The organism is Microbacterium sp. HMWF026, from assembly GCF_003061325.1.
Taxonomy (GTDB): domain Bacteria; phylum Actinomycetota; class Actinomycetes; order Actinomycetales; family Microbacteriaceae; genus Microbacterium; species Microbacterium testaceum_E.
On sequence record NZ_QAJB01000072.1, the window covers coordinates 1 to 51,045 of the forward strand.

Annotated in this window: 58 protein-coding genes, 1 tRNA gene and 2 pseudogenes; 19 read left to right on the forward strand and 42 right to left on the reverse strand. The window is 62.5% G+C overall.

All coding sequences use genetic code 11. The features are described 5' to 3' along the window. Both DBR36_RS03305 and DBR36_RS03310 read right to left on the reverse strand, forming a co-directional pair. Nucleotides 1-189: pseudogene (locus DBR36_RS03305) on the reverse strand (FHA domain-containing protein); the annotation flags it as partial. After that, nucleotides 186-923, reverse strand: coding sequence for a DUF3662 and FHA domain-containing protein (locus DBR36_RS03310; protein ID WP_108317555.1), 738 nt, complete (start codon nucleotides 921-923; stop codon nucleotides 186-188). The gene DBR36_RS03310 and the pseudogene DBR36_RS03305, both read right to left, overlap by 4 nt. A gap of 152 nt (nucleotides 924-1,075) precedes the next feature. On the opposite strand from DBR36_RS03310, the gene DBR36_RS03315 reads away from it, so the two are divergent. The 3 genes from DBR36_RS03315 (at nucleotide 1,076) to DBR36_RS03325 (ending at nucleotide 3,074) form a co-directional block, all read left to right on the forward strand. After that, nucleotides 1,076-1,159: transfer RNA gene (locus DBR36_RS03315), tRNA-Leu, on the forward strand. 670 nt (nucleotides 1,160-1,829) lie between these two features. Continuing rightward, nucleotides 1,830-2,096: a GlsB/YeaQ/YmgE family stress response membrane protein gene (locus DBR36_RS03320; protein WP_108317556.1), complete on the forward strand. Its 267-nt coding sequence runs from the start codon at nucleotides 1,830-1,832 to the stop codon at nucleotides 2,094-2,096. Nucleotides 2,097-2,204: 108 nt separating this feature from the next. Continuing rightward, nucleotides 2,205-3,074: a CHAD domain-containing protein gene (locus tag DBR36_RS03325; RefSeq protein ID WP_108317557.1), complete on the forward strand. Its 870-nt coding sequence runs from the start codon at nucleotides 2,205-2,207 to the stop codon at nucleotides 3,072-3,074. A gap of 81 nt (nucleotides 3,075-3,155) precedes the next feature. On the opposite strand, the gene DBR36_RS03330 is transcribed toward DBR36_RS03325, so the two are convergent. From DBR36_RS03330 to DBR36_RS03350, 5 genes are all read right to left on the reverse strand, one after another. Then, nucleotides 3,156-3,479: a hypothetical protein gene (locus tag DBR36_RS03330; protein ID WP_108317558.1), complete on the reverse strand. Its 324-nt coding sequence runs from the start codon at nucleotides 3,477-3,479 to the stop codon at nucleotides 3,156-3,158. A gap of 229 nt (nucleotides 3,480-3,708) precedes the next feature. Then, nucleotides 3,709-4,404 carry a response regulator transcription factor gene (locus tag DBR36_RS03335; protein WP_108317559.1) on the reverse strand — a complete coding sequence of 232 codons (696 nt, stop codon included), beginning with the start codon at nucleotides 4,402-4,404 and terminating at the stop codon, nucleotides 3,709-3,711. Continuing rightward, complete coding sequence (locus DBR36_RS03340) at nucleotides 4,401-5,708, reverse strand: sensor histidine kinase (protein WP_108317560.1); 1,308 nt, start codon at nucleotides 5,706-5,708, stop codon at nucleotides 4,401-4,403. The genes DBR36_RS03335 and DBR36_RS03340 overlap by 4 nt, the downstream gene beginning before the upstream one ends. Before the next feature lie 4 nt (nucleotides 5,709-5,712). Beyond that, nucleotides 5,713-5,916 carry a hypothetical protein gene (locus DBR36_RS03345; protein ID WP_108317561.1) on the reverse strand — a complete coding sequence of 68 codons (204 nt, stop codon included), beginning with the start codon at nucleotides 5,914-5,916 and terminating at the stop codon, nucleotides 5,713-5,715. A gap of 9 nt (nucleotides 5,917-5,925) precedes the next feature. After that, the gene (locus DBR36_RS03350; protein ID WP_108317562.1) at nucleotides 5,926-6,573 is read right to left on the reverse strand and encodes a GntR family transcriptional regulator; all 648 of its coding nucleotides are present in this window, start codon (nucleotides 6,571-6,573) and stop codon (nucleotides 5,926-5,928) included. Nucleotides 6,574-6,894: 321 nt separating this feature from the next. Here DBR36_RS03350 and DBR36_RS03355 point away from each other — a divergent pair, with 321 nt between their 5' ends. After that, nucleotides 6,895-7,101, forward strand: a complete 207-nt coding sequence (locus DBR36_RS03355) for a cold-shock protein (protein ID WP_056225145.1) — start codon at nucleotides 6,895-6,897, stop codon at nucleotides 7,099-7,101. 55 nt (nucleotides 7,102-7,156) lie between these two features. Here DBR36_RS03355 and DBR36_RS03360 read toward each other — a convergent pair whose 3' ends face one another. From DBR36_RS03360 to nucS, 5 genes are all read right to left on the reverse strand, one after another. Next, the gene (locus DBR36_RS03360) at nucleotides 7,157-9,220 is read right to left on the reverse strand and encodes a bifunctional lysylphosphatidylglycerol flippase/synthetase MprF (RefSeq protein ID WP_108317563.1); all 2,064 of its coding nucleotides are present in this window, start codon (nucleotides 9,218-9,220) and stop codon (nucleotides 7,157-7,159) included. 39 nt (nucleotides 9,221-9,259) lie between these two features. Next, a complete protein-coding gene (locus tag DBR36_RS03365) occupies nucleotides 9,260-10,450 on the reverse strand; it encodes a hypothetical protein (protein WP_108317564.1) in 1,191 nt (396 codons plus the stop codon). Then, the gene (locus tag DBR36_RS03370; RefSeq protein ID WP_108317599.1) at nucleotides 10,443-11,135 is read right to left on the reverse strand and encodes an HAD hydrolase-like protein; all 693 of its coding nucleotides are present in this window, start codon (nucleotides 11,133-11,135) and stop codon (nucleotides 10,443-10,445) included. The genes DBR36_RS03365 and DBR36_RS03370 overlap by 8 nt, the downstream gene beginning before the upstream one ends. A 10-nt stretch (nucleotides 11,136-11,145) precedes the next feature. Then, nucleotides 11,146-12,234 carry a helix-turn-helix domain-containing protein gene (locus DBR36_RS03375; protein ID WP_146185194.1) on the reverse strand — a complete coding sequence of 363 codons (1,089 nt, stop codon included), beginning with the start codon at nucleotides 12,232-12,234 and terminating at the stop codon, nucleotides 11,146-11,148. Nucleotides 12,235-12,628: 394 nt separating this feature from the next. Next, nucleotides 12,629-13,324: an endonuclease NucS gene (gene nucS / locus DBR36_RS03380; protein WP_108317566.1), complete on the reverse strand. Its 696-nt coding sequence runs from the start codon at nucleotides 13,322-13,324 to the stop codon at nucleotides 12,629-12,631. Between the two features lie 318 nt (nucleotides 13,325-13,642). On the opposite strand from nucS, the gene DBR36_RS03385 reads away from it, so the two are divergent. Together DBR36_RS03385 and DBR36_RS03390 are read left to right on the forward strand one after the other, a co-directional pair. Beyond that, nucleotides 13,643-15,772 (forward strand): site-specific DNA-methyltransferase, encoded by a 2,130-nt coding sequence (locus DBR36_RS03385; protein ID WP_108317567.1) that lies wholly within the window; start codon nucleotides 13,643-13,645, stop codon nucleotides 15,770-15,772. After that, nucleotides 15,772-18,327: a DEAD/DEAH box helicase gene (locus DBR36_RS03390; RefSeq protein WP_108317568.1), complete on the forward strand. Its 2,556-nt coding sequence runs from the start codon at nucleotides 15,772-15,774 to the stop codon at nucleotides 18,325-18,327. Before DBR36_RS03385 ends, DBR36_RS03390 begins: the two co-directional genes overlap by 1 nt. A gap of 120 nt (nucleotides 18,328-18,447) precedes the next feature. Here the strand turns inward: DBR36_RS03390 and DBR36_RS03395 are convergent, their stop codons facing one another. Continuing rightward, entirely contained in the window at nucleotides 18,448-19,092 is a 645-nt protein-coding gene (locus DBR36_RS03395) for a signal peptidase I (RefSeq protein ID WP_108317569.1), read from the reverse strand. Nucleotides 19,093-19,230: 138 nt separating this feature from the next. On the opposite strand from DBR36_RS03395, the gene DBR36_RS17190 reads away from it, so the two are divergent. Both DBR36_RS17190 and DBR36_RS03405 read left to right on the forward strand, forming a co-directional pair. After that, nucleotides 19,231-19,767, forward strand: a complete 537-nt coding sequence (locus DBR36_RS17190; RefSeq protein WP_146185195.1) for a hypothetical protein — start codon at nucleotides 19,231-19,233, stop codon at nucleotides 19,765-19,767. Nucleotides 19,768-19,805: 38 nt separating this feature from the next. Then, the gene (locus tag DBR36_RS03405; protein ID WP_108317571.1) at nucleotides 19,806-20,195 is read left to right on the forward strand and encodes a hypothetical protein; all 390 of its coding nucleotides are present in this window, start codon (nucleotides 19,806-19,808) and stop codon (nucleotides 20,193-20,195) included. 297 nt (nucleotides 20,196-20,492) lie between these two features. Here the strand turns inward: DBR36_RS03405 and DBR36_RS17195 are convergent, their stop codons facing one another. The 4 genes from DBR36_RS17195 to DBR36_RS03420 form a co-directional block, all read right to left on the reverse strand. Continuing rightward, entirely contained in the window at nucleotides 20,493-21,002 is a 510-nt protein-coding gene (locus tag DBR36_RS17195) for a hypothetical protein (RefSeq protein WP_146185196.1), read from the reverse strand. A gap of 70 nt (nucleotides 21,003-21,072) precedes the next feature. Continuing rightward, nucleotides 21,073-21,447, reverse strand: coding sequence for a hypothetical protein (locus DBR36_RS03410; protein ID WP_146185197.1), 375 nt, complete (start codon nucleotides 21,445-21,447; stop codon nucleotides 21,073-21,075). Further along, nucleotides 21,377-22,009 (reverse strand): hypothetical protein, encoded by a 633-nt coding sequence (locus DBR36_RS03415; protein ID WP_108317573.1) that lies wholly within the window; start codon nucleotides 22,007-22,009, stop codon nucleotides 21,377-21,379. Before DBR36_RS03415 ends, DBR36_RS03410 begins: the two co-directional genes overlap by 71 nt. A gap of 103 nt (nucleotides 22,010-22,112) precedes the next feature. Further along, entirely contained in the window at nucleotides 22,113-22,568 is a 456-nt protein-coding gene (locus DBR36_RS03420; RefSeq protein ID WP_108317574.1) for a hypothetical protein, read from the reverse strand. A gap of 476 nt (nucleotides 22,569-23,044) precedes the next feature. Between DBR36_RS03420 and DBR36_RS03425 the strand changes: the two genes are divergently transcribed. Then, nucleotides 23,045-23,383, forward strand: coding sequence for an Lsr2 family protein (locus DBR36_RS03425; RefSeq protein WP_181373461.1), 339 nt, complete (start codon nucleotides 23,045-23,047; stop codon nucleotides 23,381-23,383). A 67-nt stretch (nucleotides 23,384-23,450) separates the two neighbouring features. Continuing rightward, nucleotides 23,451-23,747 carry a hypothetical protein gene (locus DBR36_RS17200; protein WP_146185198.1) on the forward strand — a complete coding sequence of 99 codons (297 nt, stop codon included), beginning with the start codon at nucleotides 23,451-23,453 and terminating at the stop codon, nucleotides 23,745-23,747. Between the two features lie 52 nt (nucleotides 23,748-23,799). On the opposite strand, the gene DBR36_RS03430 is transcribed toward DBR36_RS17200, so the two are convergent. The 6 genes from DBR36_RS03430 to DBR36_RS17215 all read right to left on the reverse strand — a co-directional run bounded on the left by DBR36_RS03430 (nucleotide 23,800) and on the right by DBR36_RS17215 (nucleotide 27,346). Further along, nucleotides 23,800-23,985, reverse strand: coding sequence for a DUF4314 domain-containing protein (locus DBR36_RS03430; protein WP_258222534.1), 186 nt, complete (start codon nucleotides 23,983-23,985; stop codon nucleotides 23,800-23,802). Nucleotides 23,986-24,076: 91 nt separating this feature from the next. Beyond that, complete coding sequence (locus DBR36_RS03435) at nucleotides 24,077-24,334, reverse strand: hypothetical protein (RefSeq protein ID WP_108317576.1); 258 nt, start codon at nucleotides 24,332-24,334, stop codon at nucleotides 24,077-24,079. Nucleotides 24,335-24,608: 274 nt separating this feature from the next. Beyond that, entirely contained in the window at nucleotides 24,609-25,295 is a 687-nt protein-coding gene (locus DBR36_RS17205; RefSeq protein WP_146185199.1) for a hypothetical protein, read from the reverse strand. A 59-nt stretch (nucleotides 25,296-25,354) separates the two neighbouring features. Next, on the reverse strand, nucleotides 25,355-26,161 hold the full coding sequence (locus tag DBR36_RS17210) for a hypothetical protein (RefSeq protein WP_146185200.1): 807 nt from the start codon (nucleotides 26,159-26,161) through the stop codon (nucleotides 25,355-25,357). Between the two features lie 127 nt (nucleotides 26,162-26,288). Further along, nucleotides 26,289-27,044 (reverse strand): recombinase family protein, encoded by a 756-nt coding sequence (locus DBR36_RS03450; protein WP_108317579.1) that lies wholly within the window; start codon nucleotides 27,042-27,044, stop codon nucleotides 26,289-26,291. 20 nt (nucleotides 27,045-27,064) lie between these two features. Further along, the gene (locus DBR36_RS17215; protein ID WP_146185201.1) at nucleotides 27,065-27,346 is read right to left on the reverse strand and encodes a hypothetical protein; all 282 of its coding nucleotides are present in this window, start codon (nucleotides 27,344-27,346) and stop codon (nucleotides 27,065-27,067) included. A 199-nt stretch (nucleotides 27,347-27,545) separates the two neighbouring features. Here DBR36_RS17215 and DBR36_RS03455 point away from each other — a divergent pair, with 199 nt between their 5' ends. Then, complete coding sequence (locus DBR36_RS03455) at nucleotides 27,546-27,968, forward strand: hypothetical protein (RefSeq protein WP_108317580.1); 423 nt, start codon at nucleotides 27,546-27,548, stop codon at nucleotides 27,966-27,968. Between the two features lie 109 nt (nucleotides 27,969-28,077). Here DBR36_RS03455 and DBR36_RS17220 read toward each other — a convergent pair whose 3' ends face one another. Then, nucleotides 28,078-28,284 (reverse strand): hypothetical protein, encoded by a 207-nt coding sequence (locus DBR36_RS17220; RefSeq protein ID WP_146185202.1) that lies wholly within the window; start codon nucleotides 28,282-28,284, stop codon nucleotides 28,078-28,080. A gap of 835 nt (nucleotides 28,285-29,119) precedes the next feature. On the opposite strand from DBR36_RS17220, the gene DBR36_RS03460 reads away from it, so the two are divergent. The 3 genes from DBR36_RS03460 to DBR36_RS17525 all read left to right on the forward strand — a co-directional run bounded on the left by DBR36_RS03460 (nucleotide 29,120) and on the right by DBR36_RS17525 (nucleotide 32,911). Next, the gene (locus DBR36_RS03460) at nucleotides 29,120-30,886 is read left to right on the forward strand and encodes an ATP-dependent endonuclease (protein WP_108317581.1); all 1,767 of its coding nucleotides are present in this window, start codon (nucleotides 29,120-29,122) and stop codon (nucleotides 30,884-30,886) included. Next, nucleotides 30,864-32,597 carry a UvrD-helicase domain-containing protein gene (locus tag DBR36_RS03465; protein WP_108317582.1) on the forward strand — a complete coding sequence of 578 codons (1,734 nt, stop codon included), beginning with the start codon at nucleotides 30,864-30,866 and terminating at the stop codon, nucleotides 32,595-32,597. Before DBR36_RS03460 ends, DBR36_RS03465 begins: the two co-directional genes overlap by 23 nt. 83 nt (nucleotides 32,598-32,680) lie before the next feature. Further along, nucleotides 32,681-32,911, forward strand: coding sequence for a hypothetical protein (locus DBR36_RS17525; RefSeq protein WP_181373462.1), 231 nt, complete (start codon nucleotides 32,681-32,683; stop codon nucleotides 32,909-32,911). Here the strand turns inward: DBR36_RS17525 and DBR36_RS03470 are convergent. The 4 genes from DBR36_RS03470 to DBR36_RS17225 all read right to left on the reverse strand — a co-directional run bounded on the left by DBR36_RS03470 (nucleotide 32,872) and on the right by DBR36_RS17225 (nucleotide 35,971). Continuing rightward, nucleotides 32,872-33,216 carry a hypothetical protein gene (locus tag DBR36_RS03470; protein ID WP_108317583.1) on the reverse strand — a complete coding sequence of 115 codons (345 nt, stop codon included), beginning with the start codon at nucleotides 33,214-33,216 and terminating at the stop codon, nucleotides 32,872-32,874. The two genes, DBR36_RS17525 and DBR36_RS03470, sit on opposite strands and share 40 nt — an antisense overlap. A 636-nt stretch (nucleotides 33,217-33,852) precedes the next feature. Then, entirely contained in the window at nucleotides 33,853-34,023 is a 171-nt protein-coding gene (locus DBR36_RS18810; RefSeq protein ID WP_375136050.1) for a helix-turn-helix domain-containing protein, read from the reverse strand. Continuing rightward, nucleotides 34,020-35,630: a phage/plasmid primase, P4 family gene (locus tag DBR36_RS03475; RefSeq protein ID WP_108317584.1), complete on the reverse strand. Its 1,611-nt coding sequence runs from the start codon at nucleotides 35,628-35,630 to the stop codon at nucleotides 34,020-34,022. The genes DBR36_RS18810 and DBR36_RS03475 overlap by 4 nt, the downstream gene beginning before the upstream one ends. Before the next feature lie 2 nt (nucleotides 35,631-35,632). Continuing rightward, nucleotides 35,633-35,971 carry a hypothetical protein gene (locus DBR36_RS17225; RefSeq protein WP_146185204.1) on the reverse strand — a complete coding sequence of 113 codons (339 nt, stop codon included), beginning with the start codon at nucleotides 35,969-35,971 and terminating at the stop codon, nucleotides 35,633-35,635. A gap of 440 nt (nucleotides 35,972-36,411) precedes the next feature. Between DBR36_RS17225 and DBR36_RS03480 the strand changes: the two genes are divergently transcribed. Continuing rightward, nucleotides 36,412-36,702 carry a hypothetical protein gene (locus DBR36_RS03480; RefSeq protein ID WP_146185205.1) on the forward strand — a complete coding sequence of 97 codons (291 nt, stop codon included), beginning with the start codon at nucleotides 36,412-36,414 and terminating at the stop codon, nucleotides 36,700-36,702. 65 nt (nucleotides 36,703-36,767) lie between these two features. Then, nucleotides 36,768-37,586, forward strand: a complete 819-nt coding sequence (locus DBR36_RS17230; RefSeq protein ID WP_146185206.1) for a hypothetical protein — start codon at nucleotides 36,768-36,770, stop codon at nucleotides 37,584-37,586. Between the two features lie 86 nt (nucleotides 37,587-37,672). Here DBR36_RS17230 and DBR36_RS03490 read toward each other — a convergent pair whose 3' ends face one another. The 5 genes from DBR36_RS03490 to DBR36_RS17240 form a co-directional block, all read right to left on the reverse strand. Continuing rightward, nucleotides 37,673-38,011, reverse strand: coding sequence for a histone-like nucleoid-structuring protein Lsr2 (locus DBR36_RS03490; protein WP_108317587.1), 339 nt, complete (start codon nucleotides 38,009-38,011; stop codon nucleotides 37,673-37,675). Nucleotides 38,012-38,452: 441 nt separating this feature from the next. Next, nucleotides 38,453-39,049: a hypothetical protein gene (locus DBR36_RS17235; RefSeq protein ID WP_146185207.1), complete on the reverse strand. Its 597-nt coding sequence runs from the start codon at nucleotides 39,047-39,049 to the stop codon at nucleotides 38,453-38,455. Between the two features lie 36 nt (nucleotides 39,050-39,085). Then, nucleotides 39,086-39,640, reverse strand: coding sequence for an endonuclease domain-containing protein (locus DBR36_RS03500; RefSeq protein WP_219927609.1), 555 nt, complete (start codon nucleotides 39,638-39,640; stop codon nucleotides 39,086-39,088). An 854-nt stretch (nucleotides 39,641-40,494) separates the two neighbouring features. Then, a complete protein-coding gene (locus tag DBR36_RS03505; protein WP_108317590.1) occupies nucleotides 40,495-40,692 on the reverse strand; it encodes a hypothetical protein in 198 nt (65 codons plus the stop codon). A 10-nt stretch (nucleotides 40,693-40,702) separates the two neighbouring features. Continuing rightward, nucleotides 40,703-40,933, reverse strand: coding sequence for a hypothetical protein (locus DBR36_RS17240; RefSeq protein WP_146185208.1), 231 nt, complete (start codon nucleotides 40,931-40,933; stop codon nucleotides 40,703-40,705). A 97-nt stretch (nucleotides 40,934-41,030) separates the two neighbouring features. Between DBR36_RS17240 and DBR36_RS03515 the strand changes: the two genes are divergently transcribed. Then, nucleotides 41,031-41,585, forward strand: coding sequence for a hypothetical protein (locus DBR36_RS03515; RefSeq protein WP_146185209.1), 555 nt, complete (start codon nucleotides 41,031-41,033; stop codon nucleotides 41,583-41,585). 177 nt (nucleotides 41,586-41,762) lie between these two features. Here the strand turns inward: DBR36_RS03515 and DBR36_RS03520 are convergent, their stop codons facing one another. The 9 genes and pseudogenes from DBR36_RS03520 to DBR36_RS03555 all read right to left on the reverse strand — a co-directional run bounded on the left by DBR36_RS03520 (nucleotide 41,763) and on the right by DBR36_RS03555 (nucleotide 48,523). Then, nucleotides 41,763-42,857 carry a hypothetical protein gene (locus DBR36_RS03520; protein ID WP_108317593.1) on the reverse strand — a complete coding sequence of 365 codons (1,095 nt, stop codon included), beginning with the start codon at nucleotides 42,855-42,857 and terminating at the stop codon, nucleotides 41,763-41,765. Nucleotides 42,858-42,899: 42 nt separating this feature from the next. Further along, a complete protein-coding gene (locus tag DBR36_RS17530) occupies nucleotides 42,900-43,076 on the reverse strand; it encodes a hypothetical protein (protein ID WP_181373463.1) in 177 nt (58 codons plus the stop codon). Nucleotides 43,077-43,080: 4 nt separating this feature from the next. Beyond that, nucleotides 43,081-43,404, reverse strand: coding sequence for a hypothetical protein (locus DBR36_RS03525; protein WP_108317594.1), 324 nt, complete (start codon nucleotides 43,402-43,404; stop codon nucleotides 43,081-43,083). Nucleotides 43,405-43,611: 207 nt separating this feature from the next. After that, nucleotides 43,612-44,100, reverse strand: coding sequence for a prepilin-type N-terminal cleavage/methylation domain-containing protein (locus tag DBR36_RS18745; protein ID WP_108317595.1), 489 nt, complete (start codon nucleotides 44,098-44,100; stop codon nucleotides 43,612-43,614). An 82-nt stretch (nucleotides 44,101-44,182) separates the two neighbouring features. Further along, a complete protein-coding gene (locus DBR36_RS03535; protein ID WP_108317596.1) occupies nucleotides 44,183-44,674 on the reverse strand; it encodes a type II secretion system protein J in 492 nt (163 codons plus the stop codon). 96 nt (nucleotides 44,675-44,770) lie between these two features. Continuing rightward, nucleotides 44,771-45,202: a hypothetical protein gene (locus DBR36_RS03540; RefSeq protein WP_108317597.1), complete on the reverse strand. Its 432-nt coding sequence runs from the start codon at nucleotides 45,200-45,202 to the stop codon at nucleotides 44,771-44,773. A 201-nt stretch (nucleotides 45,203-45,403) separates the two neighbouring features. Then, nucleotides 45,404-47,059, reverse strand: coding sequence for a recombinase family protein (locus DBR36_RS03545; RefSeq protein WP_108317598.1), 1,656 nt, complete (start codon nucleotides 47,057-47,059; stop codon nucleotides 45,404-45,406). Nucleotides 47,060-47,119: 60 nt separating this feature from the next. After that, nucleotides 47,120-47,272, reverse strand: a pseudogene (locus DBR36_RS03550) (endonuclease); the annotation flags it as partial. Nucleotides 47,273-47,281: 9 nt separating this feature from the next. Continuing rightward, nucleotides 47,282-48,523, reverse strand: coding sequence for a sugar MFS transporter (locus tag DBR36_RS03555; protein WP_108317601.1), 1,242 nt, complete (start codon nucleotides 48,521-48,523; stop codon nucleotides 47,282-47,284). A gap of 77 nt (nucleotides 48,524-48,600) precedes the next feature. On the opposite strand from DBR36_RS03555, the gene DBR36_RS03560 reads away from it, so the two are divergent. Further along, complete coding sequence (locus tag DBR36_RS03560; RefSeq protein WP_108317602.1) at nucleotides 48,601-49,650, forward strand: LacI family DNA-binding transcriptional regulator; 1,050 nt, start codon at nucleotides 48,601-48,603, stop codon at nucleotides 49,648-49,650. A 97-nt stretch (nucleotides 49,651-49,747) separates the two neighbouring features. After that, a partial coding sequence (locus DBR36_RS03565; protein ID WP_308810938.1) for a proton-conducting transporter membrane subunit occupies nucleotides 49,748-51,045 on the forward strand: 1,298 nt, incomplete at its 3' end.

The following is a 51,045-nucleotide window of genomic DNA, read 5'->3' on the forward strand; positions in this document are numbered from 1 at the left end:
CGTGGTGACCGCATCGGGCGACGCGGTGGGGGCGGCCGCCGCCGGAGCGGGGGATGCCGCCGGCTCGGGGAGCTTGCGCACCTTGACGCCGAACAGGTCGGCGCGCAGCGAGTAGACCACCCCGAACACGAAGAACCACAGCAGGACGAGGAACCCGCCCTGCAGAAGAAGAAGAGTCAACGGACTCATGACTGGGGTCCCCGTTCCCGGACGTCGAAGATGCGCGTGGCGTCGGACGCCGACGGGCGCCGCGGCGGCTGCGCCTGAGCCACCACACGGAACACGATATTGGTGCGGCCGATCGAGATCGTCGAATCGGGCGGCAGAGCGGCCTCGGAGACCTTGCGGCCGTTGAGGGTGGTGCCGTTGGTCGAGCCCAGGTCGCGGACCATCGCGCGCTCGCCGTCCCACAGGATCTCGACGTGCTTGCGGCTGGTGCCGGCGTCGGGGATGGTGATGTCGGCGTCGCTCCCGCGGCCGATGACCGTGCGCGCGCCGGTGAGGGGATGCCGCGTGCCGTCGATGTCGACGACACCGCGCCACGCGATGCGGCCCTCGGTGGTCTGCGAGTCGACGCGCAGCGTGCCGGTCGACAACGACGAGTCGCGCTCGATCGAGATGGCCACGGGGCCCGCGAACGAGTAGCCCTGCGTGCGCGCGTGCTTCTTGACGAGCGTGTCGAGCTCGGACACCAGGGTCGAGCCCAGCGCGCTCATCTTCTCGTCGTCGGCGGGGGAGAGGCGCACGCTGAAGGTGTTGGGTGCCAGGATGCGGTCGCGCGTGACGACCACGGCCTTCTTGTCGAGCTCACTGCGCAGCGCAGAAGCGATCTCCACCGGCTGGATGCCACTGCGGAAGGTCTTCGCGAACGCACCGTTGACGGCGCGTTCGAGACCCTTCTCGAAACTGTCGAGTAGCCCCACGAGACTCCTTCAGGCAGGCAGACCAGTAGGCACATCGTAGTCAGCGCGCCTGGACAGGTGATGGAAGGGGGCTTCGGGGCCCGCGTTTCGTGGTGGGGTCGTGGCCGTGATATTCTCGGGAAGTTGAGTTCGTGGCATCCGTGCCGTGACTCGCGCGAGTGGCGGAATAGGTAGACGCGCTGGCTTCAGGTGCCAGTGCCCGCAAGGGCGTGGGGGTTCAAGTCCCCCCTCGCGCACAGCACAGCAAGACGAAGGCCCCGGGTTCTCCCGGGGCCTTCGTCGTTCCCGATGTGCTGCCGCTCTCTGCCGCTCTTCGCCGTCGCGCAGCGGTGGATCTTTATATGGACGCCTAGGACGACATCGACATACGTCACTCGACCCTCCCTTGCCGCCCACTTCGCGAGCGCCAGCAGATTCGCTTCGGGTGGGGAGCACTCCGCCAGGGAGCTGGCGACCGCGGCCGAATCAGACCGAGTTCTCCCCACATCTGTGGATAACTCTGTGGACAGTGTGTGTGAAAGGTCCTCTCGGCTGTGTGCAGCGCTGTGGAGAACCGCAACATTCGTTGCTCTCTTCGAAACTACACCCGCGTAATTCCGCGACTGGAGCCCGCCAATCCGCCGCACGCGGGATGATCTTCGGCTCGGTGACCTCGGGAGGAATCCTGTGGAGAATGCCGTGGATAACTAGCGCTCCGCGCTGCTGGAAGTCCCGACTCGTGGGGGTCCTCACGCCCCGGATGGAGTGGTGGCATCCCTCGTTCCGAGAACGTGGTCCGGTCACACACCCAGAATTTCGCGCCGGAATCAACCCACCTGCCGTTTCGGCTAGCTGAGAGGAAGCTGGATACAACGAGAGCCCGTTTCCAGCGGGCATCGGTTCATCCTCGCTGAAAGGAACACAACAATGGGATTCTTCGGATTTCTCCTCCTCGGCCTCATCGCCGGCGCCATCGCAAAGCTGATCCTCCCCGGCAAGCAGGGTGGCGGCTGGCTCATCACGCTCGTCCTCGGCGTCGTGGGTGCCCTGCTCGGCGGGTTCCTCGGTAGCCTGCTCTTCAACGCGCCCCTGCAGGACTTCTTCTCGCTGCAGACGTGGCTGCTGGCCATCGGCGGGTCGATCATCGTCCTGCTGATCTACGGCCTCATCGTGGGTCGTCGCGCCGCGCGCTGACATCGTTCGACAAGGCCCGGGGCGGTTGGACCGCGCCCCGGGCCTTTGCGCGTTCGCGGGGGCGTCAACCCCGCAGCGTCGCGGCATCCCCCGCTCTAACGTGACGGGATGTCGCACGCCTCTCCCTCCGCCGAAACCCTGGCCCGCCGGATCGTCCAGTCCGCTTCCGCCGACGTCGAGGCCTCTGAAGCCGCCGCACTGCGGGACGAACCGGATGGGCTGCACGAGCACCGCACGCGTGTGCGTCGTCTGCGCTCGGTCCTCGCCTCGATCGAACGGCTCAGCGACGACCCCGCCCTCGCCGGCACCCGCGCGGCGCTCGCGCCCTGGGGGCGGATTCTCGGCGAGGCGAGGGATGCCGAGGTGCGCGCCGAGCGCGCCGAGGCGGTGATGGCCGAGCTCGGCATCGACGACGCGGACGCACGACGCCGTCTCGTCGGCGACGAGAGGTCCGAGTACCGGCACCTGCACGCCCGCGTCGTCCACGCGCACGAGACGCCGGCCGGCCAGACCCGTCGGCAGCTCGTCCGGGAGGCGGGTCTGACGCTCCACCTCGACGATGCCTCGGCGCGAAAGGCCTTCCGCCGTCTACTGCGCCGGGACGCTCGTCGTCTGGCGCGCGCGGTGCGTCGCTCCGACGGCTCGCTCGACCGCCTGCACGAGGTCCGCAAGGCCGCGCGTCGCCTGCGCTACCTCTCGGAGGCCGTGAACGCCGCCGATGCCTCGCTGCTCGGCGGCGACAACCGCCGGCTCGGTCGCGCGGCCAAGCGGGTCCACAAACTGCTGGGCGAGCACCGCGACGATCTGCTGCTCGTCGAACGGGCCGTCGAAACGCATCGCCGCGCCTTCACCGCGCAAGAGGCGACAGCGCCCTACGACGAGATCGCGCGCCACGCGCAGACCCGCGCGGACGCTCACCTGGCCCACCTGCCGAAAGCGCTGAAGAAGGCGCGCAAGGCGACCAAGAGGCTCGGCTGACCTCCGGCGCACGCGGCGACATGGACGACGCGGGGAGCGATCACCGACCCATCGTCGCCACCCTCGTGCGCAGGTGAGGTCTTACGTCGCGCGGGCGTCGACGCGGGCGTTGTGACGGATGAGAGCGACATACAAGGGGGCGAGGAAGAGCGCGCTCATCAGCACCGCGGCGACGATCGCCGCTCCGCCGGGGCTCGTCGCGACCAGACCGCTCGTCTGCGCCACGCCGATCGTGCCGAGGGCGATTCCGATCGCGCGCAGCGCGACGGCCGCCGCGGGAGCCTTGCGGGGCGCCCTCCACCAAGGAATGCGCTCGTCGGGATACGCGCGCAGGGTGAGCCTGATCGACCACAGCCACATCGCCGTACCGACGGCCACCGTCATGACCCACACCCACGTCGTCATCACCTCAGCCCAACACGAGTCGACCTCGCCGTCAAGGCGCCGACCACGACGGCGGAGCGACGTCCGTGCGAGACCGCCCCCAACTCCCGGCCTCGCACGGACGTCAGCGGCGGAGTCGTCACGCGCGCTGTGGGTGCAGTCTTCCGGGTTGGACGCACCGGAGGAAGAGGGGTTGCGCGAAGGCCGGCGGGGCCCGCGCTGTTTTCGCGGTGCGCGAGCGAGAGCGGGCTCAGGAATTCGTCCGAATGGACGACGGATCGCGGCGCTGCAGTCCATTGCGTGCGCCCCACAGCGCGAGCTGCGTGCGGTCGGACAGGCCGAGTTTTCGCAGGGCGGATGCCGTCTGACTGCGCACGGTGTTGATCGACACCGACAGATGCCGGGCGATCTCTTCGGTGGCCGTCACCCCGCTGCTGAGCAACGCGACCACGCGGGTCTCGGCCGCGGTCAGCAACGACACTTCGTCGGGCGCCGCGGGTAGCGGCCGCGCCTCGCGCAGCTCGCGGATCAGGCGCGGGGCGACCCGCGGCGAGATGGTCGCCGTGCCCGCCGCCGCCCCGCGGATGACGGGGAGCAGCTGGTCGCTGTCGTGGCCCTTGAGCAGGTAGCCGCTCGCGCCCGCCTCGAGGGCGTCCAGCACGAACGCGTCGGACACCTCGCTGGTGAGCAGGATGACGCGGCATCCCGGATTCTCCGCCGTGATGATGCGGGTCGCCTCGATCCCGCTCATCCCCGGCATGTGCAGATCCATCAACACCACGTCGGCGTTCTCGGCTCGAGCGCGGACGATGGCGTCGGGGCCGTTCGCGGCTTCTCCGGCGACGCGGATGCCGGAGGCGTTCTCGAGTCGCAGACGGATGCCGCGACGCACGGTGCGGTTGTCGTCGACGATCAGCACGCCGATGTCGGCAGCGGCGGCGGTCATGCGCGCTGCGCGCGTACGGCGCCCTCGTCGATCGACACCGGTGCCTCCATGACGACCAGCCACCCGTCGCCGTACGGTGAGGGCCCCGCCTGGAACGTGCCGTGCAGCAGCTCGACGCGTTCCGCGAGCCCCGTCAGTCCCCACCCCAGACCGTGGGGGTGGTCGTCGGCGGCCGTGGAGCGACCCGGGGTGTTCTCGACGCTCACCCGGACGACGCTCGGGCCGACGCGCACGTCGATGGCGGCCTCCGATCCGGCGGCGTGCTTGCAGATGTTGGTCAACGCCTCCTGCACGAGGCGGTAGGCCGTCGTCGAGACCATCGCGGGAACGTCGTCGACGGGCGCGTGGACGCGAAGGACCACCCTCATCCCGCGATCCGTCCAATAGGCGACGAGGTCGTCGAGCGCTCGCAGGTCGCGCGTGGGCTCAGCGTGGGATCCGCTCTCGGCGCGCAGGTCGCGGAGCGCGGCGTACAGGCTCGCCGAGGCGAATCGGCCCTCGGCCCGCATCTCTTCGATGAGGGATGCCGCCTGCCCGGCGTCGAGCAGCTCGATCTCGACGGCGGCGTCGGCGAGCGACAGCAGACCGGCGAGGTGCTGGCCGGCGACGTCGTGCAGTTCCTGGGCGATACGCGCGCGCTCGAGCGCCTTGGCGCGCTCGACTTCGGCCTCGTGCTCACGGGCTGCGGCCGCGACCTGCGCGCTGGCCCGTCGCAGCCGGCGCATGCGCCCCGCCCACCAGGCACCGAGCGCCGCACCCCCGATGACGGGGGCGGCGAAGGCCAGACCGTCCGCGAAGGTGTACCCCCAGGCGGCACGGAGGGGGAGGCCGGCCCCGACGGCGTACGAGAACATCACGGCGCACGCCAGGGCGATCGCCACCGCCGTCGTCGCGATCGTGGGAAGCGCCCGGCGGTGCACGGCGAGGAAGAATGCGGCGACGGCGACCACGAGCGCCATGCCGGTGAGCCAGCGGGGGACGTCGACTCCGACGATCAGACCGAGGTAGCAGACGGTCGTCCCGAGCACGGCGACGACGGGCGCCCGCGCGGACAGCAGCAGCAGCGCACTCTGGGCGGCGCACCCGGCGATCACCACGGCGACGACTACGGCCAGGGGCAGGCGGTAGTCCCAGGTGTAATCGTCCGTGATGATCGCGCCGAACGGGTTCGCCATGGCCTGGACGGTCGTGACGACGAAGACGATCACGACGAAGACGAGCATGGAACGCGGTCGGCTCAGCAGACGCGTGAACTCCGGGGCGTCGACCGGCTCGCGGTCCTGTTCGTCGTCGCTCGTCGGCACCGCGTCACTCTAGCGTCGGCGGCAGGACGTAGACGACGTCGTCTCCGTCGCGCCCGTGTTCCACGAAGCCGAGGCGGGCGAATTCATCATGCGCGTCGCGATCGCCCGCGACATGGACGTAGAGGGGGCGCTCGGCCTCACGGGCCACGAGCTGACGGAGCTCCTCGGTGGTGGTGGCGTCGTCGTCACGAAGATCGATGCGGGGCATGCGGTCACGCTAGCCGGAGGTCGGTTCGTCGTCCGCGTGCTTGTGCGACCAGTCGAAACCGTGCAGGGAGAGGAAGCTCCAGGTCGCACCGTTGGCGTCGCGCGAGAGGATCTGCTCCCGCAGGGTCGCGAACAGGGGAGCGCGCGTCTCGCCGTCGATGCTCTGCCAGCCCTCGAGATTGCGGCGCAGGACGAGGTCGGTCTGGTCGAGCGCTTTCGCGAAGACGACGTTGCCCGACGCGTTGACGACGTGCGCATACAGGCCGAGGATCGCGTCGACGTACGCCGTCGATGTCGGCGCGTCGCGCATGTCGTCGAGGCGTCGCGCGGCCTCGGCGAGGTCGTCGTCCGCGGCGCGCTCGACGGCGACGCGCAGCGCTCCGCCGATCGTGTGTGCGGCGTACTCGCGCATGTCGCGGCGGGCACGGTCGCTCAGCGCGGCCACACGTGTGTAGCGGTTCGCGGCCACCTCGACCAGGCCGATGCGTTCCAGACGCTGCAAGGCCTCGCGCACGGGTGTTCGCGAGATGCCCATGAGCACGGCCAGCTCCACATCGCGCAGCCGGTCGCCCGGCTGCAGTCGACCGTCGACGATGGCCTCGCCGAGCTGCCGGTAGGCATCGTCGACGAGGGCCGAAGCGCGACGCCGACCATCCATCAGCGGGAGTTTACGGCCCTTGGTTATCACAGAACCTGGACAGAGTTGGCTGATTCTTCGTTTTCGTGTCGCGCGAGAGGTCTGGCGCCGGTAAAGTGATCGCCGTCACGCCTCGCGTGACATATCCGGGGGGATCCGTCGACGCCCGGGCTTCGAGCTCTGCTCAGCCCGGGCGTCGTATGGGCTCGGGGCCCGTGAACGCTCGTGTCACCACACGCAACGTTTATGTCACGGAGTCGTGCGCGGACAGGCCATCGCGGTTACCGTGGGGCTCACAGTCCGGTGCGCACGGTGCCGGCTCAAGCGGAAAACGGCATCACCATGAGCACGCAGGGCACGGTCAAGTGGTTCAACTCGGAGAAGGGCTTCGGCTTCATCGCTCCCGATGACGGCAGCCAGGACGTCTTCGCGCACTACAGCGCGATCCAGTCCGGCGGCTATCGCTCGCTCGAAGAGAACCAGCGCGTCGAATTCGAGGTCGCGCAGGGCCCGAAGGGCCTGCAGGCCGAGAACATCCGCCCCCTCTGATCTTCCGCCGACCCTCCTCGGCACGGACCCCGGCGCATCGACGATGCGTCGGGGTTCATCGTTCGTGCCGCACCAGATCGACCCCCGCCGCGGCGAACTGGCGCAGGGTGGCGTTCGGCAGGAACGCCCGCGTCAGCGCTGCGCCGATGCGGGTCAGGTCCGCCTCGTCGCGGTAGAGCAGGTACATGGTCTCGTAGCGCGGGTGGAACTTCTGCTTGAAGCGGTGCAGCGAGGCGAAGCCGTAGACCGGCTCGAGGATGTCGGCCAGGCGCGTCTGCAGATCGGCGATGACCCCGGCATCCACCGGATACTCGTGCGCCAGGGGCGCACCCGACAGTGACATGACCTGCGCTCCCTCGGCGGAGAACTGCTGGGCCGACGAGCCGATCAGATATTCCATGACGGGTCCGAAACCGCCGTCCCGTCGGCGCATGAGGTCGAGCGTCCATCCGCGAACGCCGTCCTCGCCGTAGACCGGCAGCCACGACAGGAACCCGTCGACGTCGCCCGCGGGCGAGATGGCCAGAGCCAGACGCACCTCGGGGTCGCCGGCCTCGTGCAGGGTGCCGAGCGTGAAGCCCATCTCGGGCAGGCCTTTGTCGCCGACCCAGCTCTCGGAGATCGCCCGGAGCTGTTGGCGGACGCCCCAGGGTTCGGCATCCCACCGCGAGAGACGGAAGGTCATGCCCTCGCGCTCGGCCCGGTTGAGCGAGGTGCGCACCGCCCCCCACGCCTTGCCGGTGAAGCGCAGACCCGGCAGGTCGACCACGGTGTCGTCGGCGACGACGATGCTGCGCCACCCCTCGGGGACGGCGTCGAGGGTCTCGGCACCGGCGCTGAAGAAGCAGGGCGCGAGACCGGCGGTCTCGGCAGCGCGGACGAACGCGCGGACGGTGTCGGCGCGGGTGTCCGCCGGACCGAGGGGATCGGCCAGGGCGAGGGCGACGCCGGAACGCCGCTGATACGCCACGATCCCGCGGCCGAAACGGGCGTAGGTCATGCCCTCCCAGGTGGTCATCCACGACAGGGTGCCGCCGCCGGAGGCGCGCAGCTCGTCCTTCACGGCGTCGCCGTCCGGAGCCGGGGTGTCGCCGAGGGTGGCCCGGGGGCGGGCGCGGAACGCCGACCGCACGAGCACGAAGTACACCGACGCCAGCACCCACAGCAGCGACGAGGCGAGCACGCTGGTGACGTCGGCATCCAGGTCACCCTCGAGGCCCGTCACGCCGATGAGGACCAGGATGCCGATGAGCAGGACGATCAGGGCGAGGTTGAGCGCGCTGTAGATCAGCACCACCACCCACGCCCACCGGCGCCCGCGACGCAGCGCCGTGGCGACGACGAGCACGATGGCGGTGTTGACGGCGACGTCGACCCACGAGCCCGAGACGGAGGCGGAGTAGCCGAACGGGCCGGTCATCGGCGCGACGTAGCCGAGGATCTCGATCGCGCCCAGCGCGCACACGATGACGAAGGCGAGCAGTCGCTGCTCGCGGACGCTCACCCGCTGCGGACGCAGCGACCGATCGACGGCGAGGACCAGGCCGACCGCGAGGACGTGCTCGAGGTCGGGCAGCGACCCGTAGTAGATGAACGCGACCGACAGCACGGCGATGAAGACCGTCCACGCGCGCAGTCGCCAGGGCGACGGCAGCAGGACGAGGGCGCCGGCCACGCACGCGAACATCCCGCCCGAGGGGCCGACGTCGAGGGCCGTCGCCTGCTCCTGCGCCCACGACCAGGGCAGCAGCGCGCCGACCCAGAGCAGGCCCGCCGCCGCGAGTACCGAGAAGAGCTGACCGATCGCGAAGAGCGCCGCGGTGACCCGGGAGCCGCGACGGTATTCGAGGAAGGCCATCGCGACCAGCACCGGGACGCCCGCGAGGTACACCCACGGCTGCGAGACGAAGAACGTCCCGGTGAAGGGGGTCCACCACCGTCCCTCCGCGAAGGCGGGCAGGCCGTAGGCGACCTGTACGAAGGCATCCGATGCCTCGAACGGCGTCCACAGTCCACCCGAGACGACCCCGACCAGCAGCAGCACGACGCCGAGACCGAGGGTGACCGGAACGCGCCGCACGAGCAGACGCAGCCGCACCGCCGCACCGTCCCGCCCCATGCCGCCCACGATAGGGCACACCCGCGTCGCGCCGCAGGGTCAGTCGTCGGCCAGGGCCCGCCACGCGGCGCGGGCCGCCTCGAGCGCCGGCGCGGCGTCGGTCTCGGCCCGCGCGACCGCCAGGCGTCGCCGGGCATCCTCGAGCTGCAGACGCCGCGCGATCGGCGGGTGGATGCCATCGGCCGCATCTCGTGCCTCGGCGGTGGCCAGTGCCGCCCGCGCGCAGGCGAGGGTTCCCGGAAGTGCGGCACGCGCGGCCTCGACGCGGCGGCGCGGGGTGAGGGCCTCACCGACCGCGCGGTCGCGCTCGGCACGGACACGGGCCACGACGGCGACCGCTTCGCGCGGCCGGCGCACCGACCGGGTGGCGGCGGCGTCGAGTTCGTCGCGCGCGGTGCGCAGGCGCGCTGTCGCGTCGGGGGCGCCGGCCTCGGGCCGAGCGGCGGCGGCGGTGTCGGCATCCGTCATCTCGGCGCGTGCCGCGGCGATCTCGCCGGCGGCGTTCTCGGCCGCCTGCAGGGCGATGCGGTGCTCGTCCTCGACGGCCCGAAGGCAGCGCGCCGCGCGGCGGAGCGCCCGCGTCGCGACCATCAGGTGCTGCTCGTCGTCGTGCTCGAGGGCGGCGTCCACCGCGGAGAGGGCGAGGGATGCCGCCTCCGCCGCCCGCTCCGCCTCGCTACGGTCCGCGGGGTCGAATCGCTCCCGCAGGGTCGCGAGCAGGGGGGCCGGGTCACCGGACGCGACGACGACGGCATCGCGTCGCCGCAACGCGGCCGCGCGCAGGTCGGCGGCCTCGCGGTGCGTCCGGGCCCACGCGGACAGCTGCGTACGAGCGTCCCGGACGCGCTCGGTCTGCGTGCGGAACGTCTGAGCGAGCTGCCGCGCACGATCGCGGCGCGATGCCGCGACCGAGGTGTCGCCCGACAGATCGAGGACATCGGCGAAACCCCGGTCCCGCGTCCGCAGGGCTGTCGCCCGTGCACGACGAAGGTCGGCCGGCAGATCGCTCGCGTCCGTCGCGTCGAGCGCCTCGAACGCGACATCGAGGTCGTCGACCGCGTCGTCGAGCTCACCCAGCGCCACGATCGCCTCGGCCAGCGCGGCGCTCGCCGCGTTTCGCATGCCCGGAGAGCGTCGGACGACACGGATGGCGACGACGACGGCGAGCACCAGCACCGCGACCACGCCGAGGGCGACCGCCACGGGCACGAGCCAGGGGACCTCAGTCACCGACCGCGACTTCTGCGTCCACCAGCAGCAGCGCGCGCAGCTGATCGATGTCGTCGACCGCCGCCTGGGCGCCCTCGGCCTCGTGGGGCCAGCTGAAGCCCCAGCGCACGAAGATCACCGGCACCTCGGCATCCCGTCCGCCCTCGACGTCGTGATGGCGATCGCCGATCAGCACGGGGCGCGAGGTGTCGAGACCCTGGGCCTCGAGTCGGCGCAGCGCCTCGCGGACGATGTCGGACTTGGCCGACAGGGCGCGCTCGTCCAGCGACGCACCCACCGTGGCCTCGAGCGAGGGGGCCAGGCCGAAGTGGTCCATCAGCGCGACCACCTGCACCTCGGGCTTCGAGCTCGCCGTCGACTGCGGGATGCCGGTGGCGTGCAGGTCGTGGACGAGGTCGGCCACTCCGGGGTAGAGGCGCGCGCTGACGGTGTAGCCCTCGCTGCGGTTGAGGCCGCGGTAGAAGGCCACGGCCTCGGTCGCCTGCTCGGACGTCATGTCGACGTTGACCTGGAACGACTCGAACATGGGCGGGCCGATCCAGCGCGAGAGCTCCCCCCGCGTCGGCGGCTTCCGGCCGAAGTGCTCGAGAGTGATCGTCAGTCGGCGGAGGATGCCCTCCGAGGCGTCGACGAGCGTTCCGTCGACGTCCCACAGGACGCAAGAGAAGGGGGAGCGTGCGGGCATGCGCACCACGCTACCGGCGCGGCATCCGACCGGGTCGATCCGTGCGGGTGCGGGCGCGACCGGAACGCGTCGATCCGCCCGCGCGTCGGCCCGATGCGTCGAGGGCGGGGGAGGGCGGACTCAAACGTTCCACCAACGGCATATGGGCCGCGCATAGGTGAAGTGCCCCGTGCAGCCACACGAAGATGATGAGGGCGATGAACCCCGTCAACAGCTTGTCGATGAGCGAGGTGAGCACGTTCGCCGAGAAGACCGCGGCGATCAGCGGCACGCCCATCGTGGCGATGGACGACGTGACCGCGTCGAAGCCGTGGCCCGAGAAGCCGCCGAAGACCAGCAGCCCCATCGGCGCCCCGATCGCCGAGCACACGAGGGCGGCGATGACGTTCAGCACGAAGAAGCGTCGGATGTCGTCGCCCATGCCGAAGCGCCGCACGCCGAAGCCCCACACCAGCGCCCCGGCCACGTTCACGAGCGCGAAGGGAGGCGCTGCCGGCACCCCCACCGTCGCGCCCATCATGTTGCTGACGATCGCAACGACGGCACCGTGCCACGGACCGAGCACGATCGCCGTCGCCGCCGTGCCGATCATGTCGAGGAAGATCGGCAGGTTAAGCGCCTGCACCACGGCGAGGCCGAGCAGATTGAGCAGGATGCCACCGACCAGCAGCACCGCGGTGACCCACCGCCGGGGCGCCGGTGCCGTCAGCGTCGACCCGGTCGCGGGGCGGGCGGGCACCGGCGGCGCGGGTGGGTCGGCCTCGACCGGTTCGGAGCGGGCGCGCTCGCCGCTGCGCCGCACCCGGACGCTGCGCTGCACCCAGCGGTCGGCCTCGGCCTCGTCGGCGCCGAGAGCGCGGACGATGTCGCGCAGGAGCGCGGTGTCGATCCAGGTGCGGCCCGGACGGAAGACGTCGTAGACGGTGCTGCGCGGCGGCGACGCCGCCTCGGCGGGGACGCCCCGCTCGATGCGCAGAGCCCCGATGCGGCGACCGAGCTGCGCGAACGAACAGCCGTCCGCGTCCTTGAGGGCGACGAGATCCGCGGCGATCCGATCCAGGGAGTCCGGCTCGTCATCCGGCGTCGGCACAACAGTCACGTCTCCCCCTCACGCGACTTCGCCCCCGCGTCGTCCGCTTCGCGCCACTCTAGCGAGCGGATCCGCGGGTGCGGACGGCTCGCCGGGGCGCGTCCGGCGCGTGTCCGAGCGTCCGGAAGCGTCCGGATCGGCCTTCCGGCCGGGTGCGTCGGCGCGGGGCGATCTAGCGTCGAAGCCAGTCGCCGTTGTTCGGGTGGTGACGGATCCGGCTTCGGGGGATGCCGCGATCGGCGGGGTCTCCGGGGGGCGGAGACCCCGCCCACTCCTCTTCCGGCCGACGCGGACGTCGGCCGCTCACACGTCGGCCGTGCGGGGGCGCCCCTGCGTCCTCGCGCGGTCGGCTCGCTTCGGGTGCACGCGCCGGGTCGGCGGCATCCGGATGCCGGTCCGAGGCTCAGAAAAGGCGCGGAGCGCCCGACTGCACGCCCTTCATCTCGTCGTAGTCGAGGGTGATGCATCGGATGCCGCGGTCGGTGGCGAGCACGCGCGCCTGCGGCTTAATCTCTTGCGCCGCGAACACGCCCGTCACCGGCGCGAGCAGCGGGTCGCGGTTGAGCAGCTCGAGGTAGCGCGTCAGCTGCTCGACGCCGTCGATGTCGCCGCGGCGCTTGACCTCGATCGCGACCGTTCCGCTGCCGTCGTCGTTGCGCAGCAGCAGGTCGACGGGCCCGATGGCGGTGGGGTATTCGCGGCGGACGAGGGTCAGGTTGTCGCCCACGACCGACACCTGCTCGGCGAGCAGACGCTGCAGGTCGGCCTCGACGCCGTCCTTGATCAGGCCCGGGTCGACTCCGAGGTCGTGAGCGGTGTCGTGCACGATCTCGTGGATGCGCACCAGCAGGGCGTCGCCCGTCTTGGCGTGGGTGACGCGCCACCGTTCGATCACGCCGTCCTCGACGTCGACGTCGTCGGGCTGCTCGCGGGTCAAGCTGCAGGGCGGGCTCATCCAGTTCAGTGGCGAATATTGTATGTCTCGATGGAACGCAACCGTGCCGTCCGCTTTCAACATGATGAGACGGGTTGCGAGGGGGAGATGCGTGTTCAGCCGACCTGAGTAGTCGACGGAGCAACGGGCAATGACGAGGCGCACCTTCCTATTGTCCCAAGATGCGTGATCGATCGCCGTCGTCGGCATTCATCGTGTCGCTGGCGGTCACAGGATCGAGTCTCCGCGCCTAACTCGTCAAGGTCGCATCATCCGCGTCACCCCGACCTCAAGCGGTCCAGATCGCGAGCCAGCGCGTTTCGTCTAGTTGAGACGCCAGCCCCCTTCCGCGCGGCGCATCCCGCCGCGCCCGACGCTTGAGCGGCTTCGTATCAAGTAGCGAGGATCGATAAGCTGAGAGAGAGTTCGCGCCGTGCGCAAGCACGGATGGCGGGCTCCTTCTCGTTAGGCAAAGGGGTTGAGATGTCGCGACTGTCGGATCTGTTGCGTGCTGCCAGTCAGCTCGATCCGCAGCTCGCGAAGGACCTTGAGGAAGAGATCCAGCCGCTTCAGAAGCGCCTGCCGTTCGGCTTGAACTTTGAGCGCCACGCGCCAGAGGCCGTGGAACTCGCTGGCCACAAGATCCGTAAGGGCAGCAAGGTACGTGTGCTGCCTCGACGAGGAGACACTTCCCGTGGTGACCGCCGTCTCTGGCGCGTTACGTCGCTTGATGGGGCCGAAGCTCACATCACGACTCCGGCTGGCGATGGCCTTGAGACCGCCCACGTTGCACTCGACGATTTGATCCTTGTGGCGGAGTTTCGAGATCGTATCTATCCGGGTCTTCGTGCTGATGGCGTGGTGGAAAACGGCAAAGGTAAGCCGTTCCACACAGTCATCAACGGTGAGAATTTTCACGTACTTGAACAGTTGACTTTCACGCACGAGGGCGCGGTTGACGCCATCTACATCGATCCTCCCTACAACACGGGTGCGCGAGATTGGAAGTACAACAACGACTATGTCGAGGGCGACGATCTCTATCGCCACTCAAAATGGCTTGCTTTCATGCAGCGCCGCCTCGAGATGGCCAAAAGACTACTCAACCCCGACGACTCCGTCCTGATCGTCACCATCGACGAGAAAGAATTCCTGCGGTTGGGCTTGCTCCTAGAGCAAACCTTTCCGAACGCCCGTATTCAGATGGTCTCTACGCAGATTAATCCACAGGGAACGTCCTCGGGAACAGCGGAGTTCTCGCGGGTCAATGAATACATCTTCTTCGTAGTGTTCGGTGACGCAGAACTTACGAAGTGGTCGCGTTCGATGATCGACAACGACAAGGAGGCGAGCGATGTCAGCATGGACCGTACCGTTCGCTGGGCGGATTTTGCCCGATATGGGGCTAACGCAAGCCGATTGAAGAGCCCTGGAGCCTTCTTCCCCATCTTTGTAGATGTCGAGACGGAGACCGTGCACAGTGTTGGCGACGCTGTCGGCTGGGATGTGGACCCGACCACCGTTCCCACCCCGGTCGGTACGCGGGCCGTATGGCCGCCAAAACGTCCCGACGGTTCAGATGGGAGGTGGCGAACTGTTGCAGAGTCCTGCCGCGAGCTCATTGCTAAGGGATACCTCAAGGTCGGTCCCTACAACGCGCGCGCCGGTCGTCACTCCTTCGCTTACCTGCAGGGCGGGACGGTCGAGTCAATCGAGTCGGGAGAGATCGAGATCCTCGGACGCGACGCCAAGGGTTCAGTGATAGTTCAGTACAGCTCGGGAGCAAAGCGAGCAACACCAAAGACGATGTGGACTCTACCGTCACATGATGCATCGCGATGGGGAGCAAACCTCCTACAGCAGCTCTTGCCAGGGCGCCGATTCCCGTTCCCGAAGTCGCTCTTCGCAGTGGAGGACGCCCTTCGCTTCTACGTGAAGTCCAAGCCAGAGGCGGTCATTGTTGACTTCTTTGCAGGCTCAGGAACGACCGCTCACGCAGTCATGCGGCTCAACAAGCAGGACAACGGTCGCCGCCAGTGCATCTCGGTCACGAACAATGAAGTCGCGGCCGACGAGCAAGCTTCTCTCCGCCGCGGTGGTTTGCGACCAGGTGACGCAGAGTGGGAGCGCCACGGAATCTGCGAGCAGATCACCAAGCCCCGCATACGTGCCGCCATCACAGGCAGGACCCCTGATAATGAACTGATCAAGGGCGACTACAAGTTTGTGGATGAGTTCCCAATGGCGGAGGGCTTCCAGGAGAACGCAGCGTTTTTCACTCTTACCTACGAATCGCCCTTTATGGTGAGCACTGACCGTGCCTTCGCTGCCATCGCACCAATGCTCTGGCTCCGTGCCGGAGCCCGCGGTGAGCGCATCGATTCCATTGAGGGTGGTTGGGCTGTTGCCGAGAGCTACGGCATCCTTCGCGACCTTGATCAGACCGCTGAATTCATCGAAGCGCTAAACGGGCGGGAGGGTCTTCGGATTGCCTACGTGGTGACGGATGATGAGGGGCGTTACCAGCAAGTCGCGAGCGAGCTCAAACGCATCGAGACGGTTCGGCTCTATGAGGATTACCTCCGCAACTGCGAAAGCACCGGTGACTTCTGATGCGCTTTACACTGAAGGACTACCAGTCAGACGCGGTCGGCGATACCCTCCGAGAGCTTGCCTCAGCACGCGACTTCTACCGGAGTGCCAGCAAGCGTGTCTCTTCCGTAGCCCTGACAGCGACGACAGGAGCAGGTAAGACAGTGATGGCCGCCGCGGTCATCGAAGCGTTGTTCTGGGGCAACGACGAGTTCAACGTGGTGCCCGATCCGGGAGCAGTCGTCCTCTGGTTTAGTGACGATCCTGCCCTCAACCAGCAGACTCGCCATCGCCTGGAACAGGCCTCAGATCGCCTCCGAAATCGTTTGGTGACGGTCGAGCACCCGTTCCGCTATTCGAAGCTTCAAGCAGGTCGCGTGTACTTCCTGAACACCTCAAAGCTCTCGAAGAATAGTCTTCTTGTCCGTGGTCACGATGACGCAAATACCTTGTCCGGTATGGAGTCGCATCCCGATACAGTTCCTTTCACTTTCTGGGACACGCTACGCAGCACCATCGAGGATGATGACCTCACCCTTTACATGGTTCTCGATGAGGCGCACCGTGGAATGGGCAAGCGTCCCTCAGATACCCCGACCATCGTCAAGCGGTTGATCAACGGCCACAGCGGGGTTCCGCCTGTGCCCATCGTCTGGGGCGTGTCCGCCACCGTTCAGCGCTTTGAGGAAGCGATGAGTGCGGCGGAGGTCCAGTCCAACCGCGTTCACCTGGGGACCGTACAAGTCGACCCCGTCCGCATTCAGGAGTCCGGTCTTCTGAAGGATGACATCGTGCTGGACTTCCCGGCGGAGACGGGAGACTTCAACACGGTGCTTCTGCGCCGAGGCGTGCGAAAGGTGAAGTCACTCTCCGATGCTTGGGCGAATTACGCCAAGGAGCAGGGCGATGAGGCCATCAAGCCGCTGATGGTGCTCCAGGTGCCTAACAAGCCGTCCCCCGCGGAAGTCGCGTCCGCCATCGACGTGATTCGAGACGAGTGGCCTGAGCTTGAGTCTGATGCAATCGCCCACGTGTTTGGCGATCACAGTGCTCAGATGTTCGGACCGCACAGCGTGCCCTATGTGTCACCGGAACGAGTGCAGGACGCTTCCTATATCCGAGTGCTTCTCGCGAAGGATGCGATCAGTACCGGATGGGACTGCCCGCGTGCGGAGGTGATGGTGTCATTCCGTCCGGCAAAGGATGAGACCCACATCACGCAGCTCCTCGGACGCATGATCCGGACCCCCCTTGCCCGACGCATCGAAGGCGATGATCTCCTCAACAGTGTTGAGTGCATCCTGCCTCGCTTCAACAAGGCCACTGCCAGTCTCGTCCTGGAAAAGATTATGGGCAGTGACCTCATGGACTCGGATGAGGGCACGGGACAACGCATACTCATCGATCCTCAGATCATGACGCCGAACGCAGCTATCCCCGATGAAGTGTGGGAACTGTTCGCGGCCTTGCCCGCTGAGACGCTTCCGCGCAAGCACGCTAACCCGATCAAGAGGCTCACATCGCTTGCCCACGCCCTCGCGGCTGATCGGCTTGTTCCGGACGCGGGGAAGCTTGCTCACGAGCGCCTGCATGGAGTTCTGAACGGCCTAGCCGCACAGTATCCGAAAGACCTAGAGAAGGCGGAAGAGGACGTTCGCACGGTCGCTGGAGGTACTGTTCGGGGTCAAGCTCGCCACGGTCTTCGTCGTGATGAGTCGTGGACAGAGGTCGCCGATGACCGTGCAATCCAGGATGCCTATCGTTCGGGTGCCCGTACGATCACTCCTGACATCGCCCGGACGTATGTCGAACATCTTGCTGATGATGCTGAAGACGAAGACGCGTACCGCGACGCAAACGTCCGCGTCGCGGCGCTGGCAATGCTCCCGCAGACGAGACCAGCGCTGGACACAGCAGCTGACGCGATCTCGCAGGAGTGGCTGTCAAAGCATCGAGTTGCAATTAAGGATCTCTCTGAATCACGGCAGAGTCTCTATGCGGAAATCACAGCCATGAGCACCGACCCTCAGCTCATCTCAATGGCGTTGCCGAAGAACCGTCAGGAAGAGACGAAGCGCGGCGTCGGTGACTCTGAGCAGATGTTGGAACGCCGGCCGCTCCACCTGCTCGCCGACGAGGAAGGCATGTTCCCCGTTGGCAAGCTCAACCCCGATGAACTCGCTGTGTTGGATGCGGAGGCGGAGCACGGGAACCTCCTCGGCTGGTACCGCAATCCGACGGGTGGCCGCGACTCTATGAGCATCGCTTATCAGGACCGCCACGGAGACTGGCGAACACTTCGACCCGACTTCCTCTTCTTCGTGGACAGCGAAGAAGGAGTGCGCGCGAACATTGTCGACCCGCACGGCCACTGGCTTCCCGACTCCATCTGGAAACTTCACGGCATGGCTCGCTATGCGGAGGTCTACGGCGACAAGTTCCATCGCATTGAGTCCATTTCACGAGTCGACGGGCAGCTTCGTGTCCTCGACTTCACAAGCTCCGATGTGCGCTCCAAGGTTCTCGAGGAGTCGGACGCGGACTTCGCCTACCGTAGGTGGGCTGTCGCCTATTGAAGCTGGTGGCGGTCACGGTTGAACTGTCGTCAAAGGTCACTGGATCGAGCCTCCGCGCCAAACCCGAGGAGTTCGCATCATCACGTCACCCTGACCTCAAGCGGTCCAGATCGCGAGCTGTCAACGTCTACGACGGGTCTTTATCCAACGGATTAGGCGGATACCAAGTCGAACGAGCTTGATCACAGTGGAGACCGTTATCCACAGTGCCACTCCGGCGACGAAAGTCAGGAAGCCCCACGGAACGCTATTCTCGATGTTCTTGAATCGATCCCAGTCACCGTCAACGAGCGCATCAACAACCTCGCTCTTGTAGAAAACCGATGGCACCACGAACTCCAGCTTCTCTTCCTCTTCGGGCGTAAGTACGTGGATGGCCTTGGTTCGAAGATTCTGAGCGGTGACGGCGGTCGTATCGGGTGTACCGTTCCCGTCACCCTGAGCGATGAACGTGCCGTCACCGTTGTCGGCTACCAGTCGGTGCGTGACATCCACCTGGCCGTTGTCATAGCTGATGACATCTCCAACAGCCACGTCTTCAATGTTCGCAGGCACGTTGAAGGTCCATTCGCCGGTCATGATTGTGGGCTCCATCGAACCGCTCACTACCTGCTTAGGTCCCCATCCAAAGGAGAAAGTAGAGAAGCAAGCAAGAATTGCTAGAGCAGCGATTACCCAGAGAAGGCCATCGAAGCTCTTCTTGATGAGACCGCGTGATTTACGAGGCTTGTTTGCGACGGAGGAGGGTGCGGCGAGAGTAGTCATGGTGATTCCTTTGTGAGTTATGAACCTCTCTCTAACGCGTGCTGTTCGCGAGTGTCGACTTCGCCCATTAATGTGCCATCCACGCGGCGGCGTCAAAACGGCGCTGGAACTTATCGCGTTGATTCATGGGGAGAAGAAATGCGAATTTCCAGAACTTGGGGAGCCATTGGCGTCGCCGCGATTGCAACGAGCCTGTTCACCGGTTGTACGGTCGCTGAGGCTGCGTCACCGGAGAGCAAGAACAGCACACCGCAACCGGTAGCGACCGCGACAGCTACTCCGACACCGGCAGCCACCGCGACGGTGACTCCTGAACACGTTCCACCCGTTGAGGATGTCCCGCCGCCATGGTCTTGGAACGAGATTGACGGCGAGTGGTGCACCGACAGTCAGGCTCTGTGCTTCACCGTTTACGACAGCACCTATGACCAGATGGGCGAGCACTACGTGATTCAAGACACGGGAGCGGCCTACGGCTGCTTCCAAGCAGAGGTGTCGCATCACACCTACGAGGGAGCGCACGTCCTGTACTGCCCTGCGGACACGCCCACGCCCTTCTGGCTAATCAATTCTGCCGCCACCACAGCCGAAGAAGCTGTCTACCTCGATGACCCCTCACGGGACCGACTGTGGCTCTACAACGCGGTCGGCCCTGTTACTTACTTCAGGCAGTGACCACAAGCCAAGGGAGGGGCGCTCGATAGGCTCACAGCATGACTGTCAATGAGGAGCGCCCCGTCACCGCTGAGCAAACATCGACCTTCGACGAGGTCTTGGCTCTTCGCAGGGCGTCCGGCTGGCTCCCGGTCGGTGGCATCGCGGACGCGACCGAGCTCTCGGAAGATGAAGTCGTCCATGGCTTGTCTCGCTTTGGAGACCCGAAAGTGGACCAGGACGGAAGCTACTTTCGATGGAACTGGGTCTATGAATGGGCGCAAGGGAACTTCGACACTGAAGCGCACGTACCGCAGATACGGCAGATCGTGGACGGGATCCTCGAGGACGTAGGCGATCTCGATGAGGCCATGAGCATTGCCATCACGCATCTTCGTAGGTTGTATGCCACTGAGATAGTTGAAGCAGTGCTCGGTATCGAAGCCTGATCGAGCATCACAGGCGGAACGGGCTGTGTCCCGAAACGACAAGAGGCCACGAGCAACTAAGCTCGTGGCCTCTTGTCCTAGTTATTGCTGGGTGAGTTCGGACAGTTGACTCAGTCCGCTTGAACACGTGAGTTCACTTACTCCTTGCCTAAGCTGTGGTGTAAACGCCGAAGAAATGCCATTCCCAAGTGGACTCGTCGCTATTGGGTGGATGGAAGTAGATCGGTGAGTCTTGGGGGAGCGTCTTCAGATCTTCGATCACGTCCCGCACTGTGAACTGCTCGCTTGGTCCCAGGCTCATGCTGCCTCGCCTTGCAACTCTTGAGCGGAGGGGAGGTGATTCAGCATTCGAGTGTTTCCGCCCCTTCTGCGGAAGTTGCGGACGTTCTGGGGATCACCTGTCAGGCTCACAAGCATGAAGTGAATCACGTCAATGAGCGGGTTGAGTAGATGATTCTGAACCGTCGTGAGGTTCAGTGCACGTTTCAACTGACTGCTCTCGGGGAGTTCTACTCCCACCCGTTTAAGTTGGCCATCCTCGCATTCGAGGTCAACGATCAACTCACTGCGAGTCCATCCCATGCCCAGGATGAAGTGCTCGCCGTCGAGTGAATCGTGTAGTGCTTCAGCTAAGAAGTTGACCTCCACGAAGAGGGACACTTGCTCATCAGTTGTGAGGTGGGGGGACCAGGCTTCTGCAAAGGTCGAGCCTACGGAGGTTCCTGCTAAGTCGACTTCGCGCTGCCACTCCTGTTCACAACGCTTTCGTGGGTCGCCGCTTCGCTTTTGTGATCTCTCGTTGTTCATGTTCTGCCTTTCGATTGGTATGGATTGCGGATCGTTGGGGCGGGCTCGACGGCCCGCCCCTTGACGGTTCCTACTCTGGTGTTGCGAGGAAGGTGAGCGTCTTCGTCTTCCTGATTCTCTTCTCTTGACGGTAGGTGAGGTAGTGACGCTCCTCCTCCACCGCTTGTTCAATGAGTTCTCGAACCCTGTTGTCTCGTTCGATCTGATCGATGTACTCCGAAGGAATGTCATCGGTGATGGGCACGAAGTCGGGGGCTTGTTCGAGGACGAGCCCCCAGAGGCTTTCGTAGAGCCAGTCGATCTGCTCGGACTCTCCAAGCACGTACTGGACTCCGTGTGCTGAGGTGTGGTCCCTCAAAGCCTCAGATAGCTCCTCAGAAAGACGCCTCCAGCGCTGCGACTTCCTGGCGGCTTTTTTCGGCCGCATTCCGGGCAGCCTGCTCACGGCGGTGCTTCGCCTCGTCCTTCCCCTGCTGAATCAGTTGGTTCAGGTAGGCGATGGTGGATTCCGAGATTCCCTCGGCGGGCACACCGTTGCTGACAACCACGCCAGCGTCGTCCTTCATGGTCCCAGTGGTGATGGCCTGCTTCAGCTTCTCCGGCGAGAAACCGAGTGCGAAGCGCACGTCATCGATGTCCTCTTCGGACGGCTCCCCAGCCAGGTTGAGCACGATCATCACACGTCGTGCTTCGTAGCTGGACCGCGCACGAGAGTTCAAGTCATCGATCACTTCGGTCGCCTCCTCGATGGCCTCTACAGTCGGCTTCTCGATCACGAAGTTGGTCTCCGCGTCCTCCCACTCCGCCACCTTCCGACGACGTTCGGTTCCCTTGAGGTTGGCGTACAGTGCGCGGTGCTTGACCTTCATCTCGGCTGCCGTCACTACCGGGTCGATCGTCCAAGCAAGCTTCGAGGGATCGTTCGGGAACAGCTTCCGCACCGGAAGCTTGATGAGGTCGTTAATGGTGGTCTTGATCTTGGTTGCAGTGTTGGTGTTGTTCGACATGATTTCTTCTTTCGATTAGGTAGTGCTTGTAATGATTCGAGCGGTCGCTCGGGGTACGGGACGGACTCAGGGTGAGTCCTGCTGATCCCGAAGTTGTGTTGGCTTAAGCGGTGAGAGAATTGAGAATTTCGCGGGCCGAGCGAGCGTGGCCGAGTAACCTGTCCAAGTTCTCAACCAACTCCATGCAGTAAGCATCTTCTGCGTCCTCCTGGATAGCCTCTCGAAGCCGGAAGAAAGCAAACGGCATAGCCTCGGCGGTGACAGTGCAGGTGAGAACCTGATCCTCAATTCCTGCGTCAATGTCGAGCTCGATCACGCCGCCCTCGCGGAGTCGAAGGCCCGACACGTCCTGAGGCAACACGTCGGGATGATTGATGTGCGCGAACTCGACGAGGGTGCACGCCAGCCTGCTTAGCTCGCAGAAGATGTTGACGAGCACTGTCCATTCGAAGTCACTTTTGCTGAGCTGGAAAATTCCGTCTGAGGCGAGCATCTTGGCCATGTAGTCGAAGTCGTCGTCCTTGGGAACTTCAAGCTCGGTGTCAAATAGTGTGTCCATAATTTTCTCTACTTTCGTTGATGTGATGGATGGGGTTCGTACTGCGTGGATATGTTGTGCTCTTGATTGGGGGAGCAGGCTCAGGTAAAGACCATGCTCCGAAGATTGTTGGCACGCGAATCTGGTAGTGCGTTTTCGAGTGATGCTGAGTCTCTGTGTAATTTTCAAAGTTCGAGTCGCGCTCACGTGAAATTTTCATTCACCACAGACTGAAGGTTTAGTGTCACGACCCGGCGCGATTCGATTTCTCGGACCCTGCTCGGCTTTCCCTCCCGACAAGAATTAGTTTGCCAGAGGTTTAAACCCTGCGCAACCTCCAAGAGCAAACTAATTGTTTAAACTCCAGCAAACCCCCGGAATTACGCGGATAAATTAGTTCCCGAAAGTTTGAGGGAACTTGTATCCCGGGCGTGTCGCAAAGGATTGAACCCCTGAGGCAGGCCGAGTATGGTTGGAGTATGGGATTTGTTCAGAACATGATTGACGACCTCGACGGAACTGTTCTCGCGGGAGATGAGGGCAGTACCGTTACGTTCGCGTTTCGTGGCCAGAGCTACGAGCTGGAACTCTCTCGGACCAACGAGGAGAAGTTGGCGGAGTTGCTGGCTCCCTACATAGGGGTCGCTCGCAAGAGCGGCACGGGGGAGCGCCCGCCGCGAGCCGTTGAGGCACCGGCAGTGGAGCGGAGAGCTTACGAACCGCGCGAGGCCCGCGAGTGGCTACAGGCCAACGGACATGAGATCCCTGAACGCGGGCCGGTCAAGAAGGAACTCCTGAGGCTGTTCGAAGAGGCCAACGGCTACGCGGAAGCCTGATTACTGGCCAAACTCGCACCGAGTCTGCGGTCGCACGCACCGCGAGAGCCAGTTACGGTGCCATCCCATGAAGGCCTACTGGGACGCATACGACCGAACGCTCGCCCGCATCATCGACGAGAAACCTCAGTCGATGGACGACTTAAAGAAGATCCTGGACGAGTTCGAACCGCCGTCATCCGGTGACGCGTTCTTCCCCGGCGGCGCAGACGAGACTCTGGCAGATGCTCTCTACCGAGCAGGTTGGTCCATCAGCTATCGGGAGGGAACCTATGTGTGGGTTGGGGTCTCTAGGACAGGTGAGAAGGTATCGCACATCGAAAGCGACCTCTATCGAGGAGATGTAACGCTTCCCCGGAACTGACACCAACTGTAAAGCCCACACCGTCGTGGTGTGGGCTTCGTTGTATTCAGGCTTAGAGGATGATGAAGCGATCTTCACCGGGGATAAGTCCAAGGGTTGAACCGTTGTCCCAGTCAACATGGACGGTCCCGATGGAGTCGGTGTGGTCTACCGTCCCCTCATCGCCTTCACAGAGTCGGGTCATGTCGTCTGTCGTGGAAATCAAACGGATGCGGGTACCGGAGGAGATAGTGGTCATAGGGCAGACGTTAACCGGCTCTAGGACTCTGTCAATCTGCGAGCACATGCTCCAAGACCCCCGCCGTGGCGAGGGTTCGGAGGGAGCCGACTTAGTGAGACGGCTGCTTGTCGAGGTAGTTCGCGAAGTCCTCGAGTGCGGCGACGGCGGCCTTGACCTTCGCGACGGCCTCGTTCTGGGACGGGCTCATGAAGGGACGACTGCGGCGGGCGTCAGCCTGCAGGCCAGACAGCTTGAACCGGATGAGGCGGATCGTCTGGGTGATCTCCGTGTTGGTGGGAAGCGTCACCTCGTCCTTGACGTCGGCGGTCTTGACGGGAGTGGCAGCGGTCTTCGTGGTGTCAGCCATGATCTTTCCTTCGATCGATTTGTTGGGTGAAGCGTTGGTAGTTGGAAATGTAACCGGCTGCTAGCAGAGCGCAACTACTCCAAGAAATCTTTCTCAAGCGCTGTATTTGACGAACGTGTGACACCTTCACCAGCGTCAATCTGGCACTCTCGACAGCGATGGCGTGTCATTATGCGGCCATCGTGAGAAAGTCGCTCAGGCTCGCATCCAGCGCCTCCTACGAGCACTAGAAAGCCCCTGACAGGTTCGGTCTGTCAGGGGCTTCGCTCTTCGGCTAAGCGAAGAAGTCTCGATCGATCTGAGCTTCTTCGGCTTGCTGCTCCAAGCGGGCGAGTGTCTTTGGCATAGCCTCGTGCATCATCCGGCGGTTCATGGAGTTTCGCCACTGCTGATCATTCTCGAAGTCGGGGTGAGCAAGTTCGGAGATTGCCACCGCAATCATCTGGTCTTCGGTGCTCGCTCGTAGCTTCCTCTGTTGTTGTGGGGACAGTTCTTCAACGGCGAGCATGTAGTAGGCCTGCCAAGGGTCAAAGATGTCACCGCGCTCAAGCCGCTCTTTCGTAAGCTCTTTGAAGAATGGGCGAAGCTCGTACGGAGCGTTATCTGCGATAAATTTGGCCCGTTCCTTGGGGATCGCCCATTCATTTATAGCTGGGTCTAGCGAGCGGCTCTTGAAAGGAACGAGTACGCCACCGCCATCGTAGGATCGCTTGAGCTTGCCGGTAGATGCATAGAAACCTCCGCCGGGGAGAAGGCCGCTGATCTTGGTCAAGCGGTGCTCACCGTTACCAATGGGTTTCTTGATCGTGCCGCCGCCGTCCTTGGCAATGGCGAGCAAGCTGTCGTAGTGACGTACCTCGCTACCGTCCTGCTCAAGCGGGCAGTCGCTTACTCCCTGGCCCTTGCGCTTAGTGGCCCTACATCGCGCCAAGGTGCCGTCAGCCGTCGTGTGTACTTTCATCGTGTCCTCCTCTCTGGTGCTTCTGACACCAACTGTCCCGTGTCTCTTATCGGCGGGGGCTAGTTCTCGGTACGGGTGATGAGCTTCGGCATGGCTCGTTCCGTAGCCTCCGAATCGAAGGTGGTCTCTTCGGTACCGTCACCCCACTGGTAGACGGACACGACTTCCTTCTCTCGTCCGCGACCGTCCGTTCCAATGCTCTTGACCAACAGGTAGTAGTCACCCGTCTCGGGACAGCCGGCATGAGCGCCAAACAGGTTGTCGCCGGTAGGTGGCTGGACCTTGAAGTCCGATCCGTAAAGCTCATAGGTGTAGCCGAACTCTCCACTCTCAACGGTTGGCTCGCACTCGCGCTGCATCGCCGACCAGAGACCGGCATCCTGCCCAGACTCCGCGGCGGTGCGGCTCAACAGCGCGGACTTGATCAAGGCCGTCTGCGTCGTGCCCGCTTGAAGGTTCATGAAGAGCCCTGTGATGATCAAGCCGATGGCCACCATGAGGAAGATGACGGCGGCGAGTGCGGCCCCCTCTTCGTCTCGGAGGTTGAACTCGCTGCGAGTCGGAGGCTTATGCTCACGGCGTCGACGGGCTCGTACCGGGAGACTCGCGAAGAGGGTCCTTTCAGCGGCGAGCAGCCGGAGGTCGCGCCTTGGAACCTCAGGCAGCGGATCAGCGACGGGTTCAGGCATCGTCGGTGCAGACGGCTGTGGCTCAGCGAAGACAATTTCGGGTACCGGTGGCAGAGGACGCTCAATGGGCGGATTGAAGCGCGGTACGTCTGTCGCGATGACCCGTGGAGCGGGCGCGGTGTCTCGCTTGGGCGCGATGGTTGGAAAGATGTCGAAGTCAGGGACGGTGGTGGTCATGACTGCTCCTTGGGCTCTGTGGGGATGACTCCTGTGGCGAGTATGTGGTTGACCTCAACGGTGGTGAGGCTTGATGAGATGAGGGCGTGAGCCAGTCCTTGCGGCCGGACGGCTTCAGTGGCGGCGCTCATGACGCATCCCTTGGCCCAATCTCGGACAGAAGCATGGACAGGCGGGCAATGCCGTTCTTGCGGTTGAACTCCTCCCGGGTCTCGTAGGTGCCATCAAGCACTCGCTTGATGACTCGCGGTGAGGTGTTCTGCCACTCGCCGTCTCTGGCTCGGCGGGTGCGGACAATCTTTCCGATTGAGGCAAAGCCGAGTCCGCGTTCATGCAGGTCGCGGATCTGCTTGACGTCCTTGTCGTGAAGTCGAGGCGGGGCCCCGAGCTTGACTCCCGCCTGCTTAAGCACGTCGATGGCTCGTTGCGTCTTCAAGGTGCCTTCCACCCGGTAGTTCTCGTCCACGAGGCTGCCCAACGCGAGTTGCACTGCCTGCTCGAAGTTCTCGGGGTTGTCATAAAGCTTCTTGTCACGCAGCACGTAGAGGGTGCCGCCGTTGTCGATCAGGTCTTCAATGGCGCTCATGACCTTGCCCTTCTTTCGGCCAACACGGTCGAGCGTGTAGACCACTAGCTGGGTGTCGGGGTGGGCCTGAAGCGCAGGCATAAGCTCGCGGTTCCAGGCGGTCTTCGGGTCCGTGATGTTCGTCTCACCACTTACGCCCTTGTCAACCACGATCTGCATGGCGGGGTCGTACTCAGCCAGAGCCTTCATCTGGTTCTCTACGGACATCGACTTGGCATCGTCTCGGGATAAGCGGACGTAACCGATTCGCTTGATGCCTTCTGAATCCTTCGGGAAGTTCTTGCTATTGATGGTCATGGGGTCTCCTTTGTTGGGGTTCAGAAGCGTTTGGTGGTCTCAGCGACCTGAACAGCCACACGAGCGGTCTGCGGGTCGTTGCTCAGGCACTCGTCTCGACCGGATGCGCTGGCACTCGTCACCGAGGTGATGCAAGTCGCGGTCTGCGCCACGTCATGGGTGATCGCATCCGTGAGCCAGTTGAAGCCCGCTATTGCAGGAACTATGAGAGCTGCGGCGAGCACGATTTTTCCTACGGGCGAGATGGTTGAGGTGTTGGTGACGGTAGGACTAACGATTGAGAGGGGGTTGATGGTGGTCATGGTGACTCCTTGGCGAGGTTTGTTGTATATAGACCTCTCTAACGAGTCTTTTCAGCAACCACCGATTCCGTCGTGAATATCGCAACAGATACGTGTAGACGGAAACGTGGTGCTGGATACCGGGGTATCTGTCACGTCTGAACGGCTATTCCCTCGATCATGCGGTACCAGCGTCGGGACCCCGCGCTAGTCTCGGCTCATGGCGAAGCAGAACGAGTCCTACGTGCTCGACCTTTGCGATGAGGCGCTCGGCTCGAAGGGGAGGCGACAGCACACCTTCGAGTGGCTGAAGGGTGACCCTTCCCCGAAGAGCGGCAATCGAAGGGCTTTACCGGTGGACGCCTACTATCCCTCGCTTCGGCTCGTGGTGGAGTTCCACGAGAAGCAGCACACCGAGGCCGTCAAGCACTTCGACAAGCCGGACATGCTCACCGTCTCGGGAGTACACCGCGGGATTCAGCGGAAGCTCTACGACGACAGGCGGCGGGAGCTAATCCCTGCTCGTGGGCTGTCACTCGTCATCATCCCCATGAGCTACTTCACTGTTCGAAGCCACCTCATCGTGAAGGACCACGAGTCGGATCTCAAGGTAGTGCGCGAGGCGCTTGCCGCTCACCTCTGAAGCTAAAGACAAACCCCTCACCGCCAGGCAATTAACGATGAGGGGTTTACAGCTAGCAAGGGTCAGTAATCGATAGCGGCTCCTTCGGTAGCGCGTTACGAGTGGTTCTCTAACGAGTTCTGCTGGAAACCTGAGCCAAGGCCTGAACGATGATCGCTCGCCATGCTTCTTCGCGGTGGCACTCGTCACAGGAAAGGCCACATTCCACGAGATTGTCCCGGAGGCTATTGCGGAGTAGGTAGTTGTCGATACCACGGGCCTGAAGCTCCCCAGCGGATCGATCCTTGGCGAGGCAAATGAGTTCGATGAGGTCCATGACAGTCTCCTTAGGTTCGGGTAGTTGAATCTCTAACGAGCTGTTTCCGGAAGTGCGCAGAACAAGACCCCCACAGGAAGGGAAAAGAAGCCGGTGGGGGTCCTGAGCTTAGGAAGGTTCGGTTTAAGTCATAGGCGACTCCTGTGCACTGTCATGGATAGCTCTCTAACGTGATTGCTCAGGGAATCGGCGCAAGCATGTCTCGAATCTCTTCAAGCTCTTGGTTGGCTTCCGCTTCGGTAAGTTCCGGGTATAGATACTGAACGAGTTCGAGCGTCCATTCGGATTGATGAGTCATGGCGTCCTCCTGTGATCGGGCCTATGGAGGTCTCTCTAACGTGCCGCTGAGAGAAGTTGCGCACGCACCGGCTCCTCATGGAAGTACAGGCGGCCCCACTGCTCGGGCAGGCGCTCTACCGGCCCGTCACAGGATCGCTCAAGCTCTTCAAGCCGTAGTTCCCTACGGGCAGCGGTGATTGTGTCGAAGTGATCCGCTTTCAAGCAAGCATCTGCGTTGAACTCGCACGGGACGATTGCACCGGTAGCTGTGGTGTGGAACATGGGCTGCCTCCTCGTGGCGGTGTACTGACACCATCTGCCTGAAGGCAATATCGCGCCGAGGACGTGTAACACGTTGCTGGCTCGCGTTCTCTCGCTCAGCCACCTGCCATCACATGAACACACGAACCGTTCGGGAAGCCCGCGGAGACTCGATCCAGTGACCGCCAGCGACAGGTCGGGGCGCGCGCGTCGAACCCGCCAGGAAGCGGGAATCTGCAATCCTCGGAGGGGTGGCACGTTGGCGTGCTGCGTCGAAGACTGAAGGTGGGGGCCGATGCACATAGCGCGAGTCATCGTGAGCAACTTCCGGGGGATCTCCTCGGCCGACGTTCGGCTGACGGGTAACGCTGTTTTGTTGGGGGACAATAACTCCGGCAAGTCCACGTTGCTCGAAGCTGTAGAGCTGGCCATTGGTGCGGACCGGCTCCATCGCCGTCCTGTCATCGATGAGCACGACTTCTACGGCGGTCGTTACCTCGACACGCAGATACAAGTTGAAGTGGTGATTGTCGATCTGGATGACGAGCTACAGTCGCGGTTCCGCGGCAACCTCGAGTTCTGGGACGAGTCCACCGGGTCGGTATCGGATTCAGCGCCAACGCCCGACGCAGATGTAGTTCCTTGCGTTCGAGTGACGTTCATCGGCCGCTACGACCCAGATGACGACGACTTCGAAGGCCGCACGTGGTTCAGCAGCCCAGTTGATGAGGCCGGGACTCCGACTCAAGAAGCGAAGTCGGTCGACAAGCGGGAGTTCGGCTTCCTCCTGCTCCGTGCCTTGCGTACCGGAACACGTGCCATGTCGATGGAGCGTGGATCGCTCCTCGATTTCGTGCTGCGTGCTTTCGAGATCGAGGTACAGATGTGGGAGAACCTCCTCGAACGACTGCGTGTTATCCCAGTCGCTGGCGACGAGAACACGGAGTTCGGCAACGTCCTCTCAAGCATCGACGCAGCGATGAAACGAATCGTGGCCATGGAGTGGGCTGACGCACCCCACCTGCGCGTCTCCGAGTTGACGCGTGATGATCTTCGTCATGTGCTGCGGTCGTTCATGGCCACCGGTGCGCCGGGATACGCAGCACCCTTCAATCACCAAGGGTCAGGCACCATCAATTCCCTGGTCATCGCTATGTTGACCCTGATCGCCGAGAAGCGAAGTGGCCGCGTCATCTTCGCGATGGAGGAACCCGAGATATCAGTACCCCCTACGTCTCAGAAGCGCGTGGTCGATCTCATCACGGGCCTCGGAGGGCAGGCGATCTTCACGACTCATTCCCCCTATGTCCTGGAAGAGTTTGAACCGGAGCAGATGATGGTCGTCTCCCGGGAGCACACCACGGGGACCCTTGCCGGAACGCGTGTAGATCTCCCTGCTTCACTCAAGGCGAAGATCTTCCGCTCCGGAATTCGTACGCGGTTCTGTGAAGCACTGCTCGCCAGGCGCGTCCTCGTCACCGAAGGAGACACCGAAGCTGCGTCCTACGCGGCTCTGTCTAAGACAGCTGCACGAACAAACCCCGAGAGGTTTGCGAGACTCGACACGCGTGGATGGGCCATCTTCGACGCTCAGGGTGAGACCAACGTCGCGGCATTCTCAGCGTTCTTCCGCGGCCTGAACAAGCAGGTAGCAGCGGTCTTCGACCAGCAGCCGGCCGACCGACTAGACGAGATTGAAGCCAGCGCGGACCTAGCGTTCGAGCAGCAGTACTCGGGATTCGAAGCGCTCGTACTGGCGGAGGTTCCAGCAGACGCTCAGAAAGCGTACGTGGACGAACTGATAGCAGTCGGAGTGTGGCCCTCACATATTGGTGAGCCCGAAGGGGAAGACGATGCGAGCTACGCGAAAGCTTTGAAGAGGCTTCTTCAGAAGGGCAAGGGCGACCGCTACGCCGCCGATCTATTGGCCGGTCTTGTAGAGGACGACTTCCCCGCCACGATGACGTCGATCCTCGAAGCCTTGAAGGAGGCCAGCGAGGCTCCTGCGGAATCGCCCTCGGAACCTGAGGAAGAGGCTGATGACAACGCCGTCAGCCGCTGATGAAGCCTACGAAGAGGCCGTCGCTCCTCTCCTTGCGGCCCAGGGTCACGCGGTAGTGATCGGAAGCGCTGGGTGCGGAAAGACGACCGTCGCTCTCCGCAAGGCTGCGTTGACCATCGAGTCGGGTATAGGCGGGCATCACCAACGCGTTCTCTTCTTGAGCTTCGCCAACGCAACGGTTGACCGCATCGCGGAGCACGCTGCTAATCAATTGGCGCGACAGGACCGCCGTCGGTTGGAGGTAGGCACCTACCACAGTTTCGCTTGGTCAATACTAAGAAGCCACGGTTACCTACTGGGCGCACCTCGTGGCGTACGCATCATGTCGCAAGCAGAACAGAACTCTTTCCGATCCCACCTCGATAACGTTGATGTCGACCTCAAAGCAGAGTTCATTCGACAATTCGAACAGCTTGGACATGTCAGATTCGATGATTTTGCAGCTTTGTCCAACCGGATACTGGCTGGCAACCCCACCCTTCTCAAGGCCTACACGTCGGCCTACCCTCTGATCGTTCTGGATGAATTTCAGGACACTACGGACGATCAGTGGGAATTAGTCAAGACGTTGGGGCAACACTCTCGGCTGATTGCTCTGGGAGACCCTGATCAACGAATATATGACTTCGTGGAAGGCGCCAGCGATACTCGCTTCGCGGATTTTGTAGACGAGTTCTCGCCAATAGAGATAGATCTGTCTGCGTGGAACTGGAGAAGTCCAGGTAGTTCCATCACGCGATTCGGCCGCGATGTCTTGCGCGGTCAGCTAGATGGCGAGTACGAGGAAGTGAGACTTGTCGGGAGTGACTACCCTCCTCTTCTGACGCTGAAGGCACAAGTACTGAAGACCCTGAATAGGTTGCGGAAAAAGGGTGGGGGCACGCTTGCTATCCTCACGCCATCGAACGCTCTATCTGGTCGCGTATACGAATATTTGAGCGTGGCACAACAGCAACCCGCTCTACCGGCACTTCAACTGGATATCCACGCTGGGAAGGAGGAGGGCTATGCGGCTCTCATCTTCATAGCGACCGTCTTGCAGATAGACGCGGATGCAGACGATCGCTATGCGCAGGCATGCGAAGCAATGGCACATTACCTTCGAACCAAGTCGGACAAGCTGACTAATACAGCTCGAACGCTCGCGGGCAAACTAGAGGGGTATGGTGGCAATCTTCGACTGGGCAAGAACGTCAACGTCAAGATCGTCACGGCGCTCCGATCGGTGGTCGACTATTCGCTCGACCACGGCAGGACTGGCCACGCACTCGGGGACTATCTCGCATTCGTGACCTCCCTGGCAGCCTCGAACGCACCGGAGCTCGTCTCCATGGCCGCTTCGGCTCGGATGCTCAACTTCGTGACGCGCGGCTCGGACATCGAAGCCTCCCTCGCCGGGCTTTGGCGAGCCTCGGGCTCCTACAGCGGCGCTCAGGAGATCATGCGCGCCGCAGTCCTCCAGTATCAACTGACGAGCAGCAAGCGAGGCAACCGGGACTTGATTGTGATGACCATTCATCGAGCCAAAGGTCGTGAGTTTGATGAGGTCATCGTCTACGAGGAAAAACACACTCCCCTACTGAAGCGCGATCCGACACAGCGGGATCTGGAGTCGGCTCGGTACGCACTGAACGTCGCCGTCACCCGGGCGAAGAGTCGGGCGACGATCATTACGCCTCGACGGGACCCCACGCCGTTGCTCGGCTACTAACCGCGACCGCCAGCGCCAACAGCAAAGCCCCGACGCGGGTGTTTGAAGACGTCGGGGCTTTGGGGTCTCAGTCAGGAGAAGAGGTGAAGGAGGCCAAGGCAGGTACCGCCGACCAAACCGACCACGGCACACATGAACCGCTCGGCACGACGGTTGCGGAGGTTGGCGCGCTCATCCGCAAACTCCTGGGCGCGAGCAAGCTCTCGAAGGTCTCGGAGACGTTCAAGTTCACGTCGCTCTCGCTCTTCCGGGCTGAGGCCGGAACTTACGTAGTTCATCGGTTCAACTCCTCGTCAAGCTCCTCCAGGGAGTAGCGGGGACCGGGAAACCTCTGGCGACTTACGTGGATATAGGCGGCAGCGTTCCTGAACTCATCGGAGGCAAGCTCAGCCTCGAGGACGGGGTCAAGATCGTTCCATTGCTCCGTTGCGGTACGTAGCTCAGTCCCGCTGCGGCGGGCCTTCCGCTCGGCGCGGATAGTAGCTCGGTCGATGGCGTTCGCTGTCAGAGCGTCCCGTACGAGTGATGCTCGCTCTTCGCCGTCGAGCGCTGCCGTGTGGGGCTCGATCAGCGGCCAGTAGTCGTCGTGCGGCTCTGTCAGCCACGAGAGGTCATTCATGAGGTCTCCTTAGGGTCGAGTGGACGATGGAGTCTCTAACGCGATCCGCCGGAAAGTGATCAAGCCATTCTCAGAGGCGACCAGCGGCAGTCTCCGCGAGTATCGGCCACGGATCGCATAATCGGGTCAATGTCTATCTGGTAAGACCAGAACGCGAGCCAGCGTGTCAGAGGACGGCCGCTCGGTGTGGCGGGGAAGTGTGACCAGACGGTCACCACGAAGAAGTGCGGCCAGTCCATGATTCTTTGACACGGTGTGACCGAGTGTGACTTGATCGGTCACACCTAGAAAGTACGGCCAGTCCATGCCTTCTAGGTCAGAAAACGCGATCTGTGACTGTGACCGAGAATATCTTTTTTCTGTGGACTACTCCCACACATGCGGGCGCGGGTATGCACGTAGCCAGTAATAATATCTCAAGTCACAGTCACAAAAGGTAGAAAAGGGTTAGATAAGTACGGCCAGTCCATGCTTTTTCGGTGTGACCGATCAAGTCACACTCGGTCACAGTCGCTTGAAGAAGTACGGCCAGTCCATGCTTTTCTGGCGTGACCGTGTGACCGTCTTTGGTCACAGAAACGAGAAAGTGGCGCTAGATCCGGGATCTAGCGCCACTTTCGTTGGACATGACTATGGTTATGAGGCGATCTTCCTAAGGGCTCGATCAATAGTCCCAACCCCTACCTGAAATTGATTGGCTAGCTTTTGGTAGCTGATCCCTTCTTCGTAGTGCAGTCGGCTCACCTCTTGACACTGCTCAAGGGTTAAGCGCGCGGGTCTCCCTACTGGGCGTTTCTCGCTGGTCATTTGAATCGTGCTCCTCTGATTGTGTTTGCCTGAGCGGGTGCGGTTCGTGCGGTGTAGCTCCGTCCGTATAGCGCCACTTCTTCCGGCTCCCACATCGAGTGGTTGAGTCCGGTGTGGCGGTCCTTGGCGAGAGCGACGAGGCCTAGATCCTTGGCTCTTGCGTTCTGGTTGAAGTTCACTCGGAAGGTCGAAGCGGCCTCTGCCTGTCGACCCTCGGACTTCAAGTACTCCTTGTAGCTGTCGTAGGCATCACTCAGGAGGACAAAGGTCGAAGCGTCTTGATCTAGCCGTGCATCGATCCAGGAGCCGATCTTGTCGTCGTTCTCACGCCAGGTGGCGGATGCTTCACTCACGGAGTCCGGAAGTCGCATGTCCGTCGAGGTCGCGGTGTCGTTGCTGTACTCCTTCATGCCGTTGGCGAACCAGAGCATCGCTCCCTCTACCGCCCACGCCAGTCCCGCCTTGATGATGTCGGCGTTCTCTTCCGCATTCACGAGTGCGTCGTTCTGTCTTCGGTGATTCGGCTCCGTGAGCGGTTCACCCTCACGAATGAACTTGAACGGGGCAGGGATCACGACGAGTCGCCTCCATGTGCCATCGTCGGTCTCGGCAACTCGCGGCAGCACGTTTGCAGTGATGAACACGGTGTTGGTGACCTCAAAGGTCTCAGTGTTCTGATGGAGCAACCGGGCCGAAAGAGTCTTACTGCCGCTCACTCGCTTCACCGCGAGGGCGTTGAGGTGCTTGGCATCCGGAAGCTCTTCGATCAGTGCCGTCCGAGCACCCTTGAGCATCATGAGTTCCGGCTCAGCGCCTCCGTCACGGTTGCCGATGAGGAGCGAGCTCGGAGGGCTAACTACGTTCGAGCCGCCGAAGGCTTTCAGGCACTCCAGGAAGGTGGTCTTACCGTTGCGGCCTCCTCCTTTGAAGAAGAAGACGGATGCGTCGGAAGGTTGGTAGCCGGTGAGGCCGTTGCCAACTACTCGCTGCAAGTAGAGCTTCGCATCGTCAGGGAATGCTCCGAGTACCGCGTCCAAAAGTTCGTGCTTGAATCCGGGCTCATAGGCGTAGGGCGTGTACTTGGTGAACAGGTCATCTGGCCTCGCTGCTCGGATCTCGCCGGTGCGTAGATTCACCACGCCGCTTGCGGTGAGTAGTAGATCCTTCTTCCTGTCGAAGCGAGCGGAAGAAATGTTCACGAACGCGGCTGCCGTCTTGAGGAGGTTGGTTCGTGGGCCGGTGTTGAGATAGGCGCGAGCGGCCTTAAGAGCCACGCTGTCTCCACCCTCCTTGACCTCCTCTACGAACCCCTCAATCCACTCGATGACGCGACGCTCGGCCTCTTGAGGCGAGGCTTCAACCCAGAAGCCTGCCGGTTCATAGACAGCCCATTTCTTCCACTCCGTAACGAAGGTCATGGTGTCACCTAGCTCCGCGGCCATGCGGCGGGCTAGTGCAGAGTCGTTGATTTCCTCTTCCACGTTGGCCTTGTGGACGGCCCGTGCTTGAGCTGCCTTCCTCGCAGCCGCGTTAGTCGCGGCCGCTACCTGTTTGGTTTGTTCGTCCTCGCTCACGGCCTCGGGCATCAGTAAGTCTTGAATGTCCATGTTCACTTGCCGTCCTTCTTTCCATTGTTGTTCTTCTCGGGGAATCCGCTGTTGCCTACTGCTTCACACCACTCGTCCTCGGACATTTCGGGACGCTCAAACTCTTGGCGTACAAATTCGTTCCAGGTGGGATAAGCCGTGGAGGTCTCATCGGCTAGGGCGAGTTCGTCAATGAAGCTTCGAATGGCAGACTCTTCCTCTCGGGCGAGCACTCCCTCAAAGAAAGCCGACTTAAGCATTCTGCGAGCTTCCGATGGGTGTACGGCAAGGTATGGCTTGACCCAGTCGGGAGCTATCACGCTTCTACGAGCGCGACGATAAAGGGCGTCAATGTTGACCATGATGTTCTTCTCCTAGATAGATTGATGCCGGGTCCAATCGGCAGAAGTAATATCGGAATGGTTTCTAACGCGGCTAGCCGGAGAAGAAGAAACCCCCTGAGAGAGGAGAAGAACAGTTACTCGATCTCAGGGGGTTTCGGCAAGATTTGGACCCTTACCTATCTACAGCCTTATATCGACAATCTGACTAGATAGCCGATCTACGCTGAAATAGATTTCTGGCAGTCTCTAACGTCATTCGGGGAGTCATGAACGGATGCGGTCGTTGACATCTGTTGACAATCGCGCCGACCGCGGTTCATCCGGTGCCGCCAGACGTCAAAGGATCGATCCTGAGCGAGCTTCCTGCCGTCGACGATTGAACGTGTCGCCGCTGGGCCGGTGAGCGGAGAACGTCGGCCAGCACGCCGGATGTCGGGGGCCGTGGATATCCTTCCCGCGTGACCCCCCACCTCACTACGACTCCGCTGCCTCCTCGTACCCGAACCGACCGGACACAGCGCTGGGAAGTGCGGTTCGAGGGCACGGCGATCGGCACTGTTGAGGCGAAGAAGGTCGGCAGGAGTTCGTCGCAGTTCTACCAGGCCTTCGTGTTCATCGAGGGGCGCACGATCAACCTCGAACTGGACATCGACTTCGAGGGGCGAGTCGAGACGATCCTCGCGGCGTGGCGCGACCCCGCATCCAATGTGCACACACGGATCGCGTTCAAGCTGCCTGACCCTTCATAGGCCTTCTTATAGCGCTGCGCCGAAACTGTCGCGCTGGTCATGTATTTATAGTTACGATCCGTTTCATGGGGCGCGATACGTCGAAGAAGAGCCAAAGTGACCGCAAGATTCGGGAAGCACGGGCGTCTGAGAACGCTCGCATAGCGGAAGCGCATGAGCGCCTAATCGAGCGGCTAGCTCGTCTGCCTCGGGATGAGCGAGTCGAGTACATCCGCCAACATAGCTATGACGGTCTTGAGTTTGGTCGCCTTCTCCATGAAGCCAATGCGCGGGCTGAGGACAACCGCCTTCAAGAGACGACTCAAGAGCAAGCGAATCTAAGCATGGCTCGGTTGCTCCGGGGGCAACGGTTGGAGCGAGAGTGGCGCGAGGAGCAAGACCGTGCTCCCCAAGCAGATGACTCCAATCCAGAAGCGAACCTCGATGCGCTCATGCGAAAGGCACAAGAGTTTGAGGCGGCCTACGCTCCGATCTATCACGATGATGCTCTACCGGAGGCCGACTACTTTCCTCACGACGATCAAGACGTTCCCCAGTACCACCATGAGCCCCAACTAGAAGCCTACGGTTCGCAAGCCGTTGATCCGCTAGACATCGAGCGGGCGGACGTTGAGCGGCGTGCTGTTGAGCAGGCAGAACGAGAAGCTTGGACGGTGCGCTTCGCTGTGAAGCAAGAGGCAGAACGTGCGGCTCGCGAGGCTCGAACGGCTGCTCGTCGTGCTGAACAAGATGCTAAGCGCGGTGTCATGAAGCAGGCTCGGCAACGGCTTGCTCAAGTTTTGACGGATGCTCTCGAACGGGCGGGTGAAGTCGATGCAAGGTTGTTGACGGAAGCACTGCCTTCAGCTGTGGATAAGTTGCAGCACACCGAACCAGCGCTCTGACGTGTCGATGGGGTCTACGGGCCAATCGCTCGCGCCAACGGAAACAGCCCCCGATTCACTTCGGGGGCTGTTCGCAGTAAATGAGGTCAGTACTTGGTGCCGTTGGCCTCGTTGTAGGCGGCGATGACAGCCTTGGGGACAGCGCCTCGGTCAGACTTCACGAGGCTGCTGATCTTCTCGGGCTGCTGCTTCGCCCATGCGCGGATCTCCTTAGCGGGAACGGCCTCGCGCTTCAAGGTGGAGGAGGGGTTGTTGCCGCTGACAGCCACCTTGATGAATGGGTCCAAGGCGTTGTAGAACTTCTCTCGGTTGTCTGCTCCGAGGTCAACCGAGTAGTTGTGCTTGCCGACTGAGAACGTGATCGTCTCAACGTCGTCGGTGATTGAGTCGTCAAGGTCGTCAATGAGGACGGTACGGGTAGCCATGAGCAGACTTTAACATCAAGCAATCCTCGTGGGCAGCACCAACACAAAAACCCCCGCAGGGTCTCGAGTGTTCCTACGAGGGTTGTTGTATGAACGGGAGTCGCAACCTCGCCGGACTCCGACTCCCGTTCATACGCTATTTCTAACGCGTGATTGAGAAAAGCTACGCGTTATTTCAGGGAGGTGAGTGATCGAGGCCGCCACCACGCATTGAACGAACCACTCACAGTCCTTTATCGCCGTGGGGCGTCAGAGGATCGATTCTGCGCGTCTAGCTCTGACCGGTTGCGGAATCATGCGTTCCCCATCAGGACGGCTCAGATCGTCGTCCACAGCCGTGCCTTCGCTGCTGACACCAACTGTCAACCACCAGTGTCTCCGCCAGTCAACCGAGAAAGGGCACGATCCAAAGACCGCACCCCTCCCAATTGTTGAAGCCCCTCAGTTGATCCGTTCAGCAACGACTTGCGAAGAAGTCTGATCGTTGTAGACGGTCCTCGTGTTATCGAGGAAACCTTGCCAAGTAGTCTCAAAGGTCAGCTTCGGGAAGCGCTCGGAGGCTGGCAGGATCTCGAAGTAGGGTATCGCGGGGATGTTCCTGTAGTAGCCAGCGCAATATGCGGCACTCTGGCCCTGCGGCCCTACGCACTGCTCGTAGCCGAAGTCCATCGAAGCCTTAAGAGAGGCCGTTGCGCTTGTGTGGGTCATCATCGTCTGACCAGGTTGCACGTAGTAAACAGGGTGAGGGTAGGTCGGGGTATCGCGGGTGACCGTTACCTTCACGCGATCACCCGCGGCTGACGCCGGGAAGCTTGGGTTGGCCTCGTTCTTCAGGACAGGACGTAGGAGCCCATCGTTCTCGCAGATGCCACCGTTGTATGAGCCGTCCGGGTTTTCGCATGACGGGTTGTAGGAGGTGGCCGCGGCCTTCACCACTGTTGGTGACGCCGCCTCCGCTGAGCCGGATGTGGTGACACCGACAATTGGTGCCACCGCCAGCACGAGTGCCGCGGCAGCGAATCCTTTCCATAGCTTCATGATGTTTCTCCTAGATGAGGTCGATTGCAGAGTTCTCTAACGTGCTCCGCTAGAAACTTGAGCCTCGCTTAGGAGCTTCGCAAAGCGGTCCCGCCCCGCGCCCGCCTCTAGGTAGGTGACGGCAGCTGAGTAGATGGCGGCTCGTTCAGGCTTCCTCGCGACGAGCTTGTTCAGCCGATCGACCGACTCGCCGACGACTCCGAGAAGCCTGTTACAAGAACCACACAGCACGCCGCGAACGCACTTGCCGCAACTGCCTTTGCGATCACAGCAAGCATGGTCATGGTCAATGTCTGTACCAGCCTTGGCCTTGCAGATGTAGCACTGACCATCGAAGAGTGAAACCAACACTTCTTGCTGAGAGGCGCTGATCGAGTAGGTCATCATGCGAAAGTGGTGGGCCGAACAGAAGCGTTCACTTGGATAGCTGACCCACTTCTCACAATTCATCAAGCTACAGATGCGTGATCGCTCTTCCTCCGAAAGGAACTCACCCCTCCTTCGAGCTTGCTTGTAATGGTTCAGACAGAAGCCTCGGCTGTAGAGGCTGTTGTCGCATTCGGGCAGTGAGCATCGGCGTTCGTGAGTCATGGTGGTCTCCTGAGTGTGGGTGATGGGTCATATATCGACACGCAGGACGGAGCACCGTGGAAAGGTCTATACGCGACCCTTCCCATGGCGATACGCAAAGAAAAAAAGAAAAGGACCACCTGCGTGGCCCAGCGAGCACTGCTCGCCGTTCTTAGGAACGGAGGGTCTGGGGCGGACTTCCTCGTCGCCCCAGATAGATCAGGTAGTCAGTAGGCAAACATCTTTGTTGTCTACGACCATCGGTTGCACATCGTCATGGTTTGGACGAAGGGTGTAGCCGTAAACGGTGAGTTACGGAAGCTGCCCGCAGTTGTTCGAACTGCCGGAAGGTGTCACACGCTGCTGACGACCGAGGCGAGGACGTGTCACACGTCTTTCAGGTGATCGGTTCAGGGACGTGTCACACGTCTTCGGGTTGCGGGGTCTGTGGGAACGTGTCACACGTTGTTGAGGTGCGGGGTCTGGGAGTGTGTCGCACATTGCTGCTGTGGAGGGGGACTTGGTGTCACACGTTGGGTGATCAGGAGTCTTCGACGGTTTCTAGAATCCCTTGGCACAGACAGTGGGAGTCGCAGTGACGGTATCGAACGTTGGGAGGTTTTGGAGAGGTACGGTTTCTGAAGCTGACGGCAGGATTCCCAAGATTACCGCGGGGTCTGCATTCGCGTGGCGTAGGGATTGTATAGGCATGGTCTAAGCCACCGCGTATCGCATTCATGAACGCTACCTCTGTCCCATAGAACCGCGAGGATTCTTACGCTACGACCAGCGCACCGCTCAGAAATCACGAAAGAGGCCGGTAACCAACTATGCGGTTACCGGCCTCCTAGGGTGCTCGATCAATAGATGAGGTGTTAGGCGCTGTCCTCATCGGGTGTGGCGTCCCAGTACTTGTTCACCAGGGTGGTGTTCGGGGTTGCATCGGCTTTCAGGTCACCATTCTTCTTGGCATCATCAGCCATGCGCTTGCGCCAGTCTCCGGTGTCAATCGGCTCCTTGCGGGCCTCCTCACTCTTGAGGAAGGCGGCGAAATCTGCGTTCAAGTTCTCCATGGTGGCCTCCTCAGCGGATTCGTCTCAGGTCGGCAGCAAGCTCAATGTTGCCTTCGGCTTCCGCCTGGTCAGCACGGCGATCGATGTCCGCTTTGAGGTCTTGAGCGAGCTTACGAGCATATGCAGTGAGGGTCAGGTGCTCGTGTTCATTGTCGGTAGGCGGCTCGGTGCTCACAATCTCAGCGGTCGGCTCATCGAATAGCTCTTCGGTGCTGGGCAGGTCGGGGAATGGCGTAGTCATGGTGTCTCCTTCGTGGATGGCTTGAGCGGTCTATCGAGGCCTGTTCCCCGATGTCTTCTCAAAGCCGCGTTAGAGACGTCTCTAACGAGTTCATCGAGTGAGTGAACTCAATTTGGAGAAGGCTATGGAAATTGGAAACGGGAAAGGCGGCTGGATGCCCGCCAGCGACTACCCCTTCAACCGAGAGGAATGGTTGAACATCTTTGGCAACTGCCAGGACTGCGCCGACGGCCGATGCTCGCGCGTACACGAGTTCGGCTATGAAGATGTGCAGAGGGCTACCGGTTGGTCCGTGATTCGGCAAGCGATGTTCCTAGGCGTTCATCCGTCAGAGCTAGCAGCCAAGGGAAGACCGGAGAGCCAGGGAGGAAGCAAGCCGCGGTTCAAGGACAGGTTCGCGGCCCTGAAGAAGGGATACGAGGCCCGTGATCAGTTCACGACCTACGGGGGTAGCAAGAGGACTCACTTCGGGGTCACCAAAAGACTTGAGGAAGCTGGTTATCAGATGCCCTCAGAGTTCTCAGGCAACTCCACCCAACTCGCACAAAAGATCGGGATCGACCACGCGGACCTGGCTCGCATGTGGACGGGTGATGAGCAGGAGCTACGGCAGTTGGGGCTTATTAAGATCACTCACCCAGACAGGAAGTGAGCAAAGCAGAAAGCCTCCCCAGCAACTTATGTCGTATTGCTGGGGAGGCTTTCCTCATCCACGAGTAACTATCGGAAAGGGCGGTCCAACTGGACCGCCCTTCATAGTCGGTGAGGCGAAACGCTAGGACGTGATCTGCGCTTCTCGGCTGCTTGGCCACATGTCGTATCGATCCCCTCAGGAAGCTTCGGGAGACTGCGAGCCAGCGCCCTCTACGTGGCCTTGGCCCGAAGTGCCAGGGTCGATGGCCGTAGCTTCGAAAGACTGCGTTCGCCTGGCCGTGTCGAACGGCCACACGGCATCACGAACCTTCCTGATGTACTCGCTTTCGAACCCCGCCCCTCCGTCACGGGCGCGCTGGTACTCCTCATGAATGAAGGACCTAACCTCTTCAGGCAGATCGATGTGACGCCGCTGGACCGTTTCGATGTCGTCCACCGGCAGGTCCCCATACTCGTGGACGATCGTCCCGTCCTTGGGGGTATACGCCACGCTTGAGTTACCACGAGCGGCGAACTCAAATCCGTTCTCGGATCGCAGCGTCACGGGGGTGCCGTGAGCGTCCATCTCGTCTGCATAGAGGTGCACTACGTCCGCCTCCTCGAGGAGCGCCAGCGCTTCTTGGCTCTGGTAGATGCAGTACACGAAGACCATGAAGCTCTCCATGAGTTCGAGCTGGCGCAGCGGCACCCATGCCGCGTTGTCGTAAAGCAGATTCGTGATGAGCATGACCTCGCGGAACGGTGACACCCGAAGAGCTTCCCGAAGCCGGGGAGTAAAGAACTCCGCGGTCGAGTACGTCTCGCCAATGGACTCTCCGCTTGAGAAGTGGTCACCAATGAGCAGGTCGATGTGACCCACCGAGTGGGCATAGCCCTGGAAGGCGTCGTTCTTCCTCTCGATGTGCTCAGCGAGGGCGTCCGCGTGATCCCGCAGTGAGCCGGTCTCGCTGATGATGACCTTGAGGTCCTCGTGTACGACTGTCCCGTCCGGATCTTCGATGCGGACAGTCGCTACGTTGATGCCCTTCACGTCGTCCTTGTGGACGGGCCGCTCGCCGTCGATGAGGCGCTGCATGTAGTCCGGCAGCTTGACGAGACGGGCACTCGAACCATCTTTGAACAGTTCCGTAATCTCGACGCCGAACGTGTAGCCGTTGCGGGTCATCTTGAAGTCCGGTGAGTCGGCGTGCTCGACTCCGAACTCCCCTTCGCCGTCGTAGACGAGATCGAGAATGTAGCGTTCCCACTTCAGGCTGTCGTCGTTCTGCACGGGCTCATCCTCGCAGAGGGATGACACGCGAAGGAGGTTGGTTCAGTCGCTCACGTCGTAGACGATGGGTGTCCCGCCGACCACGATCACCCGCTTCACTTCCTTGCCCTCGCGCTTGCTCTCGGCCAGAGTCTCAAGAAACTTCTCGTGGTTTGCGGGCGAGACCAAGGAGCGCCAGTCCTCAGAGTTCTCCCACTGTTCGCGGTTCATGGTTGCCATAGTCTTACTCCTTCTCGGTCAGGGTGAACCAGAGACCACGGGTGAAGTCTTTGGTCTCCGTCCACAGGTGGTTCAGTTGCTCGCCGGTTCGTTCGCCGGTTTGGTAAGCGGGGGAAGTGGTAACGCCACCGTCCTCAGTGGTTTCGCCGGTGGGTTCTTCGTGGTCACGGCTCGACTGCTGGTCTTCGCTCAGTGGTTGCGGCTCGATGGTCACGTTGACCACGGGTGTGGGTGGTTCACGCAAGAAAGGCGTAGAAACCACGAAGATTCCGAACAGACCAAGGATCGACAGCGAACCAATGGTTACGAACCGCTTGAGGATGGTCATGGGCTGGAACCATAACCGGTTCCTCAAAGGCTTGCGACGAGACCACCGGTAGACGCCTTGTGGTCACCGACTCTGCCTGAACGCTGAACCACCCATTGCTGAACCGCGCCATGGGTGGTTTCCGCTGGCGGTGATGCGGCGGGGTCGCTCTCACTAAGAACTCCCGTCCACTGAAGTAGACGGGAGTTCCCTGAGGTGAAGCGGCACTTACTCCAAGTTTCCCCCGAAGCGGTGGGTTCCTCCGTACTCGTAGAAGACGTCGCCGTCCAAGTCATAGACCTGAATCTGAGGAGCAATCTCCCATGCTGGCCATTCGCCGTTGATCCCGACGCCCTGCAGGTTGACCCAGTGGCCGCTCGCAGGAGGCTCGTCCCATGCCCGAGATTCGAACTCGGGGTCCAGATCGTGCACTACCTCACGGCCTATGCGCTCCATGAGCTGAGCGTTGGAGGAACCGTTATCCCAGCTCTCTCCAGCCAAAGTTCCCCCTTCTTGAACAAATCGGGCGACGATGGTCTCGGCGACCTTCTGAGCCTCCCCTGCATATGCAGCCTTCCGAGTCTCCTTGACAATCCCGCCGTAAGCCGGAATACCTATGGCTACCAGAATGCCGATGATCGCGACCACGATCACTAATTGAATGAGAGTGAAGCCTTCTTGCTTACTCTCGGCCTCTTCTTGCTGGCCTATTTTCATGCTGTTCTCCTTGATTGAGCTCTTGGCGTAGTTCCACGCTTACAAGGAGTTCTCTAACGAGTGATTGAGATTAGTGCGTCGGTCAGCTGGCGGGCATATATGCAGCCATGAAGGCTTTGGAGAACATGGTCTCGGTCCGAGGGAAGCGAGATCCGAGACGGGCTGAAGTAGTGAAGCCGCTCCTAGTAGTGAGGGTCACTTCTGTGAGTCCATCTATGTCCTCGAATTGAGCTTCCTGAACACCCTTGAAAGTGCGAAGCCCGTTGGTAAGTCCTGCATCAGTCACACGCCAAACGCTGTACTTCCGTTCTTGGTCCAAGACGAAGAGGGCATCGGCTCCAACGGCGGGTTGAATGTCAGGCGAGTTACGGACAGCTTCACTCAGTGCATCCAAGGCGGGCTGTGCGTCGATGTAGTCGTTGACCGGCTGAGCGGCGTTCTTGCTTACTTCCATTGACGTAGAGAACAGGTTGAAGACCATGATCGTGAGTGCTCCGAAAAGCCCCATGGTCACTACCATCTCCAGAAGAGTGAACCCCGCCTCGGTGTCGGTATTGATGTCGCTGTTACTCATGGTTCCTCCGGGGATCGCTCGTCGTGTCAAAGAGTTCTCTAACGCGTTCACGAAAAACCCCCGCCCTCCTTCGGGCGGGGGTTCTCTACGGCGGTGTCAGTTGCAGAACGGGTCGGTGCCGTAGGTATGGAGGTCTTCGCCGTCCTCGACTGCCACGCAGAAAACGATCTGCCCTGAGTCATCGGTCAACGGTAAGACGCTATAGGCACGGCCCGCTGAGTCGGTCTCGTCGAAGGGCTGCATGGCGTCGAGGACGGCCATTGTGTAGGCGGCTCGCTCACCCACGGTTGCCTTCTCGAAGTTGCTGGGCGCATCGATTGATTGAGCAACCGGTAGAGCTTCTTCGATGAGACGGATACTCGTCTGCTCTATAGGGTCGGCGCTCTCCTGAGTCGTGAGCGAAGTCGTAAAGAGAACTGCGAGCGGCGCGAGGATGCCGAGGGTGAGCACTGCTACGGCCATGTTCTTGACCGTGTAGCTCTTTCGGGCGGCTGCGCTGGCGCTTGCTTTGAGGGTGGCGAGGTTCATGATGGAGACTCCTAGTTCGACGTGTGATTGTGTCCACAGGTCTCTCTAACGCGGCTTGAGGAAACCCTCGCAAGGTTCAGCACATGCAACTGGCCCCTCACCTGCTCAAGCTGTCAGGTGAGGGGCCAGTGACCCGAAGGTTGGACACAACGTGACAAAGGAGTTCACACTGTCGGAATAGTCGTTCCGAGGGCTATATCGCTACGGCAAGCCTTCCTCGGCTTCGACGGATCGTGCCCACCGAGCTTCAAGCCACTTCTCGTAGGCTTCCCGGTCTTCGCGAGGTGGCGGTGTGTCGCCCTCTTTCTTCGCCCACTCTTGGACGAGGAAGCCCATCAGGGGCTCATCGTGAGCCTCTTCGGCAGTTCGGTTGTTGAAGATCGGGTGAGGATCTTTCCATTCGAACTCGACCCGTTTGACCATGGCGGCGTGGCCGCGTCTACCTTGCTCACCCGGCCCGATGACGATTCGCTCAAGCTCATCTCTCAGGGCGACGCGCCGCCGTTCAATCGGCTCGTTGTGGAAGTTCATGAGCAGTTGGATGGCTTCTACTGGATGCTTGATCAAACGTTCGGTCGGCATCTGTCGGGCGTAGTGCTGGGTCCGTTGTTTGACCAGCTCGACTTCTTCGATGCGGAATTCTTCAACGGTTGGGAAGACGATGCTGCCCGAGAGGGCTCCCGCTTTGTACGCAGCCATAAGTTCCTCCCTTTTGGCGGCGATCACGCTTAGTCGTTCTTCGCCGGGCCATGGGATGAGCTGCTTCTTGGCTTCTTCCTCGCCGTAGTAGGCACGCTCCATGGCGTACCGGAAGACAACCCTCTGAACGTACTCTTCAAGCGCCGGTGCGCTGATTCCAAGATGAGACTTTCGGCCGTCAGTGCAGACGTAGAAGGGGTTGGCTCGCCCTGAACCTGAGTTGCCGTAAAGGTTACGACCGCATTTCCCGCAGACGAGAATGCCGGACAGGACGCCCTTGGTGCTTCGTTTGTAAGGCTTCACATAGTTTGTGTTGATCTTCTCAAGTGCAGCCTCACGATCCTCAAGGCTATAGATGGGCTCCCACTCACCCTTGACGTACTCGCCGTCGACAACAACGGGTTCACCGTAGCGCGCGCGGATGCCTACGTTCTTCCATCGGAAGACGATCTCTTTGACATCAGAGTGCGACCACTCGGTCCGCTGTACTCGCTCACCTTTAGCGAGACCCTTCTTCCAGACTGGTGTTCCCTTGACCCCTCGCTTCTCCCAGAGCCTTCCTACCTCTCGAAGGCCCGCTCCACCTTTGATGAGGTCTACGGCTTCCTTGATGAGAGCGGCTTCGTCGGGGTGATGAGTTATCCCGTCCTCTTGGAAGCCGAAACTTCTCCACGGCGAGCGTCGGAGCATGCCTTTCCGAGCACGAGCGAGGTGCGAGGATTTGGCTCGATCAGAGATTCGATGGGACTCACCAGCGTCAATGACTGCTTTGAAACGAGCCATCATGAGGCCGTCGGCAGTAGTCAGATCATCGTCACCACTGCCCACGGTGAGGACTCGAACTCCGTAGGGCGGCTGTGCGAGCTTCACGAAGTCGTCCAGCTCTTCTAGCCTGCGAGTCAATCGGGAAGCCGTGTAGGCAAGGACGAAGCGGAAGTTGCCAGCTCTGGCATCGGCAAGCATCCGGTTGTAGTCGTCACGGACCTTGGTGGAGGGGGTCTTCTCTGACGCGCCTTTGTCGTTGTCGGTGTAGACCTCGACTACTTGTAAACCTTTGGAAGCCGCCAGTTCTCGACACTGACGTTCTTGATCCTCTACGCCGATGCCTTCTCGACCAGGATCGCTACTGATTCGTGTGTAGATTGCCGCCGTCGTCAACCGTCATCCCCGAACTCGACGCATCGAAGCGCCGTCGTTTGGAAACATACAACACTAATGGCTCATCCAGTTCAGCGGCTTGTACGAACCGCCGTCGGAGTGCACCAGCAGACTGCCGTCGTTCTTGTGGACGAGCAGACGGGTGGCGAGGGGCAGATGCGCGTTGAGACGGCCGGTGTAATCGACGGAGCAACGGGCGATGACGAGACGCACCCGACGAGCCTAATCGCGCCGCGCGGGCTCGGCGGTGCGGGCGGCTTCGACCGCGAGCGGTTTGGCCGCGCCCGAGAAGAGACCGGATGCCACGATCAACCCGACCACGATGAGCAGGGTGTTCAGCAGGCCGATGTGGTCGCCGATCCACCCGAGGATCGGCGGGCCGCAGAGGAAGGCGACGTAGCCGATGGTCGCCGCGGCCGCGACGCGCGAGGCCGCCTTGGCCGGGTCGTCGGCGGCCGCCGACATGCCGATGGGGAAGCCGAGCGACGCGCCGAGGCCCCACAGCGCGGCGCCGACGAACACCAGCGGACCGAACGGCGCGAGGATGAACAGCAGCAGGCCCGCCGCTGCGGTGCCGGCCAGCACGCGCAGCACGAGCACGCGGCCCAGTCGATCGACCACCGGTCCGCCGGCGATGCGTCCGAGGGTCATCGCGACCGAGAACACGGCCAGCACCGCGGGACCGGCTTCTTCGGGCGCGCCGTGACCGTAGACGACGGCAGAGGGGAGCCAGTCGTTCGCGCTGCCCTCGGCGAAGGCCATGCCGAGCATGATCACGCCCAGGGTGTAGGTGCGGGGCTCGCGCCAGGCCTGCAGCGAGACGGCGAGCCGCTCGCGCCAGTGCCGGCGCTCCTCGTCGGCCGGGGCGTCGAGGCCGGCCTCGGTCCGTGGCACGTTGGCCACGGCGACGAACGCGACGACGAGGATGACGACGCCCATCGCGACGCAGTGCGCCACGACCGGGATGCGCAGGCTCACCGCGACGAAGCCCAGACCCGCGCCGATGACGGTGCCGAAGCTGAAGAAGGCGTGCAGCAGCGGCATGATCGTGCGCCCCGTGGCCTTCTCGAGCGCGGCGCCCTCGACGTTCATCATCACGTCGACCGCGCCGTTGCCGAAGCCGAACAGCGCCAGCCCCACCAGGGCGACGCCGAAGACCTGCACGGTGTCGGCGCCGAATCCGATGATCGCCAGGCCCACGCCCACCAGTACGAGCGCGACGAGCATGCCGGATCGCGCGCCGATGCGCGCCATGACGGCCGGTGCCACCGACAGACCGATGATGGATGCCACGCCCATGCCGAGCAGCAGCAGGCCCACCCCGGAGTTCTCGATGCCGAGCGACTCGCGGATCTGCGGCACCCGTGACGCCCAGGTCGAGATGCTGAGCCCGCTCGCGAGGAAGATGGCGCAGATCGCGACGTGCCAGCGCACGAGCTGGGAGCGGGTCAGCGTGGAGTGCATGAGCACACTGTAGCGAAACGATTCGACGCGGATCGAATCGATTCGGAATGCGCGGCGGCGCGGGTTACGATCACCCGGTGAGCACCCGCCGCGCGACCATCAGCGACGTCGCCCGAGAAGCGGGCGTCTCGCCCTCGACCGCCTCCGTGGTCTTCAGCGGCAAGACGCCCACCTCGGCCGACGTGCGCTCCCGCGTCCTGGCAGCCGCACAAGCGCTGGGCTACACCGGACCCGATCCGCGCGCGGCCTCGCTGCGCCGCGGACGCTCCGGCATCGTCGGCGTCGTGTTCGACCAGCATCTGGGCACCGCCTTCCTCGACCCGGTGACCACGCACATGATGGACGGTCTCGCCGACGGCGTCTCGCGTCTCGGCGCCGCCCTGCTGCTTCTGCGCGACGATGGCGTGACCGTCAGCGAACCCTCGCTGCACACCGCACCGATCGACGCCGCCGTTCTGATCGGCTGCAGCCCGCGCATGCGGGAATCGCTCGAGATCGTCCGGGGTCGCGGCATCCCCGTGGTCGTCGTCGAGGGCGACGCCGGAGAGGGGATCCCGCGGGTGCTTCTCGACAACGTCGAGGCGCAGCGGACGGCGGCGCGGCACGTCGCAGCCCTCGGCCACCGCGACGTCGTCCTGGTGACGCTGCCGATCGACACCTCCCGCCACCGCGGCTGGATCGCCGACGACGCCCTGATCCGGGTGGACGTCACGGCGGACCGTCTCGCGGGAGCGCGCGACGTCTTCCCCCACGCGCCCGCGATGGCCGCGGCCACGAGCTCGATCGATGAGGGCGCGATCGCCGGGCGGGCGATCTTCGCCGATCCCGCCCGTCGCCCCACGGCGGTCATCGCGCAGAGCGACCTGCTGGCGGCCGGGGTCATCCGGGCGGCCGAAGAGGCGGGGCTGCGCGTTCCGGAGGACGTCAGCGTGACCGGCTTCGACGGAGTGGTCGTTGACGGCTTGGCGCCCCATGTCCTGACGACGCTCGTGCAGCCCGCGACCGCCAAGGGGCGCGCGGCCGGCGAGGCCGTCGCGGCGATGCTCGAGGACGCCGCGCCGTCCGGGCTCGACCTGTCGTGCACCTTCCGCGAGGGCACCACGACGGCCGCCCCGCCTAGCACATGAGAATCCGCGGCGCAGGGACTCCCATGCGCCGCATAGAATAGGTTCCGACACCCCGAGAGCCCGAGCACCCGCTCGTCGACCCCGAGGAGGCCCGAACATGTTGCTGTTCCTGGGCGCCTTCGCGGCTCTTCCCCTGCTCCTCCCGTGGCTCGTCTCGCGGATCGGCGCTCGTGCCTTCTTCGTCGCCGCCGTCCTCCCGGCCCTGGCGTTCGTCCACGCCGTCCTGCTCGCTCCCGCCGTGTTCGCGGGCGACATTCCGTTCGAGGAATACCGCTGGATTCCCGCCATCGACGTCTCGCTCTCGATGCGCATGGACGTCCTCGGGTGGCTGCTGACCCTCGTCGTCACCGGGGTGGGAGCGCTCGTCATGCTCTACTGCCGCTGGTACTTCCGCGGCAAGACCCAGGGCGTCGGACAGTTCTCGGCGGTTCTGCTGGCCTTCGCCGGCGCGATGTACGGCCTCGTGCTGACCGACGACATCGTCGTGCTCGTCATGCTGTGGGAGGCGACGAGCGTCCTGTCGTACCTGCTCATCGGGTACTACCACGCCCGCGCGGCCAGTCGCCGAGCGGCGCTCCAGGCACTGCTGGTGACCACCCTCGGCGGTCTCGTCATGCTGATCGGCGTCGTGCTGATGGTCGTGCAGGCGGGGACCTCGAGCCTCGAGGCGATCCTCGCCGACCCGCCCACCGGCACGGTGGTCGACATCGCCGTCCTCCTTCTGCTGGTCGGGGCCCTCAGCAAGTCCGCGATCTTCCCCTTCCACTTCTGGCTCCCCGGCGCGATGGCCGCCCCCACCCCGGTGAGCGCGTACCTGCACGCCGCCGCCATGGTCAAGGCGGGCATCTACCTCATCGCCCGCCTTGCACCGGGTTTCGCCGAGACCCCGTTCTGGCGGCCGACGCTCATCGCCCTCGGCGTCTTCACCATGCTGCTGGGCGGGTTCCAGGCGCTGCGCGAGCGCGACCTCAAGCGCATCCTCGCCTTCGGCACCGTCAGCCAGCTGGGCTTCCTCACCGTCATGCTCGGGTACGGCACGCGCGACGCGGCGCTGGCCGGCGTCGCCCTGCTGCTGAGTCACGCCCTCTTCAAGTCGTGCCTGTTCCTGGTCGTCGGCGTGATCGACCGCCAGCTGAACACCCGCGACATCGGCCAGCTCTCGGGGCTGGGCCGTCAGGCGCCCGTCATGGCCACCGCCTCGTTCATCGCCATCGCCTCGATGGCCGGCGTCATCCCGACCCTCGGATTCGTCGCGAAAGAGACCGCGCTGACCGCGCTGCTGCACGAGGCGGAGCAGGGTGCGGCGTGGGGCATCGTGGCGCTCATCGGCATCGTGGTCGGCTCGGCGCTCACGGCGGGGTACGGCATCCGCTTCCTCTGGGGGGCGTATTGGAC

Coding starts and splice junctions, on each gene's coding strand:
- DBR36_RS17195 (WP_146185196.1), bottom strand. CDS start 21,002: ATGAACAACGAGAGATCACAAAAGCGAAGCGGCGACCCACGAAAGCGT.
- DBR36_RS03450 (WP_108317579.1), bottom strand. CDS start 27,044: ATGACCATCAATAGCAAGAACTTCCCGAAGGATTCAGAAGGCATCAAG.
- DBR36_RS03330 (WP_108317558.1), bottom strand. CDS start 3,479: ATGACGACGTGGGTGTGGGTCATGACGGTGGCCGTCGGTACGGCGATG.
- DBR36_RS03470 (WP_108317583.1), bottom strand. CDS start 33,216: ATGAATGACCTCTCGTGGCTGACAGAGCCGCACGACGACTACTGGCCG.
- DBR36_RS17190 (WP_146185195.1), top strand. CDS start 19,231: ATGCGAATTTCCAGAACTTGGGGAGCCATTGGCGTCGCCGCGATTGCA.
- DBR36_RS03345 (WP_108317561.1), bottom strand. CDS start 5,916: ATGCCCCGCATCGATCTTCGTGACGACGACGCCACCACCACCGAGGAG.
- DBR36_RS03335 (WP_108317559.1), bottom strand. CDS start 4,404: ATGACCGCCGCCGCTGCCGACATCGGCGTGCTGATCGTCGACGACAAC.
- DBR36_RS17215 (WP_146185201.1), bottom strand. CDS start 27,346: ATGACCACCATCAACCCCCTCTCAATCGTTAGTCCTACCGTCACCAAC.
- DBR36_RS03435 (WP_108317576.1), bottom strand. CDS start 24,334: ATGGCTGACACCACGAAGACCGCTGCCACTCCCGTCAAGACCGCCGAC.
- DBR36_RS03425 (WP_181373461.1), top strand. CDS start 23,045: ATGATTGACGACCTCGACGGAACTGTTCTCGCGGGAGATGAGGGCAGT.
- DBR36_RS03540 (WP_108317597.1), bottom strand. CDS start 45,202: ATGAACCTCGCCACCCTCAAAGCAAGCGCCAGCGCAGCCGCCCGAAAG.
- DBR36_RS17530 (WP_181373463.1), bottom strand. CDS start 43,076: ATGGCAACCATGAACCGCGAACAGTGGGAGAACTCTGAGGACTGGCGC.
- DBR36_RS17205 (WP_146185199.1), bottom strand. CDS start 25,295: ATGAAAGTACACACGACGGCTGACGGCACCTTGGCGCGATGTAGGGCC.
- DBR36_RS17200 (WP_146185198.1), top strand. CDS start 23,451: ATGAAGGCCTACTGGGACGCATACGACCGAACGCTCGCCCGCATCATC.
- DBR36_RS03385 (WP_108317567.1), top strand. CDS start 13,643: ATGTCGCGACTGTCGGATCTGTTGCGTGCTGCCAGTCAGCTCGATCCG.
- DBR36_RS03525 (WP_108317594.1), bottom strand. CDS start 43,404: ATGACCATCCTCAAGCGGTTCGTAACCATTGGTTCGCTGTCGATCCTT.
- DBR36_RS03390 (WP_108317568.1), top strand. CDS start 15,772: ATGCGCTTTACACTGAAGGACTACCAGTCAGACGCGGTCGGCGATACC.
- DBR36_RS03465 (WP_108317582.1), top strand. CDS start 30,864: ATGACAACGCCGTCAGCCGCTGATGAAGCCTACGAAGAGGCCGTCGCT.
- DBR36_RS03320 (WP_108317556.1), top strand. CDS start 1,830: ATGGGATTCTTCGGATTTCTCCTCCTCGGCCTCATCGCCGGCGCCATC.
- DBR36_RS03505 (WP_108317590.1), bottom strand. CDS start 40,692: ATGGAGAACTTGAACGCAGATTTCGCCGCCTTCCTCAAGAGTGAGGAG.
- DBR36_RS03500 (WP_219927609.1), bottom strand. CDS start 39,640: ATGACTCACGAACGCCGATGCTCACTGCCCGAATGCGACAACAGCCTC.
- DBR36_RS03420 (WP_108317574.1), bottom strand. CDS start 22,568: ATGGACACACTATTTGACACCGAGCTTGAAGTTCCCAAGGACGACGAC.
- DBR36_RS03350 (WP_108317562.1), bottom strand. CDS start 6,573: ATGGATGGTCGGCGTCGCGCTTCGGCCCTCGTCGACGATGCCTACCGG.
- DBR36_RS03395 (WP_108317569.1), bottom strand. CDS start 19,092: ATGACTACTCTCGCCGCACCCTCCTCCGTCGCAAACAAGCCTCGTAAA.
- DBR36_RS03490 (WP_108317587.1), bottom strand. CDS start 38,011: ATGGCTACCCGTACCGTCCTCATTGACGACCTTGACGACTCAATCACC.
- DBR36_RS18745 (WP_108317595.1), bottom strand. CDS start 44,100: ATGAAAATAGGCCAGCAAGAAGAGGCCGAGAGTAAGCAAGAAGGCTTC.
- DBR36_RS03430 (WP_258222534.1), bottom strand. CDS start 23,985: ATGACCACTATCTCCTCCGGTACCCGCATCCGTTTGATTTCCACGACA.
- DBR36_RS17220 (WP_146185202.1), bottom strand. CDS start 28,284: ATGGACCTCATCGAACTCATTTGCCTCGCCAAGGATCGATCCGCTGGG.
- DBR36_RS03455 (WP_108317580.1), top strand. CDS start 27,546: ATGGCGAAGCAGAACGAGTCCTACGTGCTCGACCTTTGCGATGAGGCG.
- DBR36_RS03535 (WP_108317596.1), bottom strand. CDS start 44,674: ATGAGTAACAGCGACATCAATACCGACACCGAGGCGGGGTTCACTCTT.
- DBR36_RS03360 (WP_108317563.1), bottom strand. CDS start 9,220: ATGGGGCGGGACGGTGCGGCGGTGCGGCTGCGTCTGCTCGTGCGGCGC.
- DBR36_RS03460 (WP_108317581.1), top strand. CDS start 29,120: ATGCACATAGCGCGAGTCATCGTGAGCAACTTCCGGGGGATCTCCTCG.
- DBR36_RS17210 (WP_146185200.1), bottom strand. CDS start 26,161: ATGACCACCACCGTCCCTGACTTCGACATCTTTCCAACCATCGCGCCC.
- DBR36_RS17240 (WP_146185208.1), bottom strand. CDS start 40,933: ATGACTACGCCATTCCCCGACCTGCCCAGCACCGAAGAGCTATTCGAT.
- DBR36_RS03370 (WP_108317599.1), bottom strand. CDS start 11,135: ATGCCCGCACGCTCCCCCTTCTCTTGCGTCCTGTGGGACGTCGACGGA.
- DBR36_RS03405 (WP_108317571.1), top strand. CDS start 19,806: ATGACTGTCAATGAGGAGCGCCCCGTCACCGCTGAGCAAACATCGACC.
- DBR36_RS03325 (WP_108317557.1), top strand. CDS start 2,205: ATGTCGCACGCCTCTCCCTCCGCCGAAACCCTGGCCCGCCGGATCGTC.
- DBR36_RS03415 (WP_108317573.1), bottom strand. CDS start 22,009: ATGTCGAACAACACCAACACTGCAACCAAGATCAAGACCACCATTAAC.
- DBR36_RS17230 (WP_146185206.1), top strand. CDS start 36,768: ATGGGGCGCGATACGTCGAAGAAGAGCCAAAGTGACCGCAAGATTCGG.
- DBR36_RS17225 (WP_146185204.1), bottom strand. CDS start 35,971: ATGGTCAACATTGACGCCCTTTATCGTCGCGCTCGTAGAAGCGTGATA.
- DBR36_RS03475 (WP_108317584.1), bottom strand. CDS start 35,630: ATGGACATTCAAGACTTACTGATGCCCGAGGCCGTGAGCGAGGACGAA.
- DBR36_RS03355 (WP_056225145.1), top strand. CDS start 6,895: ATGAGCACGCAGGGCACGGTCAAGTGGTTCAACTCGGAGAAGGGCTTC.
- DBR36_RS18810 (WP_375136050.1), bottom strand. CDS start 34,023: ATGACCAGCGAGAAACGCCCAGTAGGGAGACCCGCGCGCTTAACCCTT.
- DBR36_RS17235 (WP_146185207.1), bottom strand. CDS start 39,049: ATGAAGCTATGGAAAGGATTCGCTGCCGCGGCACTCGTGCTGGCGGTG.
- DBR36_RS03555 (WP_108317601.1), bottom strand. CDS start 48,523: ATGCACTCCACGCTGACCCGCTCCCAGCTCGTGCGCTGGCACGTCGCG.